Raw genomic sequence first — 57,033 nt, forward strand, 5'->3', positions numbered from 1 at the left:
AAGCTGTGCCAGATTGAAGTCCGCCAGGCCGAAGACGGCGACATGCTGCGCCCCGGTGTGGCACTGCTGGCGCCGGGCGGCAAACAGATGATGATTGAGAACCGGGGTGGGCAGGGCCGGGTGCGAATCCTGCCCGGTGACGATCGCCTGAACTACAAACCCTGTGTGGATGTGACCTTTGGTTCCCTGGCACGCAGCTTCCCCGGCAAGACCCTGGGGGTCATCCTCACCGGGATGGGCGCGGACGGCAAGGAGGGCTGTCGGTTGATGAAACAGAGCGGCTCGGTCATCTGGTCACAGGATGAAAAGTCGTCAGTGATCTACGGCATGCCCATGGCGGTCGCCAAGGCGGGCCTGTCGGATGAGATCCTTTCACTGGAGGAAGTTGGGCCCCGCCTGGTTGAAGGTGTGAGCTGATGGATGTCTTGAGTCTGCTGGGTGTCATCCTGGCGTTTGCCGCTATTCTTGGCGGTAACGTATTGGAAGGCGGGGCGCTAAGCTCTTTGTTCAATGGTCCCGCCGCACTGATCGTGATCGGCGGTACCCTGGCGGCCACCATCCTGCAGACCTCCTGGCCGGTGTTGAAGCGGTCCTTCTCCCAGGTGCGCTGGGTGTTTATGCCGCCTTACATCGGCCTGGAAGACGGCATCGGCAAAGTCATCGACTGGAGCGTTAAGGCCCGCAAACAGGGGCTGCTGGGCCTGGAAGGGCTGGCGGAGCGCGAGCCGGAGCGGTTTGCCCGCAAAGGCCTGCAATTGCTGGTGGACGGCGCGGAAACCGATTCCATCCGCAGCATTATGGAAGTGGACCTGGAATCCCGGGAACAGCGGGACCTGGACTCCGCCAAGGTGTTTGAAGCCATGGGGGGATACTCGCCCACCATCGGTATCATCGGTGCGGTGATGGGGCTGATCCAGGTCATGACCAACCTCGAGGACCCTTCCACTCTGGGCCGGGGGATCGCCACCGCTTTTGTGGCGACAATCTACGGCGTGGCGCTGGCCAATCTGCTGTTTTTTCCTGTTGCCAATAAACTGCGGGCCATCGCCCGGGAGCGCTCCCGCTACGAGGACATGATGATCGACGGCATCGTGGCGATTGCCGAAGGCGAGAACCCGCGTTCCATTGAGCTGCGCCTGCGCGGCTTCCTGCCCTGAATTCCTGACACCCTGATAGTCCGACGGCAAGGTGGCTGAAGCATGAGACGACTGCGAAAAGCCGATGACGAACCCCATAACCGGGAACGTTGGCTGGTGTCCTACGCCGATTTCATCACCCTGCTGTTTGGTTTCTTTGTGGTGATGTACTCGGTGTCCTCGGTGAACGAGGGCAAGTACAAAGTGCTCTCGGATACCCTGACCGGGGTGTTCAACGCCCCCCAGCGGTCCCTCAATCCGGTGGAAGTGGGGCCGGAGTCGAACCCCGCAATCCCGGCAGACGGCCAGGCCGTCATTCCGCCGCCGGTGACGGAAGCGCCGGATACACCGGAGCGGGTCCCCGAAGATCGCAGCGACCGCTTGCGGGAAATGTCGGCGCGGTTGGCGCTGGAATTCGATGAGCTGATTGATCAGGGCGTGGTCACCATGGAAACCAGCGACCAGTGGCTGGAGCTCAGCCTCCGCAACAGTCTGCTGTTCAGCAGCGGCGATGCCGAACCCCATTACGACGCCTTTGACCTGGTGGAGAAAATAGCCGACGTGCTCCGGGATACCGACAATGCGATCCGGGTTGAGGGGTTCACGGACAATCTGCCGATCCGTACCGGCACCTTTCCCTCCAACTGGGAGCTATCCGCGGCCCGGGCATCGGCTGTGGTCCGCATGCTGACGATGGAAGGTGTGGACCCGCGGCGACTGGCAGCGGTGGGTTACGGCGAATTTCAGCCGGTGGCCCGGAACGATACCGAGACGGGCCGCAAGCGGAACCGGCGCGTGGTGCTGCTGATTTCCCGCGACGCCAGCATCCGTGGCGCCATGAGGTAGCCGCCCGCTGTGGCGGCAGCCAGCTTCCTGGCAATTCTCCTGAAACCTGCTTTGCTGCTGATGATGGCGGGTGTCACAACGTGTCTTCAGGGTTGGCACGTTTCCTGTATTTATCCTTTAACAACAGTCGGAACAGGCAAGTTTTTGCCGCTGGGATTAAGTATGCCAGCTAACTGCCGATAGCTATTGAGAGTAACGGGAGAACGCATTGTGCGAATTTGGGCCGTAGCCAATCAGAAAGGCGGTGTAGGCAAAACCACGTCGGTGGTGACCCTCGGAGGGCTGCTGGCAGAGCGCGGCAAGCGGGTACTGGTGGCCGATCTCGATCCCCATGGCTCGCTCACCAGTTGGTTTGGGTATGATCCAGACACCATTGCCCACAGCGTCTTCGACCTGTTCCAGCACGAGGGCAAGGTGCCCGATGGCCTGCCGGCGCAGTTGATCACCGATACTGGCTGTCCCGGTATGTCCCTGCTGCCTGCCAGCACCGCTCTGGCAACGCTGGAACGGCGGATGGTCGGCGTAGAGGGCATGGGGTTGATCATCTCCCGCGCCCTGGCTCAGCTGTGGGATGATTTCGACTATGTGCTGCTTGATAACACGCCGTCCCTCGGGGTACTGATGGTAAACGCCCTGGCGGCGACCCAGCATCTGGTGATCCCGGTACAGACCGAGTTCCTGGCTATCAAGGGTCTGGAGCGGATGCTGCATACCCTGCAGATGGTGATGCGGTCCCAGAAGAACCAGTTGGCCTATACCATCGTTCCAACCCTGTTTGATCGCCGTACCCAGGCCTCGGTCAAGAGTCTGAACATGTTGCGCAAGACCTATCCGGACACCCTGTGGCGCTTTGCCATTCCGGTGGACACCAAGTTCCGGGATGCCAGCCAGTCCGGTCAGGTGCCGTCAGCCCTGGATGCTGAAACCCATGGCGTGAGGGCCTATCGGCGGTTGCTGGACGATTTGCTGGAACAGACAGGCGGCGCCGGGGAGCGTTAGAATGCAGTACGCAGTACCGACCGTGCCGGCCGCTGCCGGGGCAGGGGGGGCATAACCATGACGTCATCCCGCAAGACCGGCCTCGCCGATCCCGCCAGCGCCATTGCTGACTATCTGGATGATCTGCTCCTGACTGCCACCGATGCCGCCCGTCGGGAGGAGGAAGCGTCCGCGCCGGAACCTGAGCCTGAACGTAAGCCCGCGCCCAAACCGGCGCCTCTGGCCCAACCTGCCAGGCCAGAGTCACCGTCGCGCCCCCGTCAAAGCGCGCCGACGCGACCGGTGGAGTCCCAGCTCAAGTTTGATCGACCGCAGCCCGCACCCCGGCCTGTTGCCGAGCGTCCATTGCCCAAACCGGTGGCGATGCCGGCGACGGTCGCGCCCCGGGCAAAGACCGGCACCGAAGCGCCGGCGCCAGCCCGACAGAAGCCCACTCCTGCGCCCCAGGCACGCAGCGAAGCGAAGCCGGTGACGGCACCGCCATCAGCGCCTGCACCTGCTGTCAAAACTTCGACGCCGAAACCAGCGCCGCCGGAGGCGAAAGCCAAATCACCGGCGCCGACCGAAGATACCCCGACACCGATGCCCAAGCAGGCAACGCCTGCCGAACCGGGTGGTGGTGAACCTGCTGGACGACCTGGCTGGTCAGAGTCGCCTTTCGAGTGCCTGATATTCCGGGTGGCCGGTCTGCAACTGGCGGTGCCACTGATTCTGCTTGGTGCCATTCACCGGCTGGAGCAGGGGGTCAAACCGATTCCTGGTCGGCCACCTTGGTACATGGGCATGTTGCCGGGCAAGGACCACAACCTGAAAGTGGTGGACTCCGCACAGTGGATCATGGCCGGCCGGGTGCCGCCGGATGCCCGTGACAACTACCGTTTCGTGATTCGCCTGGACAACAGCGACTGGGCGCTGGCCTGTGACGATGTGGCCCAGTCTTTTACCCTGAATCCGGATGAGGTGCGCTGGCGCACCTCACGCAGCAAGCGGCCGTGGCTGGCGGGTACGGTGAAAAAACAGATGTGTGCGCTGATCGATGTGGGCGCGATGGCCGAGCTGTTGGCACGGGCGGAACGGGAACATCAGCTCAAGCTCGACTAAAGTGATAGGGAACGGGAGAATACCGTTACCGATTGATACCGTGGCGTACTGGCACGGTTTGTGCCCTTAACTATAGTATGGGCACTGATGATGGTTTTTTGACGATCAGGTTGCCCGCAGGGGTGGCCTTCCAGGAGACGTAACACTATGGCATCCCAAAGCGGACAACAGAATCAGTCCCAGGACGATCAGGTACTCCAGTATGTGACGTTCCGGCTGGATGATGAGACCTACGGTATCGATGTAATGCAGATCCAGGAAGTCCTGCGCTACACCGAGATCGCACCGGTACCGGGAGCCCCGGACTATGTACTGGGCATCATCAATCTGCGCGGCAACGTGGTCACAGTGATCGATACCCGGCGCCGGTTCGGCCTGGCCGACGCGGAAGTGACCGACGCCACCCGGATAGTGGTGATGGAGTCTGCCAACCAGGTGATGGGCATTCTGGTGGATTCAGTGGCGGAAGTGGTGTACCTGAAAGCCAGCGAAATCGAGACGGCACCAAACGTGGGTAACGAGGAAAGCGCCAAGTTTATCCAGGGTGTCTGCAACAAGAACGGCGAACTCATCATCCTGGTGGAGTTCGACAAGATGCTGTCCGACAGCGAGTGGGCTGAAATCGCATCACTCTGAGGCAGGGTTTCCCGAACCCGCCCGGGGTTGTCCGATGAAGCCCGCCACGATCGGCAAGGTGGAGGACAACCCGCTATGAACGTTGATTGGATGACTTACGCGCCCTGGCTGGCCACTGCGGTGGTGGCAATTGCTATGGTGGCGCATGCCGTCGTAACCCAGCGCCAGCTGCGCGCCCTGCAGACACAGCTCAAGCAGCGTTGCGACACCCTGGGGCGAGAGTTGCATGCCACCGGCAGCGGCAGCATGGGGGTCGGCCAGCGGGTGGTGGAATGTGAGCGTCGCCTGCATGAGCTGCGCAGCACCCTTGATGAAATGCGTCAGAATGACCCTTTGCGGGTGTCTTACGACGAAGCCTCCCGCCTGGTTGAACTCGGTGCCGATATCGACGATCTTATGAATACCTGCGGAATCTCCCGACCCGAAGCGGAGCTGGTGTCGGCGCTGAACAAGAAACGCGCCGCCTGATGGACCGGGGCCAGTTGTTGTCAGGGTAGATTTCGCACGCTGTCCTCACTGACCCGAGTCCATACTGATGTCACTAAGCCCTACCAAGGTGGAGGCCCTGGCCTCCATTCCGCGAACCGAATTTGTTGCCTCCCCGGATCTGGCCGCCTCGATCTCCGGCCACTCCATCCCCCCGGAGCCGCTGGTTCGTCATCTCCTGAAAATTCTGCCGCCGTTCTCCCGGGAGCAGGTGGTCATGCACATCGGCGGCGGTGCCGGTTACCTGGCGGCGGTGCTGTCCCGGCTGGTGGCGCAGGTGGTGTATGTAGAGCGGCAGGCAGCGATTGCCGAGGCCGCCACTCGACGCTTTGAGAAACTGAGCCTCGACAATATCGCAGTACGGATTGACGACGCCCGGCCGGGTTTTGATCCGGGACAGACCTTCGATGTGATTCTTGCCACCACTTTCCTGGAGGATTGGGACTTCCTGATCCCCTGTCTGGCCGAGGGCGGTGTGTTGTACGCCCTGGAAGGTCGGGAGGGGCCGGTGCCCGGGTTGGTCATGCTGCGGCGGAACCGGGAGCGGTTGGTGCGTCAGCGCACTCTGGGCTGGCTGGACTTTGCCCGTACCACCGAGCAGATCCTGATGGACATGGGCGTTATCGACCGCAAGGCCCTGAAAATGGCCAAGGCCCAGGCCGCCAGCGGCAATCGTCGCCTGCTGGATGTGCTCCATGGCCAGCTCCATCTGGAAGACCGGGAACTCTACGCCAACCTGGCTCGTCAACGGGGGATACCCTTCGTTGAGGCCGATCTGGTGATGAACCAGCTCGATCACCGGCTGTTCGGGCGGTTTTCCCGAACCTTTCTCGATCTCTCCCGGTTGATTCCGCTGTGGGCCGACGCTGACGGCCTGGTGGTGGCCACCGATGACCCGGATGCCCGCAAGGAACAGCTGGAGCGCATGAGTGGCGACCAGGCCGTGCGGGTGGTGCTGGTGACGCCAACAGACTATCGCCGTCTCTGGACCACGCTTGACCTGTCGGAGAAGGGCAGCCGGTTTGCCTCCGAGCATGCCGGTTCAGGCAGTCGAAGCGAGTCTCGCGATGCGGTGCTTGGTGACAGTCAGGAAGCTGGCCATATCAGCCCCTATCTGGTGTCGATCTACGAATCCATCCTGCTGGAAGCTGCCAGCGAGAAAGCCAGTGACATCCACATCGAGCAGTACGGTGACCAGGTTCGGCTGCGTCTGCGGGTGGATGGTGAATTGCATGACCTTAACCAGTACCAACTCTCTGACCGTGAGCTCAAGGGACTGATTAACGTCATCAAGCTGCGGGCGGAGCTGAACATAGCCGAACACCGGCTGCCACAGGGCGGGCGCTCGCGCCTGCGACTGGCGGATCAGGAATACGATCTGCGGGTCCAGACCCAGCCGTCGCTGCACGGCGAGCATGTGGTGATCCGCCTGTTGCCCCAGACCGGCCGCGCCATGACCATTGCCGAACTGGGCATGTCGGCGCGTATCGGCGCCCACTATGAGCGGCTGCTGGCGAACCCGTCCGGCCTGGTGCTGGTGGTGGGGCCGACCGGCTCCGGCAAGTCGACCACCCTTTACGCCGGTCTGCAGACCCTGGCGGACGATGGTCGTCGGAAGGTGATCACCGTGGAAGACCCGATTGAGTACTCCATTGACCGGGTCCAGCAGACCCGGGTGCGCAGTGAGATCGGTTTCGGGTTCTCCGATGCCATGCGGTCGTTCGTGCGCCAGGACCCGGATGTCATCATGGTGGGAGAAATCCGCGACCAGGAAACCGCCCTGGAGGCCATTCGCGCCTCCCAGACCGGTCACGTGGTGCTTTCCACACTGCACTGCAACGACGCGGTGGATGCCCTGCAGCGGCTTTACGATCTGGGCATTCACCCCAACTCCATTGCCGGTGAGCTGATGGCGGTGATTGCCCAGCGGCTGGCGAAACGGATCTGTGAGCAGTGTCGTCAGCCCGCGGACGCCGATCCTGCCATCCTGGCGGAGCTTTTCCCCACCGGCACCCCGGACAACTTCCACTGCTTTGAGGGCAAAGGCTGTGCCGCCTGCAACGGGCGGGGCACCCGTGGTCGGGTGGCGGTCATCGAATACCTGGAGGTAGACGCGGATATCCGCAACGCCATTTCCGGCCAGCCTCCCATCGGCGAGATGCGCTGGCGGGCACTGGACGGCGGACTGGTGACCATGCGCGACAGCGCCCTGGATCACGTGATTGAAGGCCGGATTCCGTTGTCGGAACTGCCGCGAATCCTGCCGCGCGAACGCATGGCACCGGAAGTCCGTGGTGGACGGAGGCAAGCACAATGAGCACTGAACAGTCTATCCAGCGGCCACCGGCAGAGCAGACCTACCGCCATGAACTGGAGCGCCTGAAGGCCCAGGATACCGGCCAGTGTCCACCGGGCTGGTTGTTGTCGCCCGCCATGGTGGAACGTTTTATCCTCGGTGATGAAGGGCTGCGGGTCAGCCGCAAGTTTGTGTCTGACCCCGGCCGGGTACGCCGGATTCTGGTGTCATTGTGCACCCACCGTGGCTGCCTGCTGGTGGGAGAGCCCGGTACCGCCAAGTCCTGGCTCTCGGAACTGATTACCGCTGCGGTCTCCGGCCAGTCGACCCTGACCCTGCAGGGTGGTGCCATTAACCGGGTTGACCAGTTGCTGTACCGCTGGAACGACACCATCCTGGCGGAACGCGGTCCCTGCCGGGAGGCGCTGGTACCCAGCCCGCTGTTGCGGGGTATGGAGCGGGGGCAGTTGGTCCGTTTCGAGGAGCTGGCCCGGTGTCCGCAACCGCTGCAGGACGCTTTGTTATCAATTCTGTCTGACCGGGTTGCGGTTGTGCCGGAGCTGCCGGGTGAGGACGGCGTCATCCGGGCCCGGGGTGGTTTCAACGTGATCGCCACATCGAACTCGGTGGATGAAGGTCTCTTCCGCATGAGCGCGGCGCTGAAACGCCGGCTGGATTTTGAGGAGATCCGGCCCATTGCCCGGGTGGAGGATGAGATTGAGGTGGTTCAGCGGGAGCTGGCCTCCCATAACCGCCGCGCCGGCATTGAGCCTCGCCTGGACCCGGGGGTGATTGAGGCGCTGGTGACCCTGTTCCATGAGGTCCGTAATGGCCAGACCCTGGATGGGCGCAGCACCGACCGCCTGGCTGGCGCCGCGCTGTCGACGGCGGAAGCGGTCTCGGTGGCCCACGCCACCTGCCTGCACGCCTGTTACTTCGGCGACGGCCAGATGACACCGGAAACCCTGATGCACCACCTGGTGGGATCGGCTCTGAAGGACCAGCCGGACGACCGTCGCCGTCTGCGGCACTACTTTGATACCGAGGTGGCTACCCGCAAAGGCAAGGTCTGGGGCGCCCTATATCGCTATCGTGACCTGTTGAGTTAGTCCTGGGCTCCTTGCCCCGATTCGGCGTTTCTGGAGCCTGTCGACGCGGCGCCACCGGCGTCTTCCGGGGTTTTGCCCTGCAGGTTGAACGCGAAGGCCAGGATCTCGGCGATGACCCGGTACAGGGTTTCGGGGATTTCCTCGTCCAGCTCGAGCCGGCCGAGAATACCGGCCAGCTCCGGGTTCTCGTACAGCGGGACGCCGTGTTCACGGGCGATACGGATGATTTCCTCCGCCAGTTCGTGGGTGCCGGTGGCACTGACCGTTGGCGCCTTGCTGCCGTCGTACCTGAGGGCAACGGCGGTTTGAGGCGTGGTTGTCTGGTTCATGCGCGGATATCCACCAGTCGATGTTCCAGCTGGGTTCTGGCGCCTTGCGGCTTGCCCTTGCGGCAATCCAGGTCCAGCACGTCGAGGCCGAGGTCGCGGAAGCCCTGGCGCAGTTGCGGCAGTTGGTCTTCCACCCGGGTCAGAGTCTGACTGCGTTCCGCCCACACCCGGGCGGAGACCTGTTCCTGCTGCAGCGCCACTTCAAAGTACAGTGGCCCCATCTCATCCAGATCCATGGCAAGGGAAAAGCGCCATTGTGCGATGTGGCGTTTGCCTCCGCGGTTCTGGTCTTCGCGATCCCGCGCCTCGTGCTCAATGCGCAATTGGGCCAGCCGTGGCTGCTGTTCGGTATTGAGCCACGGCAGTTCCAGTAACCAGGTCGCGGTTGGCGCCGCAGCGGCCCCATCGGCGGTGGTGCGGGTGGTCAGTACCTGGCTGTGGAGCTGGTTGACGGTCACCCGGTTCAGCATGCCGGCCAACAGGCGCAGCATCTGGCCCACCGGCATGGGTTCCTGGCGGCCGGTTGCAGGTGGCGCCGGCAGCGGCTGGGGGAACTGCAGCGGAGATTGCACCAGTTCCGGGCTGGCCAGCGGCGTCAGGCGGCGGAACTGGCCCGCGTCGCTGCCCTGTTCTGCCAGCAGGGTGCTGACCACCCGTACCAGAGCCAGCTTGAGATCGGGAACCTCCTGGCTGCCACCGCGAGCCAGCCTCGCTTCAGCAAACAACCCGCTCTCGGCCAGCCATTGCCGCACCTGGGGCGCGAGGGTCTCCTTGCCGCCGGCCTGGCTCAGGCTCTGCTGGCTGGGAAGTCGCGCGATGACCTGCTCAATGGCCTGGCGGACGGGGGCAGGCAAGGGCGGTTGCTGGGCGCCGGGCAAACCGGCCTGGCTACCAGGGCCTGATGACGGCGGCGGCGGTTGCAGCAGCCGCACCAGCTGGGCCAGCCCGCTATCCAGTCGTTGCTGCCAGGGCAGCCGTTGCGCCAGTGCCTGGGCAATGCCTGCTTCCGCCGGCGGTGCCAGTTTACCCAGCAGTTGCAGTTCGTTGCCCGCGCGCATCACCTTGACCAGATCGCCCACGGCCAGCTGGGTCTCGCCAATGGCGGCATTGACGGTCAGCGGCTTGCCGCGAATGTCCAGCAGCAGTTGCTGGCTGGCACCCTGTTGCTGGTTAAGGATGCGGGTGACCTTCGCCAGGATTTCGGCGCGATTGGCCAGTTGCAGCCGGTCCAGCTGGGCACGGGCGCTGTCTGCGGATGTCGCTGGGGCGGTGTCGCCCGCCGGTGCCGTTGTCGCGGGCTTACCGGCTGGAGGCTCAGGGTTGGGCGGAGTTGGGCTGGTAGGTAGTTTCATCGTGACCAATTGACTTCAGACAAAAGCAATCTCGCCCGCGGTTCGCTATAATGCGCGCGGCTGGCGTACCACCGGGAATGGACCCGAACGGCCGGCTCCGATGTTGATTCCGGTTCTCCCAAGGATGGCAGTAACCGGCACCGTTCCCGACCTGAGGCCCTGATGTCTTCGCCGATGCTACAGGCTGTCGATCTACAATGTGAACGCGATGACCGAATGCTGTTTCGGGGCCTGGATTTCTCCATAGTGCCCGGGACCGTGACCCGTGTCGAGGGCCCGAACGGCGCGGGCAAGACCACGCTGCTGCGTATTCTGGCCGGGCTGAACGACCATTTCAGTGGTGAACTGCTGTGGCTCGGCGAGCGCTGGCAGTCCCAGCGGGAGGCGTTTCTGCGGAACTTGCTCTACCTTGGCCACCGGCCCGGCATCAAGCCGTTGCTGACCCCCCTGGAAAACCTTCGTGCACTGACCGCGGTTCGCCGACCGGTCAGTGATCAGGCGATGAAGCAGGCCCTGGATGGTACTGGATTGCAGGGTTACTACGATGTGCCCTGTCGCAATCTGTCGGCAGGCCAGCAGCGCCGGGTGGCGCTGGCGCGGCTGCTGATCGCCGATGAACCGTTGTGGCTGCTGGACGAACCGTTCACCGCGCTGGACCGCCACGGTGTCGCCGGGCTTGAGCAGTTGTTGCTGGATCATGCCGCCAGTGGCGGTGCGGCGGTGGTGACTACTCACCACGAACTGGATCTGCCCGGGATGGCACGGATTACTCTGGGTGCCAGCCCCGCCGGGGAGACGCCGTCATGACTGCCCGACAGCCCGGCGTGACTCTCGTTACTGCCCAGGTGGGTGCCGCCAGTGCAATGTGGACGGTGGTGCGCAGGGATCTGAAATCCAGTTTCCGCCAGCGTCAGGACTTGCTCAACCCACTGCTGTTTTTCTTCATGGTGGTGACCCTGTTCCCCCTTGGTGTTAGCCCGGAAGTGTCATTCCTGCAGCGTTCCGGCAGCGGTATCCTGTGGGTGGCGGCGCTGCTGGCCACGCTGCTGTCGCTCGATCACCTGTTCCGTCACGATTTTGACGATGGCACCTTGGAGCAGATGGTGCTTCAGCCCCAGCCGCTGTTTCTGCTGGTGTTGGCGAAGACTCTGGCACACTGGCTGGTCACCGGATTGCCGCTGATTCTGCTGGCTCCGGTGCTGGGCATAATGTTGCATCTTGAAGGGAACTCTATTGCGGTTTTGTGTCTAACGCTGCTGATTGGCACACCGGTGCTGAGCCTGATAGGAGCCATCGGTGCGGCGTTGACGCTGGGATTACGGGCCGGGGGGGTGTTGTTGTCCCTGCTCATCATCCCGCTGTACATTCCGGTGCTGATTTTCGGCACCGGTACCGTCGCGGCGGCGGCGGATGGTACGCCAGTCGGTGGCTACCTGGCGCTGATGGCGGCGTTTCTGGTGCTGGCGATCACACTGGCACCGTTTGCTGCCGCGGCGGCACTGAGAATCAGTCTGTCCAACAGCTGACAAAGCTGGAGCCGACGACCAGGCTCCCAATAAAAGATGAGATGGTAAGTACCTGATGTGGCAATTCTTTCATAAACTTGGCTCGCCCAAGTGGTTCTATGGCATCGCCAATCGATTCATGCCATGGCTGTTCTGGCTGGGCCTGGCCCTGCTGCTGGGCGGCCTGGTCTGGGGCCTGGCCTTCGCCCCCAAGGATTACCTCCAGGGCAACAGTTACCGCATCATTTTTATCCACGTTCCCAGTGCCTTCCTGGCCCAGTCGGTGTACGTCATGATGGCGGTCGCCGGGGTGGTGACCCTGGTCTGGCGGATGAAGCTGGCGGATCTGTTTGTCAAGGCGGCGGCGCCAGTGGGGGCGGTACTGACCTTCCTGGCGCTGTTTACCGGTGCGGTCTGGGGCAAGCCGACCTGGGGTACCTGGTGGATCTGGGATGCCCGTCTTACCTCCATGCTGATCCTGCTGTTCCTGTACCTGGGGGTGGTGTTCCTGGGGAGCGCCATTTCCGATGAGAAATCCTCCGCGCGGGCGGTTGCCGTATTGGTACTGGTGGGTGTGGTGAACATCCCCATCATCAAGTACTCGGTGGAGTGGTGGAACACGCTGCATCAGCCGGCGACCTTCAAACTGACCGAGAAGCCCAGCATGCCGGCGGAAATGTGGGTCCCGCTGCTGTTGTCGGTGCTGGGGCTCTACCTGCTGTTCGGCTGGCTTGCCTGCCTGCGCATGCAAACCGAAATCCTTATCCGCGAGCGCCGCACTCGCTGGGTCAAAGACTTTGTCAGTACGGGAGGGCACTGATTCCATGGCATTTGATTCCCTGCAGGCGTTCTGGCTCATGGAAGGGCACGGTCCCTATGTGTGGACCTGTTATGGCGTTTTTCTGGCAGGCCTGGTGGGCCTCGCGCTCTGGTCCAGACACCGTCGCAAGGTGGTGATCCGGGAACAGCAGCGTCAACTGGCGCGGGATCGCCAGGATCAGGGCGAGTCCACACCGGCCGCAGCGGCCACCTTTAGCCGTATTCATCCATCCTGAGCTTTGGCAGTTAGGTCCCCATGCATCCAGTTAGAAAGAAACGACTGACCATTATCCTTTTCCTGTTGGCCGGCCTCAGTGTTGCCGTCGGCCTGACCACCTACGCCCTGCGACAGAACATCAACGTGTTCTACGACCCCAGCGAGATTGCCGCCGGGGATGCACCGGTGGACGCCCGTATCCGTGCCGGCGGCATGGTGGAAGCGGGCTCGGTGGTGCGTAGTTCCGAAGACCTGACGGTCCGCTTCCGGGTCACCGACTACGCCGAAGCCGTCACGGTCCAGTACACCGGTATCCTGCCGGACCTGTTTGCCGAAGGGCAGGGTGTGGTGGCCATCGGCCGGCTGCAGGCCGACGGCACCTTCGTGGCGGAACAGGTACTCGCCAAGCACGACGAGAATTACATGCCGCCGGAAGTCAGCGACTCGCTGAAGAAAGCTGGCCATCCGGGGAGTGACGCCGGCGCATCCGCCGAAAAAACCGGTTACTGATGGCCCGCTGCGGCATCGACAAGCATTCCTAAACCTTTGAGGGGAGTACCATGTATCCCGAACTTGGACAGATCGCGCTGATCCTGGCACTGCTTTTGTCAGTGCTGCTGTCGGTGGTGCCACTGGCCGGCGCCATCACCGACCGGTCCCGGCTGATGGCGTTTGCGCGGCCGTTGGCCAGCGGTATCTTCGTGTTTATCGGGTTGGCGTTCGCCATCCTGACCCATGCGTTCCTGGTGGACGACTTTTCTGTGGCCTACGTGGCCAACAACAGCAACAGCCTGCTGCCCTGGTACTACAAGTTCAGTGCGGTCTGGGGTGGCCATGAGGGGTCCCTGCTGCTGTGGATTCTGATGCTGGCGGGCTGGACCCTGGCGGTGTCGGTGTTCAGTCGCCGCCTGCCGGAAGAGATCATCGCCCAGGTACTGTCGGTGCTCGGCATGGTGACGGTGGGCTTCCTGCTGTTCATTCTGATGACCTCCAACCCGTTTGATCGTCTGTTGCCCAACGTCCCGGCCGATGGCGCGGACCTGAACCCGCTGCTGCAGGACTTCGGTCTGATCGTGCACCCGCCGATGCTCTACATGGGGTATGTCGGGTTCTCGGTGGCCTTTGCGTTTGCCATCGCGGCGCTGATCAATGGCCGTCTGGACGCAGCCTGGGCACGCTGGTCCCGTCCCTGGACCACGGTTGCCTGGTCGTTCCTGTCGGTGGGCATTGCCCTGGGCAGCTGGTGGGCCTATTACGAGCTTGGCTGGGGTGGTTGGTGGTTCTGGGACCCGGTGGAAAACGCGTCCCTGTTGCCGTGGCTGGCCGGTACCGCACTGATGCATTCACTGGCGGTGACCGAGAAGCGGGGCGTGTTCAAATCCTGGACGGTCCTGCTGGCGATTGTCACCTTTGCGCTCAGTCTGCTGGGTACCTTCCTGGTCCGTTCCGGGGTTCTGACGTCGGTCCATGCCTTTGCTTCCGATCCTACTCGTGGTGCTTTCCTGCTGGGGCTGCTGGCGGTGACCATCGTCTCCAGCCTGACCCTGTACGCGTTCCGGGCGCCAGTGGTGCACTCCCGGGCGCGCTACGGCTCGCTGTCGCGGGAAATCTTCCTGCTGCTTAACAATATCCTGCTGATGGCGGCGATGCTGCTGGTGCTGGTCGGCACCCTGTACCCATTGGTGCTGGATTACCTGGGCGGCGGCCGGCTGTCCATCGGCGAGCCCTTCTATAACCTGACCTTCAGCCCGATTGCCATCGCGGTGGCGCTGCTGCTGGGCGCCGGTATTTTCTCCCGCTGGAAGCGGACCGATGGCGGCTGGCTTGGCCGCAAGCTGTTGTGGCCGGCGGCCATCAGCCTGGTGGTCGCGTGTCTGACCATGCTGGTGTTTGGTGGTTTCACTCCCTGGGCCTTTGCCGGACTCTTTGGTGCGGCCTGGGTAACCGTGGCGACAGCGGCGGATCTGTGGGACAAATCGTCCTCCCGCAAGGGCCGCTGGCACGGTCTCAAGCGCCAGTCCCGCAGCTATTACGGAATGATCCTGGGGCACCTGGGGCTGGCGATTACCATGGCGGGGGCCACGGTGGTGTCCAACTACGGTATCGAACGGGATGTGCGGATGTCCCCCGGTGATACGGCGGAGATCGGTGATATCCGTTTCACCTTCACCGAAATCGGTGAGCGCCAGGGCGGCAACTTTGTGGCCCAGTACGCCCGCTTTGATCTGAGCCGTGACGGCGATGCCATTTCCACCCTGTATCCGGAGAAACGCCAGTATCGGGTCCAGCGCAACGTCATGACCGAGGCCGGCATTGATGCCGGTCTGACCCGCGACCTGTTTGTGGCGCTGGGCGAGAAGGTGGGTGACAACGCCTGGGCGGTACGCCTGCAGTACAAACCGCTGATCCGCTGGTTGTGGCTGGGATCACTGTTCATGGCGGCGGGCGGTTTCCTGGCCATCGCCGACAAACGCTACCGGATTCGCAAGCGTGCCGAACAGTCGGCGACGGAGAACGGTAAGGCGAGCGGCGAGGAGAACCCGGCGGTGGCAGGAGCAGCAGGATGAGACGGGCACTGTTGTTCATTCCCGTGGTGCTGACGGTGATCCTTGGCATCGTGCTGTTCCAGCGTATCGGCAAGGACCCCACCCAATTGGAGTCTGCCCAGATTGGCAAACCCGTGCCGGCTTTCGAACTGGCGGATCTACTGGACCCGTCCGTCAGCCATGGCCCCGAAGCTCTCCGGGGCAAGGGACCGTTCCTGCTCAACGTCTGGGGGACCTGGTGTCCCTCCTGTCGCGATGAGCACCCGGATCTGATCCGGCTGGCGGAGCAGCAGGGCGTTCGCATCGTCGGCCTCAACTACAAGGACGAGCGGCCGTTGGCGCTGCAGTGGCTGGAGCGCCTGGGCAATCCCTACGCTCTGAGTCTGTTTGATCCGGACGGCAAGCTCGGCTTTGATCTGGGGGTCTACGGCGCACCGGAGACCTTTGTTATCGACGGTGACGGCATTATCCGCTACCGCCACGTTGGCGTCGTTAACCAGAAAGTCTGGAGCGAGACCCTGCAGCCGTTGATGCAGCAACTGGGAGGACAAGGCTGATGCGTGCCCACCAGGTTTCACCCCATCGTTTGACCCTGTTGATGATGGTCTTCCTGCTGCTGCCTGTGAGCGGCTGGGCAACCACCGACACCTACCCGTTCAGTGATCCCCAGGACGCTGACCGGTTCCGCACCCTGATCAGCGAATTGCGCTGCCCCAAATGCCAGAACCAGAACATTGCCGATTCCAACGCGCCCATTGCCAAGGACATGCGGGACGAGGTCTATCGCATGCTGCAGCAGGGCGCCAGCAATGAGGAGGTGACCGAGTCGCTGGTCGGCCGCTTTGGTGAATTCGTTCGCTACAAGCCGGAGCTGGACCGGCGGACCGCCTTGCTATGGGCGACGCCGGTGATTGCGGTGCTAGGCGGGTTGCTGGTGGTCATTGGCATTGTCATTCGCTCACGACGCCGGCCTGAAAGAACCGCAGCACTGAGTGACGAGGAGCGGCGTCAGGCCGAAGCCCTGCTGAAAGATTCCGGCAACGATCGCTGATTGCGCAGACAGATTCACTGAACTTTGTAATGGTCACCCTATGACAACCACTTTTTGGCTGACGGCCGCGGTGCTGATTGCCCTGGCCCTGGCGTTTGTACTGTTTCCCCTGTTTTTCCATAAGTCGACCCGCAAGAGCGTTGGCGACCAGAGAAGCCAGAACCTGCAGGCCTACCGGTCCCGCCTGGAGGAGCTCGAAGCCGAGTACGCCGCCGGCAGCCTGGAGCAGGACGATTACCAGCAGCTCAAGGACGAACTGGAGGGCAGCCTGCTGGACGACGTCAGCACGGCGCCGACCCATTCTGCGGCACAGCGGGATCGGCGGACGTCAGCGGTGGCGGTGGTGCTCGGCAGCATTGTGGTGGTACCGGTTGCGGTGATCCTGCTGTACCAGGAATGGGGGGCGATGGATCAGGTCGAGCAGTACCGCACCATGACCGCCATGGCTGCCGAGGAAGGTGATCGGGTTGCTCAGATGAACCGCCTTACCGACGAGTTGCGGCAGAAACTCGAAGCCAGCCCGGACAACCCCGACGGCTGGGCCATGTTGGGACGCTCCTACATGCGCGTGGAACGGTACCCCGATGCGGCCTGGGCCTTCGAGCGCCTGGCCCAGCAGGTGCCGGACCGGGCGGCTCAGGCGGTGGCCTGGGGACTGTCGGCCCAGGCCCTGTTTTTTGACAGCAAGGGCCAGCTGACCGACGCGGTTGAGCGGGCGATTGAGCAGGCACGATCCCGCGACCCGGATGAGGTCAATGCCCTTGGGCTGCTGGGCATCCATGCCTACAGCCAGGAACAGTATCAGCAGGCCATCGACTACTGGGAACGCATCGTCACCGTGGCGCCGGACCACCCGCAGCTGGCCTCGATTCGCCAGGGTATCGATGAGGCCTACCGTCAGTTGGGCCAGGACAATCCCGCCACGGCTCAGTCCTCCGGGCCCGGGGTGACGGTTCGTGTGGCACTGGCGGATCAGCTTGCCAACGACGTGCCGGCGGACACCACGCTGTTTGTGTTTGCCCGTAAGACCGGCGCGGACAATGCCATGCCGGTGGCCATTGCGCGGATGACGGCGGCGGATCTGCCGCTGGAGCTGAGACTGGATGACCGTCACGCCATGGGGCCGATGACGCGGATTTCTGAAGTGGACGAAGTTCAGGTGACGGCGCGCCTGTCGCCTTCCGGCAACGCCGTGCCACAGCCGGGTGACTGGCAGGGGGAGGCGGAATCGGTGATCGCGGTGACCGCGGACGCGTCGGAACCGGCCACGATCGTAATTGATCACCAGTTGGCGGAATGATTGGCCGCCACTGATGCACCACAAAAAAGCCAGCCAGCCTCGAGGGGCTGGCTTTTTTGTGGTGCCGTCCGCGTCTGTCGATGTGGTCAGGATCGTCCGGCCAGGCTGGCGGGGTATAGCGGTGGCAGGCTGTCTGTCGGCTTTGCGGGCCTGGCGGCCTCACTGCGAATTGCCTTCAGGCGGGCGATGAGGGCATCCCCTGACCAGCTGTGCTGCTCACTGTCCGGTTCATGCTGGCGGCCAAAGTGGAGACTCTGCAGGTGCCGCAGTTGCTGCGACAGCTCCGGATCGCCAAGAAATGCCAGCAACTCCGTCAGGGAGCGGAAATGGTTCGGTCTGAAGCGGCGATTGGCCCAGTGGAGCAGCAGCTGGGGGGTGTTGGCCTGGCCGTTGGCGGCGGCGGACAGCAGGATGTCAAAGCTGGCGGACTCATTCTGGTCCGGTCGGGCTGCCTCCTCCGATGGTGTTGCACGTGCTTTGCCCCGGCGACGTAGCAGTACGGCGGTGGTCACCGTCCAGCCCAAGGCCAGCACCACGGCAACGTAGCGCCAGAAGTTGCCTCCGTCGCCCGGCGCCGGCGACCCGGACACCTGACTGCCGGCGCTGTCCGTCATCTCGTCGCCGGTGTCACCGCGACCGGGAGAACCCGGGGCGGTCTGGGCGGCGAGGGCGGCATTGCCGTTAATGGTGAGGGTGCGGGCGGGAATAGTCGCCACCTGTTCGGTGTCGGTGCGGGTATCCCACCAGGGGATGCGGATCTCCGGCAGGGTGACGGTGCCGGGCGTCACCCCCACCAGCGCTTCGGTCTGGGTCAGACGGCCATACAGGCCGCTGGGACGGGTTTCGGTCTGGCGTTCCGGTTGTTCGGGGTAGCTGCGCAGGGCATCCGGCATCTGGCTGTCGAACGGCGGCAGCGCCTCTGAGGTCAGGCCCTGGGCAGACAGGCTCAGGGTGCGGGTCAGGTTCTGTCCCTGTTCAAGAGTGAGGTCCTTGGGCAGACCGGACTCCTCCAGGGTCAGGTCCCGAGCCGGCAACCAGGTGTCGCCGCTGAATGATGCCGGCGGAGCCTCCACCGGAATATCGAACAGCTCGGCCCGGTCCCGCAGGTAGCGCAGTTTGCCCTGGGGATCACGGCTCTGGCCTTCAAAGCGGATGGGATCAATGGTCAGTTCACCGGGCTGCTGCGGGAAGATGGCGTAACGTCGCTCCACCACTCGATAGGACTGCCCGTCCCGGGTCCGGCGGTACTCGCGCTGTTGCCCCAGCGGTTCGATCATGGCGGTGGCGTGCTCCGGTTCCGAAAGCTCACCCCTGACCAGATTGCCACTGAAATACAGCTGAATCGTCAGCACCAGCTGTTCCTGTACGTACACCCGATCCTTGTCGGTGGACAGTTCGATAAACACATCCCTGGGGACGCCTTCGGCCTGGTCCGGTCCGCCGGGTTTGACCGTCACTGTTATTGCCTCCGAGGTCTGGCCGCGGAAGGTAATAGGGGGAATCTCAAGCTCACCGGTGCGGTTGGGCGCGATCTGGATGCTCCAGGTGATGTCAGCAAACATGGCGTTGCTGCTGGAGTGCACCTGATACTGCTGGTTGCGGGCCAGCACCTCGAAATCCGGCTCCAGGGCCGAGAGGTCCGGCATCGGCAGGTCCGACATATTGAAGTTGAAAATGTCACCCAGGCTGAAGTCCAGCTCAATGGTGGACTGGACGGTCAGGGTGAGCGTGTCATTCTCATAGAGCTCCGTCCGATCCGCCTCCACGGTCAGAGAGTCCGCGGCCTGAACCTGGGACAGCGGCGTAATCAGGGCAATCAGAAACAGTAGCGTGGTGGTTAGCCGGCTTACCATGGTGTGTCGCTCTTGTCCGGTTGGGTGTCTCGTTGTTGGTATTGCTGCAGGAACTTGCGGCGCAGCAGTCCGCCAGGGTCATCCGGGACCCGTCTCAGCCACTGCTCCTGGCCCTGGCTCAGGGGAGATTGCTGCAGTTGGGCCGGGGCGGTGGAGGTGCCCTCCGGAGTGCCTTCCTGCTCCTGGCCCTGTTGCCCGGACTGGTTCTCGGTTCCGCTTTTTTCCCCGTCAGCGTCGGTGTCGTCCGGTTCCGAATCGCCGGCCTCGCTGTCCTGCCGGGGCTGTTGATTTCCCTCTTCATTGCCGCTCGGCTGGCCATCACCCTGCTGGTCCGATGGCGACTGACCGCCCTGGGATGATTCGTTGTCAGACGGGTCCTGGGGCGGTTGCTCGCCGGACTGTGAGTTGCCGTCGGGGGACTGTTGTCCGGACTCGCCGTTTTGTTGCTCCTGCTGCTTCTGCTGCTCCAGCAACTGCTCGACCAGATTCCGGTTGAAGCGGGCGTCTTCGTGGTCCGGGTCCGCTTCAAGCACGTCGTCGTAGGCGGCCAGGGCCTCTTCCAGCTGTTGGTTTCTGGCCAGGGCATTACCGAGATTGTAGCGCGACTGCAGATCCTGCTGATCCTTCAGTGTTGCGATGGCATCGGCATAGTTTTCGGCACGGTACTGGGCGGCGGCCTGCCAGCCCGGGTCTTTGAACTTCTCTGCTGCTGCCGCGGCGTCTTCGGCGATCAGCGCTTCTGCGCGCTGCTCGGGCCGTTGCCACAGATCGGCCCAGTCCAGCGCCAGCGCAGGCCGGGGCAGGCCCGGCATAACCAGCGCCACCGCCAGCACCAGTACGCCTCGCCGCATTCCCAGCGCCACCAGCGGCACAATCAGCCACAACAGCCAGTAGCCGTCGTCCTGCCAGCGTTCGATGCTGAGGTCCCGTTCACTGTTCTGCCAGCGATCACTGTCCTCACTGCGCAGTTGGAGCTGGCGGATATCCTGGTCGTCCAGAGTCAGGGTGTGGCTGTCGCCGCCGGTGGCCGCAGCCAGTTCCGCCAGAGCCTGGGGGTTGGCCGCGGGCATGACGATCTTGCCGTTGTCGCGGATAAAGCCATGGCGGGCCAGGGGGATCGGACCGCCCTCGGAGGTGCCGACCACCAGAGTGCTGAGGGTGTAAGGGGACCCTTCCAGCCGTTCGATAATGGCGCTGCGGTACTGGCTGGCAACGTCATCGGTCATCAGCAGAATACGCCCCCGGCCCAGAGCGCCGTTGTCCAGCAGCGGCAGGGCCTTGGCCACCCCCAGGTCGGCGCGGTTACCGGCTGCCGGCATGATCAGCGGATCGATTGAAGACAGCATGCCTTCGATGGTGCGGCGGTCGTCAGTCAATGGCGCGACCACATGGGCGTCGGCGGCGTAAACCACCAGCGCGGTCAGGCTGCCATCACGACTGGCAAGCAGGTCGCGGATCTTGCGCTTGGCCTGGGTCAGCCGGTCCGGCTTGACGTCGGTCGCGAGCATCGACAGTGACAGATCCAGTACGATAACCAGGCTGTCGTCCTGGCGCTGTAGTGGTGTTGGCGCCTCGCGCCAGGCAGGGCCGGCCAGGGATACCGACGTCAGTACCAACACCAGCGCCAGCGGCCACAACCGCAGACGGCTCTGGCCGGGGTCGTCACCGCTGAGCAGCGGCGCCAGCAGGTGCGTCGGGATGATGCGGTTCCAGCCGCTGTCCCGGGAGACCATGGCCCGCTGCAGCCACGGCAGCAACGGGATCGCCAGCAGCAACAGCAGCCATAGCGGACGCAGCAGGTGGAAGTCAGTCATGGCTCACCTCCGTGGTTCGGGCGGGTAGGGCGCTGGCCAGCCGCATCAACAGCCACAGCAGCGCAGCCAGACCGGCAGGCCAGACATAGAGATCGGTGGTGGGGCGGTAGTGCTGGCCCTCCAGTTCGATCTCTTCCAGTTGGTTGATGCTTTCGTAGATCATTTCCAGTTCCGGCAGGCTGCGGGCGCGGAAGTAACGACCTCCGGTTTCCGAGGCGATGCGCTGGAGCAGCTCTTCGTCCAGGTCCCTTGACGGGTTGACCCGCCGTGAGCCCAGCAGCCCGCGCTGGATCATCGATTCCGCGCCAATGCCGATGGTGTACACCCGCACGCCGGCGCTTTTGGCAATGTCCGTGGCGGTGTCCGGGGAAACTTCCCCGGCGGTGTTGGCGCCGTCGGTCAGCAGGATCACCACCCGCTGCTCCTCGGGCCGGTCCCGCAGCCGTTTGATCGCCAGACCCATGGCATCGCCGATCGCGGTGGCACGTCCGGCCATACCAATCCCGGACTCGTCCAGCAGGATGCGAATGGTGTCGTGGTCAAAGGACAGGGGGGCCTGGACGTAGGGCTCGGTGCCGAACAGCAACAACCCCAGCCGGTCACCTTCACGCTTGCTGATGAAGTCGTGCAGCACCCGTTTGACCGCCTGCAGCCGGTTGATGGCGCGACCATTGGCGACCATGTCCTGTTCATCCATGCTGGGGGAAATGTCCACCGCCAGCAGCAGGTCACGGCCGGTCACCGGCAGTTGCACCATTTCACCGACATACTGGGGCCGCGCCAGCGCGGTCACCAGCAAGACCCAGATCAGTGCCATCATGAGCTTCTGCCAGAGTGACAGGCCGTCGCCGCTGCGGGTTACCCCGGGCAGGTCGCTGAGCCAGTGGCCGACCGGCAGCACCGGCGCCTCCACGCTTTGCTGTTGTCGACGCTTGCGGAGCAACCACAGGGGCAACGGCAGCAGTAGCAATAACCAGGGATAGGCCAGCTCTAGCATGACTGCCTCCGCAACCAGGTACGGGCGAGACTCAGGGCCGCGTCTCCGTCGCAATCCGGACGTGGCTGCCAGACCGCCTCAGACATCGCCTTCAGCACGTTGAGGTGGTCGCTGCTCAGCTCTCCGGTTTCCAGCAGGAAAGCCTGCCAGGCTTCGCCACTGAGGGCGTCAGGCCGGCGCTCCGGATAGCGATGACGGGCGCAGCGTTTGAGCAGGCTGTTGAGTTCCCGGTACCAATGGTTGTCCCGGGTGGATTGGTCCGCCAGTTGGGCAAGCTCCTGACGGGCCGATCCCAGCCAGCGGTTGCGCTGGCGGCGCTGGATCAGCCAGGCCACCAGCAACGCCACGGCGATGATGGCAATCAGTGCCAGCAGCCACCAGCCGGGTGCCGGCGGCCAGAAACCGCCGGGTTCCGGCAGGTGAATGTCGCGCAGTTGGCTCAGTGGGTCGGGTTCCATGACAGCTCTTGTCGGGTGTAGCTCATTGTTGGAGTCTCGGTGGCATCAGCCGATGCGGCCCCGGGGGCCCAGCAGTGACTGCAGAAAGCGCACCGGCTCGGCGTCAGTGGCCAGCGTCTGACACTCCACCCCGGAACGCTGAAAGCACTGCGTCAGGGCCGTTTCGTGTTTCGCCACGCGGGCCGCAAAGGCTTCCTGAAAGCGCCGGTCACTGGCGTTGAACCAGATTGGGCCGTCTGGACCTGTGACCGCAAACCGTCCCTTTTCCGGCAATCGGTGTTCCAGCGGATCGGTCACCCGGATGGCAGTGACGCTGTTGTGTCGGGCCACATTGGCCAGCAGGCCGGCGGTGTCATCGCTGAGATCGAGAAAATCGCTGATCACGAAGATCCGCGCGCCGGTGTGGCTGACCCGCAGGGTTTCCTGCAGGGCGGTATCCAGGTGGACCCGCGCCCGCTCGGGTCGGCTGTCGCCGGTGAGGCGGGTGTCGGGACGATGCTGGTAGTGGGCCAGGTAATCCAGCAGCCGCAGCACCGATTTTTTCCGGCGGGCCGGCCGCTGCACCACGATGTCCTGCTCGTTGAACACGATGCCACCGACCTGGTCGCCGGCGGCCAGGGCCAACCATGCCAGGAGGGCAGTTACCTGGGCACTGCGTACCTGTTTGTAGGCGCCGGTACTGCTGAAGAAATGGCTGCGATTGAGGTCGCACACCATCAGCACCGGCCGTTCCCGTTCCTCTTCGTAGAGTTTGGTGTGTGGGGTCTGGCGGCGTGCGGTGACGCGCCAGTCGATGCTGCGAATGTCATCACCGGGTTGATAGGGGCGGACCTCGGCAAAGGCCATGCCCCGTCCGCGGCGGGGAGAGGCCTGCATGCCAGCCTGGACCCGGCGAACCTGGCGGGCCGACGGCAGGCGCAGCGCGCGGGCATCGGCCTGCAGCCGGATCAGCGCGGGCAGGTCGATGAAAGTGGCGGTTTCGCTGGCGATCATCGCTGGATAGTCCTGGGGTTAGGCCGGGACCGGAACACAGTCGATCAGGCGCTGGATGACGCCGTCCGGGGTCATGCCTTCGGCCTCGGCCTCAAAGGTCAGCAGCAACCGGTGCCGGAGGACATCGAAGGCGATGTCGCGGATGTCATCGGGGGTCACGTAATCACGACCGTCGAGCCAGGCCAGCGCCCGGGCACAGCGGTCCAGCGCGATGGTGCCCCGGGGGCTGGCGCCAAACGAGGTCCACCGTGCCAGCTCCGGGTCGAGGCTGGCCGGGTCGCGGCTGGCCAGCACCAGGGCCAGCAAATAGTCCTCCACCGCATCGGCCATGTAGACCTCCGCCACGGCCTGGCGGGCCTCGAACACCTGCTGCGCGCTGAGGCGGAACGACACTTCCTGCTCGGGCTTGCCGAAGCCGTCCCGTACCAGCCTCAGGATAGCGCGTTCGGCATCCGCACGGGGGTAATCAATCAGCACATGCATCAGGAAGCGGTCGAGCTGGGCTTCCGGCAGCGGGTAGGTACCTTCCTGTTCAATGGGGTTCTGGGTGGCCATCACCAGGAACAGCTGATCCAGCGGGAAGGTCTGCATGCCAACACTGACCTGGCGCTCGCCCATGGCCTCGAGCAGGGCGGACTGGACCTTGGCCGGTGCCCGGTTGATTTCGTCGGCCAGCACCAGGTTGTGGAAGATGGGGCCGCGCTGGAACTCGAACTGGCCGGTTTCCGGGCGATAGATCTCGCTGCCGGTGACGTCCGAAGGCAGCAGGTCAGGGGTGAACTGGATACGGTGGAAGTCGCCTTCCAGGTGGTCGGCCAGAGCCTTGATGGCGGTGGTCTTGGCCAGACCCGGAGCGCCCTCCACCAGCAGGTGACCATCGGCCAGCAGGGCGATGAGCAATCGCTCCACCAGCTTCTCCTGACCAATAATCCTTTTGGCTAACTGAGACCTGAGCTCTCCAAACGTATGCTGTAGCGACATCGGCAGAAACTGCTCCTGAGTGTGGGCCTGTGAACCCTGCTGGGGCCTTGCGGGGCGCGGGTTGTCGGGCATTTTGCGAGCGTTGCCGCAAGCGTGCCCAACGAGCCCTGGATGCCTTGGAATCATCCCGCCAAACCGCCTCAGGGCCCTCAGAAGGGGGGTGGCTTTCCGGGTGTAAGTGTAATTCCTGACCCGGTAAAACTGTCCCAGTCTTTGTGGCTGGTCGTCAAAAATCAAGGGTTTGACTATGCTTGTGTGACGGCCCCGATGGTTCCGCTCCGAACCTGTTGTGATGGCAGGGCGCAAGGGGCCTGTAAGGACAGCGAAATCGTCCGATGACCCGCGAGTATTACGATTCTTTCACACTAACTGAGGTCGATCATGAACGCGCTGACAGTGGCCAGCAAGGATCAGTTTTTCGAGCAACTGGCTGAGGCATTCAATCAGAAGATAGAGAAGAAGGAAGCCAAGAAGATCTACGACTTCGCCGTCCAGTACCTGGCTCATATGCCGCTGGATGAGCTGGTCAGCCGGCGCTTTTCCGATACCTATGGATCGGTGATTGCGGCCTGGCAGTTCTTCCAGAAGCGCAAGGCCGACGAATCCCTGGTGTCGGTGTTCAATGCCGACCTTGAAAGCGATGGCTGGCAGTCCACGCACACCAATATTTTTGTCCTGCATCCCAACATCCCGTTCTTGATCGATTCCATCCGCATCGCCATCAATCAGCGGGAGATCGGAACCCATACCATCCACCACGCCGTGCTGCAGGTGGACCGGGATCGTCAGGGCAAGCTCAAGAAGCTGCATACCGACAGCAAGTCCACCTCCAAGAGCGACTACGAAGCCTTTATTGCCCTTGAGATCGACCGCCACAGCGATCCCAGGGATCTGGCAGAGCTGGAGGAGATACTGCAGACGGTTTTGCACGAAGTTCGCATCGCGGTCTCGGATTTCCCACGGGTGACCGACAAGGTGCACGAGATTGTGGCCGAGCTGGATTCCACCTCTGCCAAGATCAGCGAGGAAGACAAGGAAGAGGCGCGGGCCTTCCTGACCTGGCTATCAGAGGATCGTTTCACTTTCCTTGGCTACGATGAATATGACTTCGCCAAGGAAGGCAACAGCACGGTGGTGCGCCGGGTACCGAAATCGGAGCTGGGTATCCTGCGGGTCAACAACGAGCGCCCGGACAAGGTACGTCTCAATGAACTGCCCAAGCGTACCCGCCAGGAGATGACCCGCAAGGAAGACATCTTCATCTTCGCCAAGTCGGCACAGCGCTCGCGGGTGCACCGACCCGCCTACCCTGACTACATTGCGGTCAAGAAATTCAATGACAAAGGCGAGGTGATCGGCGAGCGTCGTTTCCTCGGCCTGTACACCTCCCGGGTCTACAACGAGCGGCCGGACGCAATCCCGCTGCTGCGCCGCAAGGTGGAAACGGTGATGGAGGCGTCCGGTTTCCTGCGGGACGATTACGCTGGCAAGGAGCTGGAGCAGATTCTGGTGGTCTATCCCCGGGATGAGCTGTTCCAGATCGACGCCCAGGAACTGCTGAAAACCGCCCTGGATATTCATTACATTCAGGAGCGTCGCAAGGTTCGCCTGTTCATGCGGGAGGACGTCTACGCCCAGTTTGTTACCTGCCTGTGCTTCTTCCCCCGGGACATCTACAACACCGAGCTGCGTCTGAAGGTGGAACAGCTGCTGTGTCGCAGCCTCGATGCCCAGGATATTGAGTTCGTCACCCACTTCTCCGAGTCGATCCTGGCGCGGGTGCAGTTCACCATCAGGGTGCCCCAGGTCGAGAACCGCCAGCTGCCATTGGCGGAACTGCAGCAGCAGGTGGTGGATCTGGCCCAGTCCTGGCGCGACGGCCTTGCCGAGGCTCTGAGCGAAACCTATGGCGAAGAACGGGGCAACGAGATTTTCCGGCTCTACGGTGCGGCGTTCCCGGCCAGCTACCAGGACATGTTCTCGCCACGGCGGGCGGCCATTGATCTGGAGCACATCACCGAGGCGGTGAACAACAATCACCTGACCATGAGTTTCTACCGGGCGCTCGAGGAAGACGAGAGCACCTTCCATTTCAAACTGTTCCACATGGACGTGCCGCTGCCGCTGTCGGATGTGATGCCGATCTTCGAGAACCTGGGGTTCCGGGTTATTGGCGAGCACCCGTTCGAGATTCTGGACCGTAACGGCCGTACCATCTGGATTCACGATTTCACCCTGCAGTCCAGCAGTGGTGCGATGGTGGACATCCACCGCATCAAGCCGATTTTTGAAGAGCTGTTCCGGCGGGTATGGTACGGCGAAGCGGAAAACGACAGTTTCAACCGTCTGCTGCTGTCGTCCTACATGGACTGGCGCGAGATCGCGCTGTTGCGGACCTACGCCCGCTACATGCGTCAGATCCGGATTTCCAACTCCCAGACCTTTATCTCCAATACCCTGGTCAACCATGTTGATCTGGCCCGCCAACTGCTGGACTACTTTGGCGTCCGCTTCAATCCGGACCGCTACCAGAGCGACGGCAAGAGCAGTGCCGCCCAGCAGAAGCTGGAGATCGAGTTCAATGCCGGCCTCGACAACGTCGACAACCTCAGTGAGGACCGGGTGCTGCGGCTCTACCTGGAGCTGATGCAGGCGACTCTGCGTACCAACTATTATCAGCCGGATGCTGAGGGCAGCACCAAGCCTTACATCAGCATCAAGCTGAACCCCCACGGCATTCCGGACATGCCGCTGCCTCTGCCGATGTTCGAGATCTTCGTGTACTCGCCGCGCGTGGAAGGGGTGCACCTGCGCGGTGGCCGGGTGGCCCGGGGCGGCCTGCGCTGGTCCGACCGGTTTGAGGATTATCGCACCGAGATTCTCGGCCTGGTTAAAGCGCAACAGGTCAAGAACGCAGTGATTGTGCCGGTGGGCGCCAAGGGCGGGTTTGTTGCCAAGCGACTGCCAGACCCGTCGGATCGGGACGCATTCCAGAAGGAAGGCATTGAGGCCTACAAGACCTTCATCCGTGGCCTGCTGGATGTTACCGACAATCTGGTGGATGCGGTGATCACGCCGCCGGAGCGGGTGATCCGTCACGACGAGGACGATCACTACCTGGTGGTGGCGGCCGACAAGGGCACGGCGACCTTCTCCGACATCGCCAATGGTCTGTCGGATGAGTACGGCTTCTGGATGGGCGACGCGTTCGCATCTGGTGGTAGCCATGGCTACGACCACAAGAAGATGGGGATCACCGCCAAGGGGGCCTGGGTGTCGGTGGAGCGCCATTTCCGCGAATTGGGCATCAACCCGGCGGAAGATGAGTTCACCGCCATCGGCATCGGCGACATGGGTGGCGACGTCTTTGGTAACGGTCTGCTGAGGTCGGACAAGACCCGATTGGTGGCGGCGTTCAACCATCTGCACATCTTTATCGACCCGGAGCCGGACCCGGCCAAGAGCTTCGCCGAGCGGGACCGGCTGTTCAACATGCCCCGCTCCGCCTGGTCAGACTACAACCCGGAGCTGATCTCCAAGGGCGGTGGGGTGTTCAGTCGTAACGCCAAGTCGATCCCGGTCAGCAAGGAAATGAAGAAGCTGCTGAACATCAAGGCGGACCGGGTACCACCGAACATGCTGATCTCCCACATCCTCAAGGCGGAAGTGGATCTGCTGTGGTTTGGTGGCATTGGCACCTACGTCAAAGCCAACAGCGAAGCCCATGGCGATGTGGGCGACAAGGCCAACGATGGTCTGCGGGTCAACGGCAACGAGCTGCGCTGCAAGGTCGTCGGTGAGGGCGGTAACTTGGGGATGACCCAGCTTGGGCGCATCGAGTTCGCGCTTCGGGGTGGCCGCCTCAATACCGATTTCATCGACAACTCCGGTGGGGTGGATTGTTCCGACCACGAGGTCAACATGAAGATCCTGCTTAACCGGGTAGTGGCCAGTGGCGATCTCACCGAGAAGCAGCGTAACGTCATGCTGGAGAAAATGACGGATGACGTGTCCGAGCTGGTGCTGAAAAACAACTACCGTCAGACCCAGGCTCTCAGTATTGCAACCATGGAAGCGGCAACGCGGCTGGAGGAATACCGCCGACTGATGAACGGGTTTGAGGCCGAGGACAAGCTCAACCGGCCACTGGAGTTCCTGCCGGATGATGAAACCCTGGCCGAGCGCAAGCTCGACAAGAAGGGTCTGACGCGGCCAGAGTTGTCGGTGTTGATCTCTTACGTCAAGGGCGATCTCAAGCAGACGCTGATCGACAGCGATCTGCCGGATCAGCCCGAGCTGGAAAGTGAGCTGTTCAAGGTATTCCCGCTGGCGCTGGAGAAGAAGTTCGGCAAAGAGTTGGGTGAGCACCAGCTGAAGCGCGAGATTATCGCCACCCAGGTGGCCAACGACATGGTCAACCACATGGGCATTACCTTTGTGGATCGCCTCGCCCAGTCTACTGGTGCGTCTGCGGCCTCCATTGCGCTGGCCTGGATCATTGCCCGGGACGTCTTCCAGCTTGATACCTGGTGGGAGAAGATCGAGGCGCTGGACTACCGGGTGCCGGCGAAGCTGCAGATGGAGCTGATGAACCAGCTGATGCGGCTGATTCGCCGGGCGGTCCGCTGGTTGCTGCGCAATCGCCGCAGCGAGCTGAGCATCGACAACCACATGCAGCGCTTCTCGGACGGCATTGTGCAGATCGCCAGCGACCTGCAGGCCTACCTGGGTGAGCACGCCAAGGCATCCTGGAACTGCAAGCGGGATGAGCTGGTAGAGCAGGGGGTACCGGAGGATCTGGCGTCGGTGGTGTCCGGCACCTCCTACCTGTACTCGGCGCTGGGTATCATTGAGGCCCGCGAGGCCACCGGCATGCCGCTGAAGACCGTGGCCAACCTGTATTACACCCTGGGTGACAAGCTGGACCTGACCTGGTTCGCCAATGCCATTGCCGAACTGGTTCCCGGCTCACACTGGCAGGCGCTGGCCCGCGAGAGCTTCCGCGAAGATCTGGAGTGGCAGCAGCGGGCGCTCACCACGGGTGTGCTCAAACTGGCCTGTCCCTCCGGCGAGGTCGACAGCTGTGTCGATAGCTGGATGGCGGAGTACCAGCCGATGATCACGCGCTGGAAGTCCATGCTGGCGGAGCTCAAGGGGGTTCGTGAGCCGGAGTACGCCATGTTCTCGGTCGCACTGCGGGAACTGCTGGACCTGGCCCAGAGTACCATCCACACTCAGTCGGGCAGCCCGGAGTCGGTGCCGACGGCCTGACCTGCCCATTCCTGACCGCCCTTCCAGTGGCGGTCATTGCTGCGCCCTGGGAGCCTGTCTCCCGGGGCGTCATTTCCTTCCGTTACCTTTCAGCTATCACGCCGGGCTATGCCAGAGCGTGCGCCAGTCGTCATCTTTCGATCACTGTTACCAAAGTGCTTAGAGGTGCAAAATATTGTCACCTTAAATGTAAAACGCCGTCAAAATATCGTGAAATGCGTCATTTTCTGACACAGAGCGTCGGCGTTACACTGTGCGCGTTGTTGTTAGGAGGTAAACAATGCGACAGGTATTTGCAAAAGCTCTGAACAAAGTCGGACAGCGCAAGACCCGCAAGGCCGAAGGCCTGGACCGCAAGGATGAGACGGTCGACCAAGAAAAACAGAAAGCTCCAGCTAGCGATTGGGACATGTCACCGGAGGACGCGTTGCGCGTCGGTACGGTGGCCAACTACAAATAACGTCCCCTCTGCCCGGATTGCTGGCGAGACTCTGCCGGCAGTTCGGGTTAAAGTATCCCGCTTTCACTGTACGCCCGGGATGCTCTCTCCATGTCCTCCAACCCCAATGTTCACGCCGCCCTGATCCGAAATCGGGAGCGCCTGCACGGGCGCATTGCACTCATTGGCGCCGCTGATGCCGACTTTCTTCCGCAGCTTGCCCCTGAGGGGCTGGTGGTGACGGATCACGCCGGCTTGTACCAGCGTCTGGGCAACGTTCCAGGCTGGACCGCGCACTTCGGCTATTATGCGCTCGAGGGCGGCATCGGGGAGGTGGATACCGTGGTGGTGTTCATGCCCAAAGCCAAGGCGGAGTTGGGTGTCAGGCTGCAACTGGCGGTAAGCCTGTTGCGCATTGGTGGCCAGGTGCTGCTGCTGGGGGAGAAGCGCGAAGGCATCGCCAGTGCGGTCAAGCAGCTCAAATTGCTGGTCTCGAGTCCCGTCAAGGTGGACAGCGCTCGCCACTGTCAGGTCTGGCAGGCAACCGTCGATACGCCGCAAGCGCCGCCAACGCTCGATGACTGGCTGACCTGGCATCCGGTGGCGGTGGCCGACACCGCTATCGACGTCGCTGGCCTGCCGGGTGTGTTCAGCAACGGTCGGCTGGACGATGGCACCGCGGTGTTGCTGGAGACGCTGGCCGAGTGCCCGTTGCAGGGGCCGGTGCTGGATTTTGCATGCGGTGCGGGTGTGATCGGTGCCTGGCTGCAGTCCCACGGGTTAGACGATACGGTCGATGGGATCGATGTCCAGGCGCAAGCTGTGGCCTGTGCCCGCGAGACTTACCGCCGTAATGGTGCCCGCGGAGCCATCCTTGAAGGGGATGGCCTGGATGTGGCGACCGGACGTTATGCCGCCATCGTCACCAACCCGCCTTTTCACAGCGGGGTGCGCACCGACACCTCGATGACGGAGCGCTTCCTTGCCCAGGCGGCAGACCACCTGTCTGCCGGCGGGGAGCTCCGGCTGGTGGCCAACAGCTTCCTGCCCTATCGTGAGCTGATCAAACGCCATATCGGCCCGTGTGACGTTCTGCGTCAGGATGGGCGCTTCTCGGTGTATCGCGCAAAACGTCACTGAACTGACCTGAGCCTGTCACAACGCCGTCATCCGGTTGGGCCACCGTAACCCTTGTTAAGGAGCCTCTGAACAATTCCGGAGACGGCGGATGCAGAAATACCGAAGCGTATTCATTTCCGATGTCCATCTGGGTTCGGCCGACTGCCAGGCCGACTACCTGCTGGACTTCCTGTCCAACATCGAGTGCGACACCCTCTATCTGGTGGGCGACATCATTGACCTGATCGCGATGCAGCGACGGGTGCATTTCCCGCCTTCCCATCAGGCCATTGTGCACAAGCTTCTGGAGATCGCTGCCGGGGGCACGCGGGTGATCTACGTTCCCGGCAATCACGATGAGTTCCTGCGGCACTTCTGCGGTCAGACCCTTTCCGGTATCGAACTGATGCAGAAAGCGATTCACACCACTGCCGATGGGCGCCGGTTTGTTGTGTGTCACGGTGACCAGTTTGATCAGGTGGTGCGCTGCAGCCCGCTGATGCTGGTGGTTGGGGATCGGGCCCATGGCCTGTTACTGCGCCTGAATCGTTGGTTCAACGCCTGGCGCCGGATGCGCAACAAGCCCTACTGGTCGCTGGCGGCCTGGGTGAAGACTCGCATCGGCAAGGCCCGCTCCTTCATCCGCCGTTTCGAGATGGCAGCCCTGACGGTGGCCGAACGAGGCAAGTATGACGGCTTCATTTGCGGTCACATCCATTCCGCCGGCTTCCTGCGGAGTCAGGACGGTCTCTACTGCAACGACGGCGATTGGGTGGAGCACTGCACGGCGCTGGTGGAAAACGCCAGTGGTCGCCTCGAAATCCTGCACTGGTCCGAAGCCCCTTCGGTGGTTGAAACCGAACCGGACGAGCCCGCCCCGGAATTTGCCAAAGGCCCGCGGCCGGTAGTTGACGTGCTGACCCCCGCGTTTATTGAGCAGGTGAATGCCGAGCCGAAATAGGTGAGGGCCGACAGCGCCGGTTTTCTGCGTAAGTCTCTGTCTGCGCAAGCTTCCCGGGCGGGAGCTTGTGCAGGCTCCCTGCTGTGACCGTTGCCTGGCCGCAGTTCCAAAAGTCAGTGGTGGTGATGGATCCCGGAACGTCAGGCAAAAAAAAGCCCCTGGGGTGAGGGGCAAGGAGAGGTATGCGTCCTTTCGGATCACAACCTGAAATCATTCGGTGTCGCTGGCGTCGTCCTGACGGGTCAGTTGACGGGACAGCTGTCTGATCTGTTCCATGGCGGTGCGGGCGCGGGCTTCGGTCTCACTGCGAACGGCCTGCAGCTTGGGGCGGATGTCCGTATCGTAAGCGGCCTCGGCCTTGCTGGTCGCGAATGCGGTCATCATGTTGGCGTCCCACCAGAGCTTCTTGCGCAGGTCGTAGGTGGCGACATCGAGCCGGCGAGTGAAGACCCGAAGTGACGGATTGCGTTCGCGAATCTGTTGCAGGGTCTCCTGCAGCGATGCGGGTTCTGCACTGTCGGCGCCGAGCTCAACCAGAACCTTCTTCAATTCTCCAGATGCCCAGTCCAGCTGCGGTCGCAGCTGCTGTTCCAGTCGTTCACGGGTGGCCTGAACGCTTTCCAGGCTCTGTTTGATGGATTCCTGAATCATGTCGCTGTCTCTGTTGATGAATGGGGGGATTGGGGCAGCCCTGTTGCTGTATGCAGGTCTGCGCCGTGCTACTGACGTCCCGCCAGGATCATGATTAGCACTCTAGGGTTAATTTCTAGAATAATCAGCCTAGAATGGCGCCCTGACCGAATACCTGAGAGCAGATGCCCAATATGACAACCGACGTGCTGATGACGCCGCAACGATCACTGACCCTCTGTCGCCCCGGTGGTGGCCCTGGTTTACGGGCCTGGGATGCCGCGGATGAGCTGCTGTTGCAAGTGGCGGATGAACGGCTCCGGACTGGCCAGCGTGTGGCCATTGTCGATGACGGTTTTGGCGCGCTGACCCTGGGGCTGGCGGACGCTGCGCCGGAGGTTGTCGCCGACAGCGCGGTGCTTCCCCCCGCTCTGGCCCGCAACGCTGCCGCCAATGGGCTGGCGTCACCGGCGGTCGCCAACTGGCAGGCACCGCCCCCGGGGCCGTTTGATGTGGTGATCCTGCGGATTCCCCGGCAACTCGACTATCTGGAGTACCTGTTGCGCTGGTGCAATGAGGTGCTGGCTGAAGACGGCCTTTTGCTTGCAGGGGGCATGATCAAGCATCTGCCAGACCGCAGTGTGGATGTGTTCAACCGGCTGGTGACCACTGAGGCGGTTTTGCCAGCGCGCAAAAAGGCCCGAGTGGTGGTTTGCCGGCGGGGCACTTCAGTGTTGGCTGGGTGGGACGGCTTGCTTCGCGGATTTGAGCTGCCGGATGCGGGACTGCCGGTCAAGGGGCTGCCTGCGGTGTTTTCGCGGGAGCGGCTGGACATCGGGGCGCGCCAGTTGCTGCCCTGGGCCGCGCAGGCGGCGAATTCGCTGGCGCCGGGCGCCCGGGTGCTGGATCTGGCTTGCGGCAATGGCGTCCAGGGGCTGACGGTGTTGAGCCATAGGGACGATGTGTTTGTGCTGTTTGCGGATGTTTCCAGTCAGGCGGTTGCCAGCGCCGAGACCAACGTCCGGCAGGCCTTGCCGGCGGCGCAGGCGTCATTCGTGTGCCAGGACGGCACAGACGCAAGCGGTGAATTCGATCTGGTGCTGCTCAACCCGCCTTTCCATGACGGTGGCGCCGTGGGGGATCACATTGCGCTGAAGCTGTTTGCTCAGGCCAGTCGCGCTTTGCGACCGGGCGGTCAGTTGCTGATAGTGGGCAACCGGCATCTGGGGTACCACCGCTCCTTACGGAAGTCTTTCCGTCAGGTCCGCCAGTTGGCGGCGGACCCGAAGTTTGTGGTTCTGGCGGCGGCAGAGCCGGTGTCTCAGCGGGGCGGGCGATCGTAGCCCAGACGTGCCAGGGTATCGACAATGGTCTGGGTTTGACTGTCGATCTCGATGTTGACCCGGTCGCCTTCCTGCAGATCCTTGAACGTGGTGGCCCGCAGGGTTTCAGGGATCAGGTGGACGTTGAAGTGGTCCTCACCAACCTCGCCGACGGTCAGGCTGGCGCCATTGATGGCGATGAAGCCCTTGGCAAAGATGTAACGCATCCACTCGGGCCGGACCCGGAAGGTCAGGGTCTGGTTGTTGTCGCTGCGGATGATGGCGATGCAGTCGGCGGTGGTGTGGATGTGGCCGGAAACCAGGTGGCCGCCAATCTCATCGCCAATGCGGGCGGCACGCTCAAAGTTCACAGCGTCGCCGGCAGTGCGGTCGTCCAGCGTGGTCCGGTCCAGAGTTTCCTGCATGGCGTCGAAGGTCAGGCAGTCGTCCGCCTGCTGGGTTACGGTGAGGCAGGTGCCATCAATCGCTACCGATGCGCCGATCTCAACCTTCTGAACCTGCGCTTGCGGAAAGCGAATGGTGAAGGTTTTGAGGCCTGGCTGGCAGTCAATGCGCTCAATGCTGGCGATACCCTGGACAATTCCTGTAAACATGGAGATCTCGCTCTGAGGTTGGAGGGGGAGAAGGATAGCGGCGCAGTCCGATCGTGCCAAGGCCCGGGGCTGACCTCAAGTTGCATCGCCGGGGGTCGTTACGTAGTAAAGAGCTTCTCATTAGAGGCTCCTGTAGAGGCCGCGTCAACATACAACAACGGATAGCGCATGGCGGAGACAGACGAACGAACACAGCAGGGTACGGGCGCTGAGGCGGCGCCGGTGTTGCGGCCCGGGCGACCGGCGGACCCGGAGGATCGGGCCCCGGCCAAGCCGGCTTCAGGTGGTACCGAGTCTGCCGCGGAGCGCGCTCCGGATGCAGCGGCCGGGACGGGAGCTGAATCCGGCGCTGAGGGAGACAAGGATGCTCTGCCGCCACCGGAGGCGGAACCGGCAAGCTCTCAGCCGATGCCCGGCAGTCCCGAGGCCACCGCGAGTCAGCAGCGCAAGCGTCGATTGCTGCTGCGCCAGTGCGACCGGGTGTTGTTGCTGGATTTCAATCTGCTGGCCATGCCTGACTGGCCAGACAACTACACTGTGGCGGCCGCTCGCCGCCGTCGTGACCTCTGGTTGTTCTGCACCACGATCGCAGCGCTGGTGTTCCTGAGCGGGATGACCGGGTTTGTACCGGCCTGGCTGGCGGGAGGCGGTTTTGGTGCTTTTGTGATTATCCTGCTGTCCGGCATTCCTGCGATTCGTCGACTCTACTCCGGTCAGGACTCCCACCTCGAACTGGTGGTGCGTCGCCACCGGTTGCTCAAGGATGCCCGCAAGCACATCGAGCACCTGGAAGGGGATACCGGCCTGGCCTGGCAGTGTGCGCAAATGGTCGAATTCAATCCTGCGCTCAATTCCGTAAGATTCCGCCGCCTGGTGGAGTTGTCAGAGCATCGTCACCTCAGTCGTCACGTTACCCGGCGGGAGCATATCCGGCTCTACCTGATCTTCATGCTGGAGTCAGAGAAGGCCTACAACAATCTCCAGCAGGCGTTTTTTGACGACAACCAGAAGGCCATCGACGAGGGTTGGGCGTCGGTGGCAGCAACCCCGGAGCCGCGGGAGGAGTCGGAGTAAGCGCAAGCCGCTATGGCGAAAACTTGACAACCTCAGGCCTCAAACGTATGTTTCAAACAGATGTTTGCTTGAGAAACTGAGAGTCCCATGGCGCAGTCCGACACCGTTGACCGAATCCTTGACGCGGCCGAAGAGCTTTTTGCCGATCGCGGCTTTTCCGAAACTTCCCTGCGGATGATAACCAGCAAGGCCAAGGTCAATCTGGCGGCCGTGAACTATCATTTCGGTTCCAAGAATGCACTGATCCAGTCAGTGTTCGCCCGTTTTCTGACGCCGTTCTCGCAAACCCTGGAGTCGGCGTTTGATGACCTCGAGGCCCGCTGTGGTGACACCCCGCCCACACTCGAGCAAACCCTCTGGGCACTAACAGAAAGTGCCGTGCGGATGCCTCAGCGCAACGAGAAAGGCATTTCCATCTTCATGCGATTGCTGGGCCTGGCGTATACCCAATCCCAGGGGCACCTGCGCAAGTTCCTCGAAGCGGAGTACAGCCAGCCGTTTGGTCGCTTCATGACCCTGCTGAAAAACGCGACGCCACAGCTGACGGCCGTCGAGCGCTACTGGCGAATCCAGTTCATGCTGGGAGCAACCGCATTCACCATGTCCAGCAGCGATGCCCTGCGGGATATCCTGCAGAACAAGCTTGGGGTGGAAACCACGGTGCAGGAGATTGCCGGTCACCTGGTGCCGTTCCTCGCCGCCGGGATGCAGGCCGGTGGTTCGACACCGTCAGCAATTACCAAACCCTCAGTTGCCTGACCCTGCCGGGCTCGGTTAGTCTCGGGATTTCAATCACCTGAATCCCTGTCATCGGTCGCCACAGACACCGTGTCGATCGTTGCGCGAGCGCCGAGTCCATGCCTGCCCAAAGTCAGTCCCGCATTATCATCGATCTTCAGCAGCAGCAACTGAGGCTGCTGGATGCACCCGGCGGTGACCGCCGGTTCCCGGTATCCACCGCCCTCAACGGTGCGGGGGAGCGGGACGGCTCTGGCTGTACTCCGCGAGGTGAGCACTACATCCGCGCCCGTATTGGTCAGGGAATGCCGGAGAATAGCGTGTTTGTCGCCCGTCGCCCGACCGGTGAAATCTACAGCGCCGACCTTGCCGACCGTCATCCCCGCCGGGACTGGATTCTCACCCGTATTCTCTGGCTCTGCGGCCGGGAGTGGGGGCGCAATCGTGGTCCGGGGGTCGATACTTTCCGGCGCTTCATATACATTCACGGCACCCCCGACAGAGAGCCCATGGGGGTGCCGTTGTCCCACGGCTGCGTGCGCATGCGCAACGCAGATCTGATGGAACTGTTTGATCTTGTGGCGGCGGGCACGGCCGTTACCATTCGCTAGCGCGTCACCGACCGTTCTGACGCGTAGCCGGCCAGACATTCAAGCGAGGAGAGCATGGAAGAAGACGTACCTGGAATGCTGATTGGCACCCTGGATAGCATCAAGCTGTTGCCGGAATCCTGGCGGGTCATCCTGGCAGTGTTCGCCATGGTGATGGTGACCGCGGTCGTGGCCTACATTGCCAGCAAGGTTATCCTGTTCATGGAGCGGCGGGTCCAGGAGTCCCGCAACCTCTGGGACGATGCCTTCCTGCACGCTGTACGCAAGCCGATGGTGGCGTTCATTTGGTTGTTGGGGGTGTACTGGGCGGCTGAGGCGGCGTACCGCTACTCCAAGGCGGAGATCTTTACCGCCAACGACAGCATGTTGCGCCTTGGTTTTATCTGGCTGCTGGTGTGGACCCTGCTCGGGGTGATCAAGCAGGGCGAGGTGATGCTGTCGTCGCCGGGCAAGGTCAAGCGCCCGATGGATTACACCACGGTCACCGCGATCAGTAAGCTGATGCGGGCGGTGATCATCATCACGGCGGTGCTGATTGTGATGCAGTCCCTGGGCTACAGCATTTCCGGGGTACTGGCCTTCGGTGGTGTGGGTGGTATTGCCATCGGTTTTGCCGCCAAGGATCTGCTGGCCAACTTCTTTGGTGGCTTCATCATTCAGCTCGACCGGCCGTTCAAGGTGGGGGACTGGATTCGTTCTCCGGACCGCGACATTGAGGGAACGGTTGAGAAGATCGGCTGGCGCCTCACCACCATCCGCACCTTTGATCAGCGCCCGCTCTATGTTCCCAATGCGGCCTTCACCACCATTGCGGTGGAGAATCCGTCGCGGATGCTGAACCGACGCATCTCGGAGACCCTGGGTATCCGTTATGTGGACGTCAAACAGATGGTGCCGATTGTGGCGGACATCCGGGCCATGCTCGAGTCCCATGACGAGATTGACGACAACCGCACCCTGATTGTCAATTTCCTGACCTTCAACGCGTCGTCATTGGATATCATGATCTACACCTTCACCAAAACCACCGAGTGGGTGAAATACCATCAGGTAAAACAGGACGTGCTGCTGAAGATCAGTGATATTGTTGAGGCTCACGGTGCCGAGATCGCCTTCCCGACCCGAACCCTGCATCTGCCGGACGGTATCGAGCTGTCCTCCTGCACCTCCGGCGGCGGTGAGGGCGACAACGAGGCGGTCGCGGCCGTTAGCAGCCAGTCTGCCAGGGGAGAAGCATGATGACAGAAGCAGGCAGCGGACAGATTCCCGTCGGCATCATAGGCGGGACTGGCCTGACCGAGTTGGATGGGCTGGAGATTGTTGGCGAGCAGCGAATGGATACACCCTGGGGAGCGCCCTCAGACGTACTGGTGCATGGCCGTTACGGTCATCAGCCGGTGGTGTTCCTGGCCCGCCATGGCAACCCGCACCGGATTCCGCCACATCAGGTGAACTACCGCGCCAATCTCTGGGCGCTGCGGGAAGCCGGGGTCGAAACCGTGGTGGCGGTGAATGCCGTTGGCGGTATCCACGCCGACATGGGGCCGGCGCAGGTGGTGATTCCGGACCAGTTGATCGACTACACCTGGGGGCGCCCCAGCACCTATTTTGAGGGTGAGCTGGAGCAGACCACCCACATCGATTTCACCTACCCCTACACGGCGGAAGTGCGACAAAGCCTGGTTCGGGCGGCCCGTGATCGAGGGGTGGCCTGCAGCGATTTTGGAACCTACGCCGCGACTCAGGGGCCACGTCTGGAGACCGCGGCGGAGATCGTCAGGCTGGAGCGGGATGGTTGCCACCTGGTTGGCATGACCGGCATGCCGGAAGCGGTGCTGGCGGCTGAGTTGAAAATGAATTACGGCTGTCTGGCGCTGGTGGTGAACTGGGCGGCCGGCAAGGCCGACCACATCATCACCATGGAAGAGATCGAGGCGGCCATCGAAGAGGGGATGGCCGACATCAAACAGATTCTGGCGGGCTCGATGGAGGCGCTCGGCGCCCTTAGCTCCCAATCCTCCTGAACAGCACCAGCACGCCGATGGTGGGGGAATCCAGAAAGTGGATTTCCTCACTGCGCATGCGGCGGGTTTCCCGAATCCAAGTCAGCAGCTCCGCCTGCGGCTCCCGGGCTACCGGTGCCAGGGGCGTTTGGCTGTCTGCCGCCGGGTCAGCCGAGGCGTCGGATGAGCCCGCTGCTGATTCCGTTGCCCCCGGTTCCGCCACTGCCGTCTGGTTCTTTAGCTCAATGGCGGTCTGCTCGCCTGCCGCTGTCGGTTGCCAGTGATTCAGTGCCACTTCCACATGCAGGTAGCGTTGCCGTTCAATGGTGATGGTGCCTTCCACTTCCCGGTGCCCGGCGCCTGGTAACCAGTCTCCGATGGCCACCTGCATCGGCTCGCTGCGGTAATTGGGCGGAAACGACTGGTACCACGCCGCTTTCGCCAGGATACGGAAGCGGCCGCTGTTCTCCAGCCGCTGAGCGGAGCGGGCCAGCGTAATCTGGTTCTCTCCGACCAGGCGCAGGTCTGACAGCCGTTGGCCGTTGGCGTCTTCCACCCACAATGCCTTCGGTGCGGCTTCGCCGGGTTCGGTCAGCCGGCCGGCCATCTGTTCGACCACCGATTCCGGGTCGACCAGTCGCTCTACCAGCACCAGTTCGGCGCGGTAGGTGTAGGACGCCTGGGCCGCCGGAGCGACGGCAAGCGCTGCCGCTAACAGGGGCAGGGCGCGAAGGTGCTTCTGAAAAAGGGTTCGCAACGGGAGTCTCCCTTACTGTGTAATGTCCCTATTTTGGGTAATCCTGGCTGTTCCGGTTTAAGGCCAGCAGGGCCGATGGCAGAGGCCGGGTCAGGGGCTCAGCTGACCCAGCATGTCGGAAATGCCGGTGAGTTTACCATCGGTTGACGCGTCCTTCAGCCGGAACGCAAAGCTGCTCGCGCCTTCAAGTCGGTACTGGTCCGGCGCCTGCTGCACTTTCTTCACCAGTACCAGCGGATCGACCGGCGTGCTGGCACCGAACTCAAGTCGCACCCATTCCTTGCCAGCGTCTACCTTGACGATCCCCAGGGCTTCCGCCTGGATGCGCAGTTCCGACTGTCGCATCAGATTTTTGGCAGGTTCCGGCAGCAGGCCAAAGCGATCAATCATTTCCACCTGCAGGTCCTTCAGTGCGTCACGGTTGCTGACGCTGGCGATGCGCTTGTAGAGCATCAGGCGGTTGTGCACGTCCGGCAGATAGTCGTCGGGAATCAGAGCGGGGATACGCAGGTTCATCTCGGTGCCGTGGCTCAGGGGCAGGTCCGCGTTCGGGGTGCGGCCCTCCTTGATCGCGTTCACTGCCTCGTCCAGGAGTTGCATGTAGAGGGTAAAGCCGATGCTCTCGATCTGGCCGCTCTGTTCTTCCCCGAGCAGTTCGCCGGCGCCGCGGATCTCCAGGTCGTGGGTTGCGAGCATGAAACCGGCTCCCAGGTCCTGGGCTTCGGAGATGGCCTCCAGCCGCTTGCGGGCGTCACTGGTGATGCTCTTGGGTGGCGGCGTCAGCAGATACGCGTAGGCCTGGTGGTGGGAGCGTCCGACCCGGCCCCGGAGCTGGTGAAGCTGGGCCAGGCCAAACTTGTCGGCACGCTCAATGATGATGGTGTTGGCACTGGGGATGTCGATGCCGGTTTCAATGATGGTGGTGCACACCAGCACGTTGAAACGCTTGTGGTAGAAATCCGACATGATCTGTTCCAGCTCACGTTCCCGCATCTGGCCGTGAGCAATGCCCACCCGGGCCTCGGGAATCAGCCGGCGCAGGTCTTCGGCCACCTTCTCAATGGTGTTGACCTCGTTGTGGAGGACGTACACCTGGCCGCCCCGCAGGATCTCCCGCAGGATCGCCTCTTTGACCATGGCATCGTCCCGCTGGCGGACGAAGGTCTTCACCGACAGGCGACGGGCCGGCGGGGTGGCAATGATGGACAGGTCCCGAAGGTGGCCCATTGCCATGTTGAGGGTGCGGGGTATGGGGGTGGCGGTGAGGTTTAGCATGTCCACCTCGGCGCGCAGGGATTTCAGTCGCTCTTTCTGTTGCACGCCAAAGCGGTGTTCTTCATCAATGATCACCAGCCCCAGATTCTTGAACTGGATGTCGCCCTGCAGCAGCTTGTGGGTGCCGATGACGATATCTGCGGTGCCGCTCTCGATGCGTTCCACCGCCTTGCTGGTCTGGCTGGAGCTGCGGAAGCGACTGAGCAGTTCCACATTCACCGGCGTGTCGGAGAAGCGATCGCGGAACGATTCGTAGTGTTGCTGGGCGAGCAGCGTGGTGGGCACCAGTACCGCCACCTGCTTACCGGAATGGGTGGCCACAAAGGCGGCCCGCATGGCCACTTCGGTCTTGCCGAAGCCGACGTCACCGCACACCAGGCGGTCCATGGGCTGGGGGCCGGTCATATCGGCCAGCACCGCTTCGATGGCGGCCTGCTGGTCCGGGGTCTCCTCGAACGGGAAGCCAGCGGCGAAGGCTCGGTAGGCGTCACCCGGGTGGTCGAACTTGAAGCCTTCACGGGCCTCACGGCGGGCGTAAACGTCGAGCAGCTCGGCAGCGGTGTCGCGGATTTTCTCCAGCGCCTTCTGCTTGGACTGGCTCCAGCGTTCATTGCCCAGTTTGTGCAGTGGCGCGGTGTCGGTATCAGCACCGCTGTAACGGGAAATCAGGTGCAGGCTGGCAACCGGGACGTAGAGCTTGGAGCCGCCGGCGTATTCCAGAGTAAGAAACTCGGTGGCGTCGCCGTCGACACTGATGGTCTCCAGGCCCTGATAGCGACCCACGCCGTGGTCAATGTGCACCACCGGTGCCCCAATCCTCAGTTCCGAGAGATCGCGGTAGCCGGCGTCGTTGACTTCAGTAGGTTTCTCCCGCCGGCGCCGCTGCAGCACCTGCTGGCCGAACAGGGCGGATTCGGTGACCAGAGCCAGTTGGGCGTGATCCAGGACCAGGCCGTCTTCCATCGGGGCGATGGTGATTGCCAGGGTTGCCTGACCTTCCTGCAGGAAACTGGGCCAGTTGTCGATGGTGCTGGGTTTCAGGCCATGCTCCGCGAGATTTTCCAGCAGCGCCTCGCGGCGCCCTGAGGATTCCGCGCAGATCAGAATGCGACCGTTAAAATTGGCGACAAACTGCTTCAGGCGTGCGGCCGGGGCGCTGCTGCGGCCATCCATGGAGACGTCAGGCAGTGATTCGGCGGCGCAGAAGTCGGTGCGCTGGGCGTCCCGGGCGGTGTTGTGGATGGGCGTCACCCGTGGGTACTGCTTAAGCTGGGCGAACAGTTCCTCGGTACGAAGGAACAGGGTCGCCGGCGGTAGAATGGGCCGTAACCGATCGTGTCGGCGCTCCTCGTAACGGGCCAGAGTGTCGCTCTGGAACTGCTCAACAGCGTCATTGAGGCTGTCGGCGGTAAACACCCGGGTGTCGCCCGGCAGGTAGTCGAACAGCGTTGCCGTGGTGTCGAAGAACAGTGGCAGGTAGTACTCGATGCCTGGCGGCGTAATGCCCTGCGTGATGTCCTGATAGATCGGCGCATCCTTGTCGGCATTGGCGAATTGCTCAAACCAGCGGTTGCGGAAGCCGGAACGGGCTTCCTTGTGCCAGGGGAACTCGTTCGCCGGCAACAGCTCGATCCGCTCAATGCGATCAATAGAACGCTGGGTTTCGGGATCGAAGGTTCTGAGGGTCTCGATCTCGTTGTCGAACAGGTCGATCCGGTAGGGCAGCGCCGACCCCATCGGGTAGATGTCCAGGATGGCGCCGCGCACTGCGTACTCGCCGTGCTCGTAGACGTTTTCGGTGTGCCGGTAGCCGGCGGCCTCCAGTGCCAGGCGCCAGCTGTCGATGTCCAACTGCTGGCCAACCTCCAGCAACAGGGTGTTGCCCTGCAGGTAGTTCACCGGCGGCAGTCGATGCATCAGTGTTCGCGCCGGCACGACCAGCACGCCACGGCGAATGGCGGGTAACCGGTGCAGGGTACGGATGCGTCGGGAGGTAATGTCCTGATGGGGCGAGAACAGGTCGTAGGGCAGCGTTTCCCAGTCCGGCAGCGACAGCAGCTCGAGGCCGTCACTGGTGACGGCGGGCTGGTCCTCGTCGAATCCCAGGTCGAGGAAGAACCGCATTGCCTGTTCCAGCTGCAGCGCTTCGTCGGTGGTGCGGGTGATCACCAGCGTCAGGCCGTCGTGGTCGCGGGCGGTTTCGGCAATGGCCAGCGCGGACCGGGTGCCGGTGAGCCCGGCCCAGTAGCGGTGGTCGGCGGCGCGCTCGGGAAAGTCCGGGGCCAGCAAGCGGGTCGTGGGGGAGACCGTGGATACGCCTTCAATCTTGGACAACGCTAAGCTCCTGCCTGGGCTGAATTCGGGGTTCCGGAAGGCCGCACATTCTACCGCCAGGCACTGACGCTGTCATGGCAGTGGTGTGATTTGCGCTGGGGGCTTTTACGTTGGATAATATGCGCCCAATTTTCCGAGTGCTAACTTGCAGAGGTTGAAGCGTGAGCCACGAACAGATTAACCAACACCTGTCTAACTGGACGGAAAGGGAGTCGACCGCTGAGGCGATGATTCCGCTGATCGGTCGCCTGTACCGGAAGAATAATGTGGTCACTTCCGTTTACGGCCGCTCCATCATCAATCAGTCGGTGATTGGAATTATTCGTGCCCACCGTTTCGTGCGTCAGGTTGAGGAAAGCGAGCTGTCTGTGCACGACACCCTGCCGATCCTTGAGGCCATGGATCGTCTGGAACTGGGCAGTGCTCACGTTGATATCGGCAAGCTGGCGGTCAAGTTCAAAGCGGAAGGCAATGGCTCCATCGAGGATTTCCTGAAGCAGGAGATCGGTCCGGTGGTTGGTCAGTTCAGCGCCGAATCCCAGGAAAATGCCGAGAACGGTACCAAGGACGTGGTCCTTTACGGTTTTGGCCGTATTGGTCGCCTGCTCGCCCGTATCCTGATTGAAAAGGCTGGTGGCGGTAACAACCTGCGCCTGCGTGCCATTGTGGTTCGCCAGGGCGGCGCCGAGAACGATCTGGAGAAGCGTGCCAGCCTGCTGCGTCGCGATTCCGTGCACGGTCCGTTCAACGGCACCATCACCGTGGATGAAGAGAACTCTGCCATCGTGGCCAACGGCAACTTCATCAAGGTGATCTACTCCGACGGTCCCGACAAGGTTGACTACAACAGCTACGGCATCGACAACGCCATTGTTATCGATAACACCGGTAAGTGGCGTGACGAAGAAGGGCTGGGTCTGCACCTGAAATCCAAGGGCGTCAGCCGCGTCATCCTGACCGCGCCGGGCAAGGGCGACATCAAGAACATCGTGTACGGCATCAACAACGACTGGATCACCGAAGAAGATCGCATCCTGTCCGCGGCCTCCTGTACCACCAACGCCATCACGCCGGTCCTGAAGGCGATTCACGATGAGTACGGTATTGAAGACGGTCACGTTGAGACCGTGCACTCCTACACCAACGACCAGAACCTGATCGATAATTACCACAAGGGCAGTCGTCGTGGCCGTTCTGCGCCGCTGAACATGGTGATCACCGAAACCGGCGCCGCCAAGGCCGTTGCCAAGGCTCTGCCGGAGCTGAAGGGCAAGCTGAGCGGTAACGCCATCCGGGTGCCGACCCCCAACGTTTCCATGGCGATCCTGAATCTGAACCTGGAAAAAGAGGTGACAGTCGACAGCGCCAATGACTACCTGCGGGAAATGGCGCTGCACTCTGAGCTGCAGAAGCAGATCGACTTCGTCAACTCGCCGGAAGTGGTGTCCACCGATTTCGTTGGTTCCCGTCACGCTGGTGTGGTTGATGCCCAGGCGACCATTGCCAATGGCAAGCGTCTGATTCTGTACGTGTGGTACGACAACGAGTTCGGTTACAGCGCCCAGGTGATCCGTGTGGTCAACCAGATGGCTGGCGTGACTTACCCGATCTTCCCCAAGCGCGCCCGTTAAGCGGCGACTGGTAGGCCTGGATTGACAGGCTCTGCTGAGTAGCTTCAAACCCCTGTCGGCTCCTGGCTGGCGGGGGTTTTTGCGTTATGGTGTAAGTAGTTCTGATGATTACGTTTAGGTACAAAGTCCAAGCGGTTCTGGTGGAAAACCCGGCCCCGAGTCTCTATAATTGGCGCGATTTTGGGTACGTCTGACATCGATTTCTGATCATTCCTGCTGGCGACGGAGCCGGGCATCATCATGCCATTGCTGCGTCCGCTGCTTCGGTTTTACCAATCTGGCGCAAGCCGTAGGGAGAGCCTGAGCCGCAGGGTCAGGCGTGGCAAATCCATCGAAAAGTTTCTGATGATTGGACGAGGCTAATGATCAAGATCAAAAAAGGCCTGGATCTTCCCATCAGCGGCGCTCCCGAACAGACCATTACCGATGGCAAGCCCGTTCGTCACGTGGCTTTGATCGGCTTTGACTACAACGGCATGAAGCCGACCATGGCTGTGAAAGAGGGAGACCGTGTCAAGCGCGGTGAGCTGCTGTTTACGGACAAGAAGACCGAAGGCGTGCGTTATACATCACCCGCAGCAGGGGTGGTGAAAGAAGTAAACCGGGGTGAACGCCGCGTATTCCAGTCGATCGTCATCGAAATTGATGGTGATGAGGCTGAGACTTTCGCCCGTTACTCCGAAGCCGACCTGGCAGGCCTTGAGCGTCAGCAGGTGGTCGACAATCTGGTTGAGTCCGGTCTCTGGACCGCCTTCCGTACCCGCCCCTACAGCAAAGTGCCCGAGATTGATGCGACCCCGCATTCTATCTTTGTCTCCGTAATGGACACCAATCCGCTGGCCGCGGACCCGACGGTGATCATTCGTGAGAACGCCGCCCAGTTCGAGAAAGGTCTGGCGCTGGTGGCCAAGCTGACCAACGGCAAAGTGTTTGTCACCGGCAAGCCCGGCTCCGACGTACCCGTGCCCAAGTCTGGCGATGTCGAAGTGCACCAGTTTGACGGTGTTCACCCGGCCGGTAACGTCGGCACGCACATCCACCACCTTGATCCTGTCGGTGCCAGCAAATCGGTCTGGACCCTGGGCTATCAGGATGTGATCGATATTGCCAAGCTGTTTGAAACCGGCGAGCTGCCTGTTGAGCGGGTCGTGGCCCTGGCCGGACCGAAGGCGCTCAAGCCGCGTCTGGTCCGCACCCGCATTGGTGCCAGCCTTGTCGAACTGACTGACGGCGAAGTGGCAACCGACAGCGAGCTGCGACTGATCTCCGGTTCCGTGTTCGGCGGTCGCCGTGGTGCCGGTCCCTGTGCCTATCTGGGACGCTTTGCCAACCAGATTTCGGTGCTGGAAGAAGGCACCAAGCGCGAATTCATGGGCTGGCTATCGCCGGGTACCAACCGTTTCTCAGTGCTCAATATCTACCTGTCCAAGCTGGTTGGTGGCAAAAAGTTCGATTTCACCACCACCACCAACGGTAGTGAAAGGGCCATGGTGCCGGTTGGTGCGTATGAGCAGGTAATGCCGCTGGATATCCTGCCAACGCAGCTGCTGCGGTCGCTGATCGTTGGTGATACCGAGACGGCCCAGAAGCTCGGAGCGCTGGAGCTCGACGAGGAAGATCTGGCTCTGTGTACCTTCGTGTGCCCGGGTAAATATGAATACGGTCCGATTCTCCGCGAGAACCTGACCCGAATCGAGATCGAGGGCTAATACGATATGAGTATCCGTACGTTTCTCGATGGCATCGAGCATCACTTTGAAAAAGGCGGCAAGTACGAGCGCTGGTATTCGCTCTACGAAGCCGTAGACACCATCTTTTATACCCCCGGCAAGGTCACTTCCACGACCGCTCACGTCCGCGACGGTGTTGATCTGAAACGGATCATGATCACCGTGTGGCTGTGTACCTTCCCGGCTATGTTCTTTGGCATGTGGAACATCGGTTTCCAGGCCAACAGCTACCTCGCAGCCAACCCTGACGCCCTGATGGGTGACGGCGGCCTGCGTACTGCATTTATCCAGGCCCTGGCAGGCAACGATGCTGCCAGCATCTGGGACAACTTCGTCTACGGGATGGCCTACTTCCTGCCAATCTACGCTGTCACGTTCGCAGTCGGTGCGTTCTGGGAAGTGCTGTTTGCCACCGTTCGTCGCCACGAAGTCAACGAAGGGTTCTTCGTGACCTCCGTGCTGTTCGCACTGATCTGCCCGCCCACCATCCCGCTGTGGCAGGTGGCTCTGGGCATCACCTTCGGTGTGGTGATCGGTAAGGAAGTGTTCGGTGGTACCGGCAAGAACTTCCTGAACCCGGCGCTGACTGGTCGTGCGTTCCTGTACTTTGCCTACCCGGCGCAGATTTCCGGCGATACCGTGTGGACTGCCGTTGATGGCTTCAGTGGTGCAACCGCACTGAGCTGGGCTGCCAGTGGTGGTGTTGAGGCGCTGGAACAGAACATTGGCTGGATGAACGCGTTTGTGGGCACCATCCAGGGTTCCATGGGCGAGACGTCCACCATTGCCGTGCTGATCGGCGGCCTGATCCTGCTGACCATGAAGATCGCCTCCTACCGCATCGTCGGTGGTGTGCTGATCGGTATGATTGGTATGTCGCTGCTGCTGAACGCAGTTGGTTCCGAGACCAATCCGATGTTCGCAGTGCCGGCTCACTGGCATCTGGTCATGGGCGGTTTCGCCTTCGGCATGATGTTTATGGCGACGGACCCGGTGTCGGCGGCAATGACCAACACCGGTCGCTGGTGCTTCGGTATCCTGGTGGGCGTCATGACCGTGCTGATCCGTGTGGTCAACCCGGCGTTCCCGGAAGGCATCATGCTCGCCATCCTGTTCGCTAACCTGTTCGCACCGCTGATGGACCATTACGTGGTTCAGGCCAACATCAAACGGAGGCTTGCTCGTGTCTAAAGCCAAGGAAACTGTCTCCAGAACCCTGATCGTTGCGCTGGCGCTGTGTATCGTCTGCTCGGTGGTGGTCTCCACCGCCGCGGTTATGCTGAAGCCGGCTCAGGTCAACAACCAGACCCTGGATATCAAATCCAACATCCTGGCTGCGGCCGGCATGCTGGAAGCCAACGCCAGTGCCGATGATATCGAAACGGCATTCCAGCGTTTTGACGTGCGTCTACTGGACCTCGATTCCGGTGAGTTTGTTGAGCCGTCTGCTGTGGGTGTCGAAGACCCCATGAAGTACGACATGTACAAGGCGGCTTCTGATCCGGAAATGTCCGAAAAACTGGCGTCCTCTGAGGACCCGGCGGGCATCAAGCGTCGTCCCAACATTGCCAAGATCTTCACCCTGAGCGATGGTGGTCAGGTGACCCGGGTGGTTCTGCCGATTCACGGCTATGGCCTCTGGTCTACACTGTACGGCTTCATTTCCATTGAGGGTGATGCCAACACCATCGAAGGTCTGGGTTTCTACGATCACGGCGAAACCCCGGGACTGGGTGGTGAAGTGGATAACCCCCGCTGGAAGAACCAGTGGCCCGGCAAGAAGGTCTATGACGACGGCTCTACCGAACCCCAGGTCCGTCTCGTTAAGGGTGGGGTAGACCCCAACGACCAGAACAAGGAGCACAAAGTCGACGCTCTGTCCGGTGCAACACTGACCAGCCGTGGTGTTGAGCAGCTGGTGAATTACTGGATGGGCGAGGAAGGCTACGGTGCGTTCCTGCAAAAACTCCGGAAAGGGGAGGTCTGATCATGGCAGACGCTTCAGCCAAGCAGGTTCTCTTCGAACCAATTTTCAGTAACAACCCGATCGCGCTGCAGATTCTCGGAATCTGTTCCGCGCTGGCGGTGACCACCAGCATGAACGTCACCATCGTGATGTGCCTGTCGGTGATTGCGGTAACTGCGTTCTCAAACCTGGCGGTATCCCTGGTCCGTACGCAGATCCCGAACAGTATTCGGATCATCGTACAGATGACCATCATCGCCTCACTGGTTATCGTTGTTGACCAGGTCCTCAAGGCATACGCCTACGAAATCAGCAAGCAGCTGTCGGTGTTCGTCGGTCTGATCATCACCAACTGTATCGTGATGGGTCGCGCCGAAGGCTTCGCGATGAAGAACGGCCCCTGGCTGAGCTTCCTCGACGGCATCGGTAACGGTCTCGGCTATTCGGTGATGCTGCTGTTCGTGGCGTTCTTTCGTGAACTGCTCGGGGCCGGTTCGCTGTTCGGCGTTGCTCTGATGCCGACCGTGAATGCCGGTGGCTGGTACGTGCCGAACGGCCTGTTGCTGCTGCCTCCGAGTGCGTTCTTCATCATCGGTCTGGCAATCTGGGGCCTGCGTGCCTGGAAGCCGGAGCAGGTGGAAGAGCCTGACTACAAAATGTCCCGTCATACCGCGAAGGAGGCCTTCTGATGGAGCATTATATCAGTCTGGCCGTTAAGGCTATCTTCGTTGAAAACATGGCGCTGGCCTTCTTCCTGGGGATGTGTACCTTCCTGGCAATCTCCAAGAAGATTGAGGCTGCGGTAGGCTTGGGTATCGCCGTTGTGGTGGTGCTGACCCTGACCGTGCCGGTGAACAACCTGATCTACAACAACATCCTCCGTGAGGGTGCGCTGGGCTGGGCCGGGTTGCCGAACATCGACCTGAGCTTCCTGGGTCTGCTGACATACATCGGTGTTATCGCCGCGATCGTACAGATCATGGAGATGGTGCTGGACAAGTACATTCCCGCGCTCTATTCGGCGCTGGGTGTGTTCCTGCCCCTGATCACCGTTAACTGCGCCATCATGGGGGCCTCCCTGTTCATGGTGCAGCGTGACTATACGTTCGGAGAGAGTGTGGTGTACGGCTTCGGTGCCGGTGTGGGCTGGGCCCTCGCCATCGTGGCGCTGGCGGGTATCCGCGAGAAGCTCAAGTACAGCGACGTACCCGAAGGCCTGCGCGGTCTGGGCATCACCTTCATTACCGTTGGTCTGATGTCTCTCGGCTTCATGTCGTTCTCAGGTATTTCACTCTAATCCGGTGATTCGGTTCAACGAAAAGGCGAGACCATGAATACAGAAATAATTCTTGGCGTGGTCATGTTCACCGTTATCGTGCTGTCGCTTGTGGCGATCATCCTGGCGGCACGCTCGAAGCTGGTCAGCACCGGTGATGTGACCATTGAAATCAATGACGATCCCGAGCATACCCTGACCACCGAAGCCGGTGGCAAGTTGCTGGGAACGCTCGCGGGCAGCGGTATCTTCCTGTCCTCCGCCTGTGGTGGCGGTGGTACCTGCGCCCAGTGTAAATGTAAGGTTCTGGAAGGTGGTGGCGCCATGCTGCCCACCGAGAAGACCCACTTCACCAACCGGGAAGAGAAGGAAGGCTGGCGCCTGTCCTGCCAGGTTCCGGTGAAGCAGGACATGAAGATCGAGGTGCCTGAAGAGTTCTTCGGCGTGAAGAAGTGGGAGTGTGAAGTCATCTCCAACGAGAACGTCGCGACCTTCATCAAGGAACTGGTTCTGAAACTGCCTGAAGGTGAAGAGGTGGCTTTCCGTGCCGGCGGTTATGTCCAGTTGGAGTGTCCTCCGTACGAAATCAACTTCAAGGATTTCGAGATTCAGGAAGAGTTCCATGAAGACTGGGACAAGCACGACATCTGGCGCTACAAGGCGATCAACAAGGAAGACACCATCCGCGCCTACTCCATGGCGAACTATCCGGAAGAGAAAGGGCTTCTCAAGTTCAACATCCGGATCGCCACACCGCCTCCGGGTTCGGACCATCCGCCGGGAATCATGTCCAGCTACGTCTTCAACCTGAAGCCTGGCGACAAGGTGACTGTGATGGGGCCGTTTGGTGAGTTCTTTGCCAAAGAAACCGAAGCCGAAATGGTCTTCATCGGTGGTGGTGCCGGTATGGCACCGATGCGTTCCCACATTTTTGACCAGCTCAAGCGTCTGAACTCCAACCGGAAGATTTCGTTCTGGTACGGCGCCCGGAGTGTCCGCGAGATGTTCTACGTGGAAGACTTCGACATGCTGGCGAACGAGAATGAAAACTTCCAGTGGCACGTTGCCCTGTCCGATGCTCTGCCAGAGGACAACTGGAGCGGCTACACCGGGTTCATTCACAACGTTCTGTACGACAACTACCTCAAGGACCATCCGGCTCCCGAGGACTGTGAGTACTACATGTGTGGGCCCCCCATCATGAACGCCTCGGTCATCAAGATGCTGAAGGATCTTGGTGTCGAGGATGAAAACATCATGCTGGACGACTTTGGGGGTTAAGCAGACCTCATGACATCCCGCATGACCAGACCCGTCAGGGCTGTAATCACCAGCGTCTTCATGACGCTGGTGGCTGCGGCCCTGGCGGGTTGCCTGTTTAAGGACGAAGAAAAAGTCTGGGAAATATCCGGGCCGATCTTCGGAACCAGCTACCATATCAATGTCGTATTGCCGGACGACCCGGAACGGCTGGACACTCTCGGTGAGGGCATTCAGCAGGTACTGGAAGAGGTGGATGCCTCCATGTCGACCTGGCGGGACGATTCTGAGCTTTCCCGCTTCAACAGCCTGACAGACCAGGGTGAGTGGTTTGGCATCTCACCGGAGTTGCACGAAGTGCTGGCGGCCTCGATGGAGGTATCCCGCTTCAGCGGCGGCGCTTTTGACATTACTGTTGGTCCGGTCGTCAATCTGTGGGGATTTGGACCGGAGGCGCGTCCGGAAACCATTCCCGAGCCGGCATTGCTGGCGGAGCGGATGGCCCAGACCGGTTACCGGAACATTGAACTGCAGGCCGAACCGCCGGCGGTCCGTACCCAAAAACACCAGTATCTGGACCTGTCGGCAATTGCCAAGGGTTACGGTGTGGATGCGGTTGCCCGCTACCTCGATGCCCAGGGTGTGAAGGCGTTTCTGGTGGAAGTGGGCGGTGAGATCCGGGTCAAGGGTCGCAAGCCCGATGATGAGGCCTGGCGCCTGGCAATCGAAGAGCCGGTATCCGAACGCCGCCAGGTCAACCGGGTGGTGGTGCTGGATGACCACGGCCTGGCCACATCCGGCGATTATCGTAACTATTACGAATCGGAAGGTCAGCGCTATTCCCATACCATAGACCCGTTGACCGGTAAGCCGATCGGCCACAACCTGGCGTCTGTGACGGTAATTGCTGAAAACTGTATGCTGGCAGATGGGATTGCCACGGCGTTCAATGTGATGGGCTTTGAAAAGGCCCGGGCGCTGGCAACCCGCGACAATATTCCGGCGTATTTTATTGTTCGTGGCGACAACGGTTTTGAAACACATTACACACCTGCCTTTTCATCCTACCTTGTAGAGTAGGTTCGAAAGCGGCGGGGATGAGAGGACAGAACGATGGGTACGTTTCTCCTGGTATTCCTGATTGTTGGTTTTCTTCTGCTGGCCATGTCGATTGGCGTCATCATGGGCCGCAAGCCCATCAGTGGCACCTGCGGCGGTATCGGTGCCCTGGGCCTGGATGGGGCGTGTGATATTTGCGGTGGCAACACCAAGAAGTGCAAGGAAGAGAACGAGCGTCTGGCCAAAGAGGGCAAGACCGCAGACACCCTGGCTTACGATGCCAGCCAGGCCTCATCAAAATAACATCCTGAAGACACGCAGATAAGGAGTTGCTGCACGCATGGCAGAACATCACTACGACGTTGTCGTTATCGGTGCGGGGCCTTCCGGGGAAGGGGCGGCGATGAACGCCGCCAAGAATGGCAAGCGCGTTGCGATCATCGAAGACAAGCCCACCGTTGGCGGCAACTGCACCCACTGGGGAACCATTCCTTCCAAGGCGTTGCGACATTCCGTCAAGCAGATCATCACCTTCAACACCAACCAGATGTTCCGGGACATTGGTGAACCGCGCTGGTTCTCTTTCCCGCGGGTACTGCAGAACGCCCAGAAGGTGATTGGCAAACAGGTGAAGCTGCGAACCCAGTTTTACGCCCGCAACCGCATTGACCTGATCAACGGCCGTGCCTATTTCCTCGATGCCAACCGCATCGAGATTCGCGATGGTCAGGCCAATGAGGTCCTGCGTGCGGACACCGTGGTGATTGCCACCGGCTCGAGGCCTTACCTGCCGCCCGATGTGAATTTCCGTCATCGCCGCATCTACAACAGCGACTCGATTCTCAATCTCTCCCACACACCGCGCACGCTGATTATCTATGGCGCCGGGGTGATCGGTTCTGAGTACGCGTCTATCTTTGCCGGTCTTGGCGTCAAGGTGGATCTCATCAACCCGGGCAGCCGGCTGTTGTCTTTCCTTGACGATGAGATCTCTGACGCGCTCAGCTACCACCTGCGCAACAATGGCGTGCTGGTGCGTCACAACGAGTGCTATGAATCGGTGGAAGGAGACGATCACGGCGTGGTGCTGTCTCTGAAGTCTGGCAAAAAGATACGTGCGGACGCCTTCCTGTGGTGTAACGGCCGCAGCGGCAACACCGACAAGCTGGGTCTGGAGAACGTGGGTCTTGAGACCAACAGCCGGGGCCAGCTTGCTGTGGACGAGCACTACCGCACGTCTGTGCCACACATCTATGCGGCCGGTGACGTAATCGGCTGGCCCAGCCTGGCCAGCGCGGCGTACGATCAGGGCCGTTCAGCGGCGTCTGACATCGTTCACGATGAGTATTTCCGTTTCGTGTCGGATGTGCCAACTGGCATCTACACCATTCCTGAGATCAGTTCGGTGGGCAAAACCGAACGTGAGCTGACGGAAGCCAAGGTGCCGTACGAAGTCGGCCAGGCCTTCTTCAAGGATCTGGCCCGCGCCCAGATCACCGGCGAAGCGGTGGGCATGCTGAAGATCCTGTTCCATCGTGAGACCCGGGAGATCCTGGGCATCCACTGCTTCGGGGACCAGGCGGCGGAGATCGTCCATATCGGACAGGCGATCATGAATCAGGAAGGGGAGGCCAACTCCCTCAACTACTTCATCAACACCACCTTCAATTATCCCACCATGGCGGAAGCCTACCGGGTGGCGGCACTGAATGGCCTGAACCGTATCTTCTGACGGTTACGCTATCCCGAACTGCTCCTTCAGCGGGCAGTTCGGGAGCTTCTCAGCGTTTCATGGTAGACCGAACCGGCCTAGTTTCTGAGCGACCGCATCACTGATTGCTCAGAGACGGTTGGCCCGCGTCGTTGCCGTCAGCGTCGGTGGTTCGGGCCAGATGTGGCAGTGCCTGGCGCCGGTTGTCGAAGTAGATCTTGGTACTGGTCGGGTAGTCGGTGATGATGCTGTCGACGCCGTGCTGCTCCAGCGTCAGCATGTCGTGAATGCGGTTGACGGTCCACACCGAGACCTGCAACTCCCGCCGGTGGGCTTCTTCCACCAGCTTGGCGGAGCAGAGTTTCCAGTTCAGGATCAGGTAATCACAGTTCAGTCGTGAGGCCACCTGCACCGGGTTGGGGAAGCGCCGCTCCACTACCGCGCCAATCGCGATGCGTCGGTTACGACGGCGAATCTCCTGTAGAAACCAGGTATCGGCTGACGTTACCACCACCCGCTCAAACAGGTCGTGGCGCTGGATCAGCTCCGTCAGCCGGTTGCACAGAACGTTGAGGCGATGACGTTTGTCGCTTTTGACTTCCAGTTGCAGGTGCTCAAAGTCCGGAATCGCCGCCAACACCTGATCCAGGGTGGGGATTGGCGTGGGGCTGGCCCACGCCGCCGTGCCATGGCGTGCATCCATCCGCCCCAGTTCCGCGGCGGTGTAGTCAGCAACCTTGCCGGTATCGCTTGTGGTGCGGTCGACCGTCAGGTCGTGGATGACCACGGGCTGGCCGTCACTCGACAACAGCAGGTCAAACTCAAAGCGGCGAATACCGTGCCGGTAGGCGTGCTCAAAGCCGGCCAGGGTGTTTTCTGGAGCCTCTCCGCGAGCGCCCCGATGCCCATAGATGATCATAATGCCGCTTCTTCCCTAGAAGCCGATCCGGATGCGATTGTACAGCGCCTGACGCTTCTGCCAGGTCTCGTGGCACAGCTGCACATCGTCCAGGTACGCCGACAGCTCTTCCATCAGCAGAGCCTGGGGACCGTCCACCAGGGCTTTCTCCGGTTTCGGGTGGAAGTCCACCAGCACCATGTTGGCACCGGCTATGACGCCCTGAGCGGTGGCATGCATCACGTCCAGGATGCCATCAGGAGCGTGTTCCCGGCTGCCGACAGAATGGGACGGGTCAATGCACACCGGCATGCGGGTCAGCCGTTTGACCACCGGTACGTGGGCAAAGTCCACCATGTTGCGATGAGGGTTGCCGGCTTCGGTCTTCATGCCGCGCAGACAGAACACCACATTGGCGTTGCCCTCACTGGCCAGGTATTCGGCAGCGTTGAGGGATTCATTGAGGGTGATGCCAAAGCCCCGCTTCAGCAGCACCGGGTAGGTGCTCTGGCGGCCAATGGCTTTGAGCAGCTCAAAGTTCTGAGTGTTGCGGGTACCTACCTGCAGCATCACGCCGGTCGGCCGGCCCAGCTTCTCCAGGCAGGTGTCGATTTCTTCAATGTGGCTTTCATGGGTAATCTCCATAGCGATCACCTTGATGCCATGCTTGCCGGCTTTCTCGAACACCCATGGCAGGCAACCCTTACCATGGCCCTGGAACGAATAGGGGTTGGTTCGGGGCTTGTAGGCGCCCATGCGGGTGCAGACCTGACCATGCTGCTCGAGAGCCTGCATCATCATCTCCACATGCTCGGGAACGTCCACGGCGCAGAGGCCGGCGAACACGTGGAGGTTGTCCTGGCCGAACTGCACGCCGTTGTATTGGAAGCCGGACTGGCGCTGGTCGTCACGATGACGCCCGAGAATGCGGTAGTCCTCGGAGATGCGGATCACACGCTCCACGGCGGGCAGGGCAGCGATTTCGTCCTTGTCCAGGGTCTTGGTATCGCCCAGCAGGTAGATCTCGGTCAGGCGTTGTTTCTCACCCTGAACCTCATGAACCCGTAGGGAGACGTTCGGCAGGTTCTCGAGAAAATGCATGGTGTGCCGGTACTCCTCGCTGTCGAGCGGGGTATCCGGGTGGAGGATGGCTAGCATGGGACAACTCCTTGTGACATTCGGTGGTGTGCGGCGCGCGACAGGGTCAGCCTGAGATAGGGCCCGAGTTGGCCTCAGCGCGGTGGCGCGCCTGCATATACTCTCGGTGGTTAAGGTGCAGAAGCTCAGCCATGCGGCGGATCAGGTGCTCCTCAAAACGGTCAATCCGACCATCGGCAAAGGCCACCAGCCAGATGCTCTCCAACAGCGCCTGCTTGGCCTGTTGATCCAGGTGATCGTTGATCTGGCCGGTGAACTCGTACAGCGACGTGGCGTCCTCGGCCTCGTTCAGCGCATCCTGGAGGATGCTCTCGGCTTCTTCCCGGGTGACCTCCAGTCGTTGCACGGCGCAGTCGACAATGGTTTTCAGCT

At 61.6% G+C, this 57,033-nt stretch carries 53 protein-coding genes (2 of these 53 running past the window's edge); 38 read left to right on the forward strand and 15 right to left on the reverse strand.

Features of this window, described 5'->3' with window-relative positions:
* The 9 genes from J2887_RS08115 to J2887_RS08155 all read left to right on the forward strand — a co-directional run.
* A protein-coding gene (locus J2887_RS08115; protein ID WP_227175472.1) for a protein-glutamate methylesterase/protein-glutamine glutaminase crosses the window boundary here: on the forward strand, positions 1-417 show its 3' portion. Its footprint begins 720 nt before the window's first position; only the last 417 of its 1,137 coding nucleotides appear in the window; its start codon lies beyond the left edge, outside the window; its stop codon occupies positions 415-417.
* A complete protein-coding gene (locus J2887_RS08120) occupies positions 417-1,157 on the forward strand; it encodes a flagellar motor protein (protein ID WP_227175473.1) in 741 nt (246 codons plus the stop codon). Before J2887_RS08115 ends, J2887_RS08120 begins: the two co-directional genes overlap by 1 nt.
* A gap of 42 nt (positions 1,158-1,199) precedes the next feature.
* Positions 1,200-1,982: a flagellar motor protein MotD gene (gene motD, locus J2887_RS08125; protein ID WP_227175474.1), complete on the forward strand. Its 783-nt coding sequence runs from the start codon at positions 1,200-1,202 to the stop codon at positions 1,980-1,982.
* 210 nt (positions 1,983-2,192) lie between these two features.
* The gene (locus J2887_RS08130; RefSeq protein WP_227175475.1) at positions 2,193-2,981 is read left to right on the forward strand and encodes a ParA family protein; all 789 of its coding nucleotides are present in this window, start codon (positions 2,193-2,195) and stop codon (positions 2,979-2,981) included.
* Between the two features lie 57 nt (positions 2,982-3,038).
* A complete protein-coding gene (locus J2887_RS08135; RefSeq protein WP_324197257.1) occupies positions 3,039-4,082 on the forward strand; it encodes a chemotaxis protein CheW in 1,044 nt (347 codons plus the stop codon).
* A gap of 147 nt (positions 4,083-4,229) precedes the next feature.
* Positions 4,230-4,718 carry a chemotaxis protein CheW gene (locus tag J2887_RS08140; protein ID WP_227175476.1) on the forward strand — a complete coding sequence of 163 codons (489 nt, stop codon included), beginning with the start codon at positions 4,230-4,232 and terminating at the stop codon, positions 4,716-4,718.
* Between the two features lie 135 nt (positions 4,719-4,853).
* Complete coding sequence (locus J2887_RS08145) at positions 4,854-5,186, forward strand: DUF2802 domain-containing protein (protein WP_227176082.1); 333 nt, start codon at positions 4,854-4,856, stop codon at positions 5,184-5,186.
* A gap of 67 nt (positions 5,187-5,253) precedes the next feature.
* The gene (locus J2887_RS08150; protein WP_227175477.1) at positions 5,254-7,521 is read left to right on the forward strand and encodes an ATPase, T2SS/T4P/T4SS family; all 2,268 of its coding nucleotides are present in this window, start codon (positions 5,254-5,256) and stop codon (positions 7,519-7,521) included.
* The gene (locus J2887_RS08155) at positions 7,518-8,609 is read left to right on the forward strand and encodes an ATP-binding protein (RefSeq protein WP_227175478.1); all 1,092 of its coding nucleotides are present in this window, start codon (positions 7,518-7,520) and stop codon (positions 8,607-8,609) included. Before J2887_RS08150 ends, J2887_RS08155 begins: the two co-directional genes overlap by 4 nt.
* On the opposite strand, the gene J2887_RS08160 is transcribed toward J2887_RS08155, so the two are convergent.
* Positions 8,606-8,938, reverse strand: a complete 333-nt coding sequence (locus tag J2887_RS08160) for an EscU/YscU/HrcU family type III secretion system export apparatus switch protein (RefSeq protein WP_227175479.1) — start codon at positions 8,936-8,938, stop codon at positions 8,606-8,608. The genes J2887_RS08155 and J2887_RS08160 overlap by 4 nt on opposite strands.
* Positions 8,935-10,290 carry a flagellar hook-length control protein FliK gene (locus J2887_RS08165; protein ID WP_227175480.1) on the reverse strand — a complete coding sequence of 452 codons (1,356 nt, stop codon included), beginning with the start codon at positions 10,288-10,290 and terminating at the stop codon, positions 8,935-8,937. Before J2887_RS08165 ends, J2887_RS08160 begins: the two co-directional genes overlap by 4 nt.
* A 162-nt stretch (positions 10,291-10,452) precedes the next feature.
* Between J2887_RS08165 and ccmA the strand changes: the two genes are divergently transcribed.
* Genes ccmA through ccmI form a run of 9 tightly spaced genes read left to right on the forward strand, consistent with a single transcriptional unit; the run spans position 10,453 to position 17,728 of the window.
* A complete protein-coding gene (gene ccmA, locus J2887_RS08170; RefSeq protein ID WP_227175481.1) occupies positions 10,453-11,097 on the forward strand; it encodes a cytochrome c biogenesis heme-transporting ATPase CcmA in 645 nt (214 codons plus the stop codon).
* Entirely contained in the window at positions 11,094-11,816 is a 723-nt protein-coding gene (gene ccmB / locus J2887_RS08175; RefSeq protein ID WP_227175482.1) for a heme exporter protein CcmB, read from the forward strand. Before ccmA ends, ccmB begins: the two co-directional genes overlap by 4 nt.
* Before the next feature lie 55 nt (positions 11,817-11,871).
* Positions 11,872-12,615: a heme ABC transporter permease gene (locus tag J2887_RS08180; protein ID WP_227175483.1), complete on the forward strand. Its 744-nt coding sequence runs from the start codon at positions 11,872-11,874 to the stop codon at positions 12,613-12,615.
* Between the two features lie 4 nt (positions 12,616-12,619).
* A complete protein-coding gene (gene ccmD, locus J2887_RS08185) occupies positions 12,620-12,850 on the forward strand; it encodes a heme exporter protein CcmD (protein WP_227175484.1) in 231 nt (76 codons plus the stop codon).
* 20 nt (positions 12,851-12,870) lie between these two features.
* Positions 12,871-13,341 carry a cytochrome c maturation protein CcmE gene (ccmE, locus tag J2887_RS08190; protein WP_227175485.1) on the forward strand — a complete coding sequence of 157 codons (471 nt, stop codon included), beginning with the start codon at positions 12,871-12,873 and terminating at the stop codon, positions 13,339-13,341.
* 50 nt (positions 13,342-13,391) lie between these two features.
* Positions 13,392-15,398, forward strand: a complete 2,007-nt coding sequence (locus tag J2887_RS08195; protein ID WP_227175486.1) for a heme lyase CcmF/NrfE family subunit — start codon at positions 13,392-13,394, stop codon at positions 15,396-15,398.
* A complete protein-coding gene (locus tag J2887_RS08200; RefSeq protein WP_227175487.1) occupies positions 15,395-15,934 on the forward strand; it encodes a DsbE family thiol:disulfide interchange protein in 540 nt (179 codons plus the stop codon). Before J2887_RS08195 ends, J2887_RS08200 begins: the two co-directional genes overlap by 4 nt.
* Positions 15,934-16,428 carry a cytochrome c-type biogenesis protein gene (locus J2887_RS08205; RefSeq protein WP_227175488.1) on the forward strand — a complete coding sequence of 165 codons (495 nt, stop codon included), beginning with the start codon at positions 15,934-15,936 and terminating at the stop codon, positions 16,426-16,428. Before J2887_RS08200 ends, J2887_RS08205 begins: the two co-directional genes overlap by 1 nt.
* A gap of 40 nt (positions 16,429-16,468) precedes the next feature.
* Positions 16,469-17,728 carry a c-type cytochrome biogenesis protein CcmI gene (gene ccmI / locus J2887_RS08210; protein WP_227175489.1) on the forward strand — a complete coding sequence of 420 codons (1,260 nt, stop codon included), beginning with the start codon at positions 16,469-16,471 and terminating at the stop codon, positions 17,726-17,728.
* An 86-nt stretch (positions 17,729-17,814) separates the two neighbouring features.
* On the opposite strand, the gene J2887_RS08215 is transcribed toward ccmI, so the two are convergent.
* From J2887_RS08215 to J2887_RS08240, 6 genes are read right to left on the reverse strand one after another with little or no spacing between them, the layout of a single operon-like run.
* Positions 17,815-19,581 carry a BatD family protein gene (locus tag J2887_RS08215; RefSeq protein ID WP_227175490.1) on the reverse strand — a complete coding sequence of 589 codons (1,767 nt, stop codon included), beginning with the start codon at positions 19,579-19,581 and terminating at the stop codon, positions 17,815-17,817.
* Entirely contained in the window at positions 19,575-21,395 is a 1,821-nt protein-coding gene (locus tag J2887_RS08220) for a VWA domain-containing protein (protein WP_227175491.1), read from the reverse strand. The genes J2887_RS08215 and J2887_RS08220 overlap by 7 nt, the downstream gene beginning before the upstream one ends.
* Positions 21,388-22,392, reverse strand: coding sequence for a vWA domain-containing protein (locus J2887_RS08225; protein WP_227175492.1), 1,005 nt, complete (start codon positions 22,390-22,392; stop codon positions 21,388-21,390). The genes J2887_RS08220 and J2887_RS08225 overlap by 8 nt, the downstream gene beginning before the upstream one ends.
* On the reverse strand, positions 22,386-22,850 hold the full coding sequence (locus tag J2887_RS08230) for a DUF4381 domain-containing protein (RefSeq protein WP_227175493.1): 465 nt from the start codon (positions 22,848-22,850) through the stop codon (positions 22,386-22,388). The genes J2887_RS08225 and J2887_RS08230 overlap by 7 nt, the downstream gene beginning before the upstream one ends.
* A 45-nt stretch (positions 22,851-22,895) precedes the next feature.
* Positions 22,896-23,843 (reverse strand): DUF58 domain-containing protein, encoded by a 948-nt coding sequence (locus J2887_RS08235; RefSeq protein WP_227175494.1) that lies wholly within the window; start codon positions 23,841-23,843, stop codon positions 22,896-22,898.
* Positions 23,844-23,861: 18 nt separating this feature from the next.
* Positions 23,862-24,824 carry an AAA family ATPase gene (locus J2887_RS08240; RefSeq protein WP_227175495.1) on the reverse strand — a complete coding sequence of 321 codons (963 nt, stop codon included), beginning with the start codon at positions 24,822-24,824 and terminating at the stop codon, positions 23,862-23,864.
* Positions 24,825-25,205: 381 nt separating this feature from the next.
* On the opposite strand from J2887_RS08240, the gene J2887_RS08245 reads away from it, so the two are divergent.
* The 4 genes from J2887_RS08245 to J2887_RS08260 all read left to right on the forward strand — a co-directional run bounded on the left by J2887_RS08245 (position 25,206) and on the right by J2887_RS08260 (position 32,614).
* A complete protein-coding gene (locus tag J2887_RS08245; RefSeq protein ID WP_227175496.1) occupies positions 25,206-30,095 on the forward strand; it encodes an NAD-glutamate dehydrogenase in 4,890 nt (1,629 codons plus the stop codon).
* 280 nt (positions 30,096-30,375) lie between these two features.
* Positions 30,376-30,555, forward strand: coding sequence for a hypothetical protein (locus J2887_RS08250; RefSeq protein ID WP_227175497.1), 180 nt, complete (start codon positions 30,376-30,378; stop codon positions 30,553-30,555).
* A 90-nt stretch (positions 30,556-30,645) separates the two neighbouring features.
* Complete coding sequence (locus J2887_RS08255) at positions 30,646-31,674, forward strand: class I SAM-dependent methyltransferase (protein WP_227175498.1); 1,029 nt, start codon at positions 30,646-30,648, stop codon at positions 31,672-31,674.
* Between the two features lie 88 nt (positions 31,675-31,762).
* Complete coding sequence (locus tag J2887_RS08260; protein WP_227175499.1) at positions 31,763-32,614, forward strand: UDP-2,3-diacylglucosamine diphosphatase; 852 nt, start codon at positions 31,763-31,765, stop codon at positions 32,612-32,614.
* A 210-nt stretch (positions 32,615-32,824) separates the two neighbouring features.
* Here J2887_RS08260 and J2887_RS08265 read toward each other — a convergent pair whose 3' ends face one another.
* A complete protein-coding gene (locus J2887_RS08265; RefSeq protein WP_227175500.1) occupies positions 32,825-33,265 on the reverse strand; it encodes a hypothetical protein in 441 nt (146 codons plus the stop codon).
* A 164-nt stretch (positions 33,266-33,429) separates the two neighbouring features.
* Here J2887_RS08265 and J2887_RS08270 point away from each other — a divergent pair, with 164 nt between their 5' ends.
* Positions 33,430-34,587 (forward strand): methyltransferase, encoded by a 1,158-nt coding sequence (locus tag J2887_RS08270; protein ID WP_324197258.1) that lies wholly within the window; start codon positions 33,430-33,432, stop codon positions 34,585-34,587.
* Here the strand turns inward: J2887_RS08270 and J2887_RS08275 are convergent.
* Positions 34,566-35,180 (reverse strand): riboflavin synthase subunit alpha, encoded by a 615-nt coding sequence (locus J2887_RS08275; RefSeq protein ID WP_227175501.1) that lies wholly within the window; start codon positions 35,178-35,180, stop codon positions 34,566-34,568. The genes J2887_RS08270 and J2887_RS08275 overlap by 22 nt on opposite strands.
* A gap of 168 nt (positions 35,181-35,348) precedes the next feature.
* Here J2887_RS08275 and J2887_RS08280 point away from each other — a divergent pair, with 168 nt between their 5' ends.
* The 5 genes from J2887_RS08280 (at position 35,349) to J2887_RS08300 (ending at position 39,627) form a co-directional block, all read left to right on the forward strand.
* The gene (locus J2887_RS08280) at positions 35,349-36,254 is read left to right on the forward strand and encodes a hypothetical protein (protein WP_227175502.1); all 906 of its coding nucleotides are present in this window, start codon (positions 35,349-35,351) and stop codon (positions 36,252-36,254) included.
* An 87-nt stretch (positions 36,255-36,341) separates the two neighbouring features.
* Complete coding sequence (locus J2887_RS08285) at positions 36,342-37,013, forward strand: TetR/AcrR family transcriptional regulator (protein ID WP_227175503.1); 672 nt, start codon at positions 36,342-36,344, stop codon at positions 37,011-37,013.
* 98 nt (positions 37,014-37,111) lie between these two features.
* Entirely contained in the window at positions 37,112-37,603 is a 492-nt protein-coding gene (locus tag J2887_RS08290) for a L,D-transpeptidase (protein ID WP_227175504.1), read from the forward strand.
* Between the two features lie 54 nt (positions 37,604-37,657).
* Positions 37,658-38,842, forward strand: a complete 1,185-nt coding sequence (locus J2887_RS08295) for a mechanosensitive ion channel family protein (protein WP_227175505.1) — start codon at positions 37,658-37,660, stop codon at positions 38,840-38,842.
* Positions 38,839-39,627, forward strand: a complete 789-nt coding sequence (locus J2887_RS08300) for an S-methyl-5'-thioinosine phosphorylase (RefSeq protein WP_416381902.1) — start codon at positions 38,839-38,841, stop codon at positions 39,625-39,627. Before J2887_RS08295 ends, J2887_RS08300 begins: the two co-directional genes overlap by 4 nt.
* On the opposite strand, the gene J2887_RS08305 is transcribed toward J2887_RS08300, so the two are convergent.
* The gene (locus J2887_RS08305) at positions 39,608-40,363 is read right to left on the reverse strand and encodes a CsiV family protein (RefSeq protein ID WP_227175506.1); all 756 of its coding nucleotides are present in this window, start codon (positions 40,361-40,363) and stop codon (positions 39,608-39,610) included. The two genes, J2887_RS08300 and J2887_RS08305, sit on opposite strands and share 20 nt — an antisense overlap.
* Positions 40,364-40,453: 90 nt before the next feature.
* A complete protein-coding gene (gene mfd / locus J2887_RS08310; RefSeq protein WP_227175507.1) occupies positions 40,454-43,972 on the reverse strand; it encodes a transcription-repair coupling factor in 3,519 nt (1,172 codons plus the stop codon).
* Between the two features lie 161 nt (positions 43,973-44,133).
* Between mfd and J2887_RS08315 the strand changes: the two genes are divergently transcribed.
* The 10 genes from J2887_RS08315 (at position 44,134) to sthA (ending at position 54,626) form a co-directional block, all read left to right on the forward strand.
* On the forward strand, positions 44,134-45,603 hold the full coding sequence (locus J2887_RS08315; RefSeq protein WP_227175508.1) for a glyceraldehyde-3-phosphate dehydrogenase: 1,470 nt from the start codon (positions 44,134-44,136) through the stop codon (positions 45,601-45,603).
* Between the two features lie 362 nt (positions 45,604-45,965).
* The gene (locus tag J2887_RS08320; protein WP_227175509.1) at positions 45,966-47,312 is read left to right on the forward strand and encodes a Na(+)-translocating NADH-quinone reductase subunit A; all 1,347 of its coding nucleotides are present in this window, start codon (positions 45,966-45,968) and stop codon (positions 47,310-47,312) included.
* A gap of 6 nt (positions 47,313-47,318) precedes the next feature.
* Complete coding sequence (locus J2887_RS08325) at positions 47,319-48,524, forward strand: NADH:ubiquinone reductase (Na(+)-transporting) subunit B (protein ID WP_227175510.1); 1,206 nt, start codon at positions 47,319-47,321, stop codon at positions 48,522-48,524.
* On the forward strand, positions 48,517-49,320 hold the full coding sequence (locus J2887_RS08330; RefSeq protein ID WP_227175511.1) for a Na(+)-translocating NADH-quinone reductase subunit C: 804 nt from the start codon (positions 48,517-48,519) through the stop codon (positions 49,318-49,320). Before J2887_RS08325 ends, J2887_RS08330 begins: the two co-directional genes overlap by 8 nt.
* 2 nt (positions 49,321-49,322) lie before the next feature.
* Positions 49,323-49,988, forward strand: coding sequence for an NADH:ubiquinone reductase (Na(+)-transporting) subunit D (locus J2887_RS08335; protein ID WP_227175512.1), 666 nt, complete (start codon positions 49,323-49,325; stop codon positions 49,986-49,988).
* Entirely contained in the window at positions 49,988-50,596 is a 609-nt protein-coding gene (gene nqrE, locus J2887_RS08340) for an NADH:ubiquinone reductase (Na(+)-transporting) subunit E (protein ID WP_227175513.1), read from the forward strand. Before J2887_RS08335 ends, nqrE begins: the two co-directional genes overlap by 1 nt.
* Before the next feature lie 33 nt (positions 50,597-50,629).
* A complete protein-coding gene (nqrF, locus tag J2887_RS08345) occupies positions 50,630-51,856 on the forward strand; it encodes an NADH:ubiquinone reductase (Na(+)-transporting) subunit F (protein ID WP_227175514.1) in 1,227 nt (408 codons plus the stop codon).
* A gap of 9 nt (positions 51,857-51,865) precedes the next feature.
* A complete protein-coding gene (locus J2887_RS08350) occupies positions 51,866-52,915 on the forward strand; it encodes an FAD:protein FMN transferase (RefSeq protein ID WP_227175515.1) in 1,050 nt (349 codons plus the stop codon).
* A 33-nt stretch (positions 52,916-52,948) separates the two neighbouring features.
* On the forward strand, positions 52,949-53,197 hold the full coding sequence (gene nqrM / locus J2887_RS08355; protein ID WP_227175516.1) for a (Na+)-NQR maturation NqrM: 249 nt from the start codon (positions 52,949-52,951) through the stop codon (positions 53,195-53,197).
* A gap of 37 nt (positions 53,198-53,234) precedes the next feature.
* Entirely contained in the window at positions 53,235-54,626 is a 1,392-nt protein-coding gene (gene sthA / locus J2887_RS08360) for a Si-specific NAD(P)(+) transhydrogenase (RefSeq protein ID WP_227175517.1), read from the forward strand.
* Positions 54,627-54,723: 97 nt separating this feature from the next.
* Here sthA and J2887_RS08365 read toward each other — a convergent pair whose 3' ends face one another.
* The 3 genes in view from J2887_RS08365 to J2887_RS08375 are tightly spaced (at most 46 nt apart) and all read right to left on the reverse strand, a layout consistent with a single transcriptional unit that may run on beyond the window.
* Positions 54,724-55,524 carry a glycerophosphodiester phosphodiesterase gene (locus tag J2887_RS08365; RefSeq protein WP_227175518.1) on the reverse strand — a complete coding sequence of 267 codons (801 nt, stop codon included), beginning with the start codon at positions 55,522-55,524 and terminating at the stop codon, positions 54,724-54,726.
* Between the two features lie 15 nt (positions 55,525-55,539).
* Positions 55,540-56,661: a 3-deoxy-7-phosphoheptulonate synthase gene (locus tag J2887_RS08370; RefSeq protein ID WP_227175519.1), complete on the reverse strand. Its 1,122-nt coding sequence runs from the start codon at positions 56,659-56,661 to the stop codon at positions 55,540-55,542.
* A gap of 46 nt (positions 56,662-56,707) precedes the next feature.
* On the reverse strand, positions 56,708-57,033 hold the 3' portion of the coding sequence (locus J2887_RS08375) for a TerB family tellurite resistance protein (RefSeq protein WP_227175520.1). The gene runs 139 nt beyond the window's last position; only the last 326 of its 465 coding nucleotides appear in the window; the start codon falls outside the window, past its right edge — the gene reads right to left on this strand; it ends in the stop codon at positions 56,708-56,710.

The organism is Marinobacter sp. CA1, assembly GCF_020546665.1.
GTDB classification, from domain to species: domain Bacteria; phylum Pseudomonadota; class Gammaproteobacteria; order Pseudomonadales; family Oleiphilaceae; genus Marinobacter; species Marinobacter xestospongiae.

Coding starts and splice junctions, on each gene's coding strand:
- J2887_RS08230 (WP_227175493.1), bottom strand. CDS start 22,850: ATGGAACCCGACCCACTGAGCCAACTGCGCGACATTCACCTGCCGGAA.
- J2887_RS08205 (WP_227175488.1), top strand. CDS start 15,934: ATGCGTGCCCACCAGGTTTCACCCCATCGTTTGACCCTGTTGATGATG.
- J2887_RS08255 (WP_227175498.1), top strand. CDS start 30,646: ATGTCCTCCAACCCCAATGTTCACGCCGCCCTGATCCGAAATCGGGAG.
- J2887_RS08320 (WP_227175509.1), top strand. CDS start 45,966: ATGATCAAGATCAAAAAAGGCCTGGATCTTCCCATCAGCGGCGCTCCC.
- J2887_RS08240 (WP_227175495.1), bottom strand. CDS start 24,824: ATGTCGCTACAGCATACGTTTGGAGAGCTCAGGTCTCAGTTAGCCAAA.
- J2887_RS08145 (WP_227176082.1), top strand. CDS start 4,854: ATGGTGGCGCATGCCGTCGTAACCCAGCGCCAGCTGCGCGCCCTGCAG.
- ccmA (WP_227175481.1), top strand. CDS start 10,453: ATGTCTTCGCCGATGCTACAGGCTGTCGATCTACAATGTGAACGCGAT.
- J2887_RS08235 (WP_227175494.1), bottom strand. CDS start 23,843: ATGATCGCCAGCGAAACCGCCACTTTCATCGACCTGCCCGCGCTGATC.
- ccmD (WP_227175484.1), top strand. CDS start 12,620: ATGGCATTTGATTCCCTGCAGGCGTTCTGGCTCATGGAAGGGCACGGT.
- J2887_RS08290 (WP_227175504.1), top strand. CDS start 37,112: ATGCCTGCCCAAAGTCAGTCCCGCATTATCATCGATCTTCAGCAGCAG.
- J2887_RS08135 (WP_324197257.1), top strand. CDS start 3,039: ATGACGTCATCCCGCAAGACCGGCCTCGCCGATCCCGCCAGCGCCATT.
- J2887_RS08220 (WP_227175491.1), bottom strand. CDS start 21,395: ATGACTGACTTCCACCTGCTGCGTCCGCTATGGCTGCTGTTGCTGCTG.
- J2887_RS08195 (WP_227175486.1), top strand. CDS start 13,392: ATGTATCCCGAACTTGGACAGATCGCGCTGATCCTGGCACTGCTTTTG.
- J2887_RS08265 (WP_227175500.1), bottom strand. CDS start 33,265: ATGATTCAGGAATCCATCAAACAGAGCCTGGAAAGCGTTCAGGCCACC.
- J2887_RS08215 (WP_227175490.1), bottom strand. CDS start 19,581: ATGGTAAGCCGGCTAACCACCACGCTACTGTTTCTGATTGCCCTGATT.
- J2887_RS08270 (WP_324197258.1), top strand. CDS start 33,430: ATGCCCAATATGACAACCGACGTGCTGATGACGCCGCAACGATCACTG.
- nqrE (WP_227175513.1), top strand. CDS start 49,988: ATGGAGCATTATATCAGTCTGGCCGTTAAGGCTATCTTCGTTGAAAAC.
- J2887_RS08165 (WP_227175480.1), bottom strand. CDS start 10,290: ATGAAACTACCTACCAGCCCAACTCCGCCCAACCCTGAGCCTCCAGCC.
- sthA (WP_227175517.1), top strand. CDS start 53,235: ATGGCAGAACATCACTACGACGTTGTCGTTATCGGTGCGGGGCCTTCC.
- J2887_RS08300 (WP_416381902.1), top strand. CDS start 38,839: ATGATGACAGAAGCAGGCAGCGGACAGATTCCCGTCGGCATCATAGGC.
- nqrF (WP_227175514.1), top strand. CDS start 50,630: ATGAATACAGAAATAATTCTTGGCGTGGTCATGTTCACCGTTATCGTG.
- J2887_RS08155 (WP_227175478.1), top strand. CDS start 7,518: ATGAGCACTGAACAGTCTATCCAGCGGCCACCGGCAGAGCAGACCTAC.
- J2887_RS08370 (WP_227175519.1), bottom strand. CDS start 56,661: ATGCTAGCCATCCTCCACCCGGATACCCCGCTCGACAGCGAGGAGTAC.
- ccmE (WP_227175485.1), top strand. CDS start 12,871: ATGCATCCAGTTAGAAAGAAACGACTGACCATTATCCTTTTCCTGTTG.
- J2887_RS08200 (WP_227175487.1), top strand. CDS start 15,395: ATGAGACGGGCACTGTTGTTCATTCCCGTGGTGCTGACGGTGATCCTT.
- J2887_RS08120 (WP_227175473.1), top strand. CDS start 417: ATGGATGTCTTGAGTCTGCTGGGTGTCATCCTGGCGTTTGCCGCTATT.
- J2887_RS08140 (WP_227175476.1), top strand. CDS start 4,230: ATGGCATCCCAAAGCGGACAACAGAATCAGTCCCAGGACGATCAGGTA.
- J2887_RS08225 (WP_227175492.1), bottom strand. CDS start 22,392: ATGCTAGAGCTGGCCTATCCCTGGTTATTGCTACTGCTGCCGTTGCCC.
- J2887_RS08350 (WP_227175515.1), top strand. CDS start 51,866: ATGACATCCCGCATGACCAGACCCGTCAGGGCTGTAATCACCAGCGTC.
- motD (WP_227175474.1), top strand. CDS start 1,200: ATGAGACGACTGCGAAAAGCCGATGACGAACCCCATAACCGGGAACGT.
- nqrM (WP_227175516.1), top strand. CDS start 52,949: ATGGGTACGTTTCTCCTGGTATTCCTGATTGTTGGTTTTCTTCTGCTG.
- J2887_RS08250 (WP_227175497.1), top strand. CDS start 30,376: ATGCGACAGGTATTTGCAAAAGCTCTGAACAAAGTCGGACAGCGCAAG.
- J2887_RS08160 (WP_227175479.1), bottom strand. CDS start 8,938: ATGAACCAGACAACCACGCCTCAAACCGCCGTTGCCCTCAGGTACGAC.
- J2887_RS08150 (WP_227175477.1), top strand. CDS start 5,254: ATGTCACTAAGCCCTACCAAGGTGGAGGCCCTGGCCTCCATTCCGCGA.
- J2887_RS08295 (WP_227175505.1), top strand. CDS start 37,658: ATGGAAGAAGACGTACCTGGAATGCTGATTGGCACCCTGGATAGCATC.
- J2887_RS08335 (WP_227175512.1), top strand. CDS start 49,323: ATGGCAGACGCTTCAGCCAAGCAGGTTCTCTTCGAACCAATTTTCAGT.
- J2887_RS08275 (WP_227175501.1), bottom strand. CDS start 35,180: ATGTTTACAGGAATTGTCCAGGGTATCGCCAGCATTGAGCGCATTGAC.
- ccmI (WP_227175489.1), top strand. CDS start 16,469: ATGACAACCACTTTTTGGCTGACGGCCGCGGTGCTGATTGCCCTGGCC.
- J2887_RS08180 (WP_227175483.1), top strand. CDS start 11,872: ATGTGGCAATTCTTTCATAAACTTGGCTCGCCCAAGTGGTTCTATGGC.
- ccmB (WP_227175482.1), top strand. CDS start 11,094: ATGACTGCCCGACAGCCCGGCGTGACTCTCGTTACTGCCCAGGTGGGT.
- J2887_RS08280 (WP_227175502.1), top strand. CDS start 35,349: ATGGCGGAGACAGACGAACGAACACAGCAGGGTACGGGCGCTGAGGCG.
- J2887_RS08245 (WP_227175496.1), top strand. CDS start 25,206: ATGAACGCGCTGACAGTGGCCAGCAAGGATCAGTTTTTCGAGCAACTG.
- J2887_RS08285 (WP_227175503.1), top strand. CDS start 36,342: ATGGCGCAGTCCGACACCGTTGACCGAATCCTTGACGCGGCCGAAGAG.
- J2887_RS08365 (WP_227175518.1), bottom strand. CDS start 55,524: ATGATCATCTATGGGCATCGGGGCGCTCGCGGAGAGGCTCCAGAAAAC.
- J2887_RS08260 (WP_227175499.1), top strand. CDS start 31,763: ATGCAGAAATACCGAAGCGTATTCATTTCCGATGTCCATCTGGGTTCG.
- J2887_RS08325 (WP_227175510.1), top strand. CDS start 47,319: ATGAGTATCCGTACGTTTCTCGATGGCATCGAGCATCACTTTGAAAAA.